Source organism: Streptomyces sp. CBMA29 (assembly GCF_014596445.1).
In the GTDB taxonomy this organism is placed as follows: Bacteria; Actinomycetota; Actinomycetes; order Streptomycetales; family Streptomycetaceae; genus Actinacidiphila.
On the sequence record NZ_MECL01000220.1, the window covers coordinates 55,946 to 113,616 of the forward strand.

A 57,671-nucleotide genomic window follows, 5' to 3' on the forward strand; every position below is an offset into this window, starting at 1 on the left:
GCCGGCGGCTGGAGCGCATCCTGATCCCGGCGCTGGACATTCTCCAGTCGGTCCCCGTGCTGGGCTTCCTGACGGTCGCCGTGACCGGCTTCATCGCGCTGTTCCCCGGCAGCCTCCTCGGCCTGGAGTGCGCGTCGATCTTCGCGATCTTCACCTCGCAGGCGTGGAACATGACGTTCGGCTTCTACCACTCCCTCATCTCGCTGCCGCGCGAACTGGACGAGCTGTCACGGTCGTTCGGCTTCACGCGCTGGATGCGGTTCTGGAACGTGGAGCTGCCGTCGGGCGCCATCAGCCTGGTCTGGAACGGAATGATGAGTTTCGGCGGCGGCTGGTTCTTCCTCGTGGCGTCCGAGGCGATCAGCGTCAACAACAAGAACTACGCGCTGCCGGGGGTCGGTTCGTACGCGGGAGCGGCCATCGCGGACGGCGATCTCGGCCGGGTCGGCTGGGCCATCGCCACGATGGCGGTCATGGTCATCGGCGTGAACTTCCTGTTCTGGCGGCCCCTGACCGCGTGGGCGGAGAAGTTCAAGAACGAGCAGTTCGAGGCCACCGAGGTGCAGCGCTCGATCGTGCTGGACTTCCTGCGCCGCTCCAACTGGCCCCGCCTGCTGGGCCGCGCGCTGCGCCCGCTCGGCCGGGCCGTCAACCGCGCGGGCCGCGTCTTCGGCGTCGACGACCGCCCGCTCGCCGTCGATCCGGCCCGGCGGCGTACCGGCGACATCGTCTTCACCCTCGCCGCGAGCGGGCTGATCGGCTGGGGCCTGTACGATCTCGCCGGATATCTGCGCGCCCGTACGGGACTCGGGGTGTTCGGCGAGCCGCTGCTGCTGGGTCTGGCCACCCTCGCCCGGGTCGTGGTCCTGGTGGTCGTCGCGACGGTGGTGTGGGTGCCGGTCGGCGTACGCGTCGGGCTCTCGCCGAAGCTGACCCGGATCGCCCAGCCGGTTGTCCAGGTGCTGGCCAGCTTCCCCGCCAACTTCCTCTTCCCGCTGGCCGTTTGGTTCTTCCTCAAGACCGGTCTGTCCATCAACGTCGGCGGCATCCTGCTGATGGCCCTCGGCGCCCAGTGGTACATCCTCTTCAACGCCATCGCCGGTGCCATGTCCATCCCCACCGACCTGCGCGAGGCCATGGACGACCTGGGCGTACGCGGTTGGCAGCGCTGGCGCCGCCTCATCATTCCCGGCATCTTCCCGTCGTACGTGACCGGCGGTATCACCGCGTCCGGCGGCGCCTGGAACGCCTCGATCGTCGCCGAGGTCGTCACCTTCGGCGGTACGACGCTCACCGCCACCGGCCTCGGCGCGTACATCGCCAAGGCCACGGCGAGCGGCGACTTCCCGCATCTGCTGGCCGGGGTGGCCGTGATGAGCGTGTACGTCGTCGGCCTCAACCGGCTGGTGTGGCGCCGTATGCAACGGCTGGCCGAGACCCGCTACTCCCTCTGAACACACCCCGCTTCAGCCCCGCTCACATCCTCAGGAGGCCGTCATGGTTCTCGACTCGTGGCGCAATCTGCGCGCCGCCCGCCACTCCGCGAGCACCACCGCTGGCAGGCGGTACCCGCGCGCCGCCGACGGCCAAGTCCTCGTTGAAGCGCGGGAGTTGACGAAGTCCTACGCCGGGGCCGACCGCGAGCTGCCGGTCCTGGGCGGCATCGACCTCCAGGTCAAGGCGGGCGAAGTCGTCGCGCTGCTCGGCAAGTCCGGGTCCGGCAAGTCGACGCTGCTGCGCTGCCTGGCCGGGCTGATCCCGCCCAGCTCGGGCGCCGTCACCTACCGGGGCGAGCCGCTGACCGGCGCCAACCCCGGTACGGCCATGGTCTTCCAGACGTTCGCGCTGCTGCCGTGGCTGACGGTCCAGGAGAACGTCGAACTCGGCCTGGAAGCCAGGGGAGTTCCGGCCGCGCAACGCGCCGACGCCGCCGTCCAGGCCATCGACCTCATCGGCCTCGACGGCTTCGAGACCGCGTATCCAAAGGAGCTGTCCGGCGGCATGCGCCAACGCGTCGGCTTCGCAAGGGCGTTGGTCGTGGAGCCGGACGTGCTGATGATGGACGAGCCGTTCTCCGCGCTGGACGTGCTGACCGCCGAGAATCTGCGCGGCGAGCTGATGGAGCTGTGGGAGTCGGGGCAGTTCCCGACCCGCGCGATCGTGCTGGTCACGCACAACATCGAGGAGGCCGTCCTGATGGCCGACCGGATCGTCGTGCTGGGCTCGCGCCCCTACGGAACGATCCGCGAGACGTTCGAGGTCGGCCTCGACCGGCCCCGGGACCGTAACGCCGCCGCTTTCGAGGACCTGATCGACCGCGTCTACCGGACGATGACCGGCCGCGCGAAGGAGACCCGGCTGCCGGGGCGCGCGGAGGGCGTCGGCCGCCCCGAGGGCGTGGAACTCGACAAGCGGACCGCCGCCAACACGCCGCTGCCGCCCTCCAGCGTGGACGGCCTGTCCGGCATGGCGGAGATGGTCGCCCACCGGGGCGGCGCATGCGACCTCGCCGATCTCGCCGACGACCTCGGCCTGGAGATCGACGACGTCCTGCCGATCGTCGACGCCCTCGACCTGCTCGGCTTCGCCACCGTCAGCGGCGACGACCTGCTGCTCACCGACGTCGGCGCCGCCTTCGCCGGGGCCGACGTCCAGGAGTCCAAGACGCTCTTCGCCGAGGCCGTCGTCGCCGGCGCCCCGCTCGTCCGCCTCATCACCACCAGTCTCCGCCAGAACCCGGACGGCGCCCTCCGCGCGGGCTTCTTCCGCGACGTCCTCGCCCACCACTTCACCAGCGAACAGGTCACCCGACAGCTCGACGTCGCCACGGACTGGGGCCGGTACGCGGAGCTCTACGCGTACGACGCGGAGCGACAGGAGTACCGGCTCGACACGGAGTAGGGGGCCTGGGGGCGCGGCTTTCCGGACTACTGGCCCGTCGCGGGGCGGGTGCGCCGGGCCCGCGCGGGCTGCCGCTGCTCCTGGCGTACGGGAGCGGCCTCGTCCTGTCCGCTCCCGCCGCCGGACCCCGGCCCCGCACCGGCGTCCTCCGCCGCCAGCGTCGCCTCCTCCAGCAGCCCGCGCACATGCCCGCCCGCCGCGCGGTAGTACATACGGGTCCCCTCCCGCCGCGACGTGACCAGCCCCGCCGCCCGCAGCCGCGCCAAATGCTGCGACGTCGCCGCCACATGCGCCCCCAGCAGCTCCGCGAGCGCGCTCACCGGCAACTCCTGCCCGCTCAAAGCCCACAGCAGCCGGTACCGCGACGGATCCGCCACCGCCTTCAACACCGCCACGGCCCGCTCGGCCCCAGCAGCGTCCCAAGCTCTCACTTGCGTACCCATGCAAATACCCTACCTACCGGCCCCCACGCCGACGAAGCCGTGGGCTCGGGCCAGCTCCGACAAAGGGCCCAGTGCTTCGGGCGCCAGCCGGGGGAGCAGCGGAATCGCGTACGTCCAGCCCTCGCCCTCGCCCGCGCCCGCGCCCGCGACCAGCTTCCCGACGACCGACATGGCCGTCGTGCCGTCCGGTGCGGTGCCGTCACCCGCGGCATGGGCGAGCGCGAGGCAGAGACGGACCGCGGCGTCCTGCGACGACGGATCGACGGAGAGTGCGACGGGGGCGCCCGCGAGGTGCGTCGCGACGGCGGCCAGGGCGACGACCCGCACCGTCGGATCCGCCGCCTCGGCGAGCCGCCTGGCCTCGGCGACATCGCCCTCCACCGCTTCGAGGACGGCCAGCTCCGCGTAGGGGAGCTGGTCCCGCGACAGCGTGTGTCGCAGGTCAGCCGTCGCGTCGGCCAGGACGTCCGGCGCCGGACAGCAGCCGAGCCGTAGGAGCAGGGCCAGGACCGCCAACGACGGCGCGTGCCATTGCTGCCGGGGCTCCTCGGCGAATTCGTCAAGGACCTGCCGCATCGCCTCGCACCACGCCAGCCCTGGCCGGCGCACATCCGGAAAACCGAGCAGGAGCTCAGCCGACCGAAGGAGCGGGTACTGGCCGCCCGCCTTCTCCGTCTGTTGGACGACCAGGCTCGCGGCCGCCTCGGGCACTCGGCGGGCGAGCCCGGCCGCTACCGCGATCAGCGACCGGTTGTTCTGTACCCGGCGGCCGGGCTTATCGACGTCCTCGGGATCCTTCCGCTCCGCCATCCCCACCGCGGCGGCGGCCTCCCCGGCGTGGGCGAGCGCCTGAGCGATCGCACCGCGCAGCGCGGGATCATGCAGGTCGCCACCGAGCCGCGCCGCTTCCTTCGCGTACGCCACCGCGGCGCTGTCGTATCCGCCCTGGGAGCACCCCAGCGACAGTGCCGCCAGGTACCGAGCCCGGCTCTCCGGCTCTGGCGCCGCCGTCAGCAACTGGTCCGCCCGAGCCAACTCCCCTGCTGCGCCAAGCGCTTGGGCGAGTGCCAGCGGCCAACCGCCGTCGCTGGTGACCCGTCCCGCCGGAACGGGCGAGCGACGCAGAGCTTCCTCCAGACGCCCGCGGCCGAGCGGGAGGTTGCCGTCCGCCAGCAACCGCTCGGCCTGGCCGAGCAGCGCCACATGCTCGGGCGGGTCGAAGCCGTCACCGGGCTGATCGTCATGGTCCTGCGGGAAGTCGGAGGCGCGCAGGCGACGCCGTAGGGGTCTGGGCGGGTCGGACGGCTCGACGCCGTTGGTTCGCTGGGTGGTGTCGGTCTGCTTCGGCGAATCGACCGCTGGCTCCGTCCGCCCCCGCGGTGCCACCTCCCCGCGAGCCTTTCTCTCTTTCCACTCCTGTCTGACCTTGTCCGCCTCCGCACGGCCGAGATCCTTCTGCCTTCTCCTCTCCTTCCGGTCCTCCTCCTCGATCGCCCTGAACGCGGCCTTCTCCGCGGCCCTGCGCTGCCTGGCCTCCGCGTTGTCCGCCTCCATCCGCTCCGCGAGGTCGTCGCCCAGCACGCCTGCGCGCAGTCGCTCGCGGTGCTTCGCCACCAACTCCTCGATCCTGCCGAGGGAGTTCTGGTCGATCCGGTTGTCGACGGCGGCCTGATGCAGGCGGACGAGCGTGGTGGAGATCTCCCGTCGCAGGTGGGCCTGATCAGCGGCGGAGAGCTCGTCCGGGGCGGCCAGCGCGGCGGTGAGGTGGTCCAGAGCCCGCCTCATAAGGGGAAGAGCCTCCGTCTTGCGGCTCTTCAACGCTGAGGCGCCGAGCGAGAGGACATCGACCGTCATCAGTCCGTCCGACGTATCGACGTCCTCGCAGATCGCCTTGATGCGATTCCTGGAGTCAGGTGCGCGGCTGGGAACGTTGCTGGCGATGGCGGCCAGGATGTCCACCGCGGCGGCCAGAGCCTTCGGCTTACCCGCACTCAGATCGTCGACCCGCGCTTCCACCGCCCTCAGCCAGCTCCGGTCGCCCTCCTCCGGCAGGGTGTTCACCGCCGCGATCAGCGTCTCGACATCGGCCTCCCCGCTCAGGACCACTGCCTTCAGCAGGGCGTACGCGGCTTCGGTCTCTTGGTGCGCGTGGAGTTCGTGAGCGGCCTCGGCGATCTCCGCGTACGCGACGCCTACTTCGGGCGGGCCGGGGCGTACGCGGTCAGCGCGCGCCACCCAATTCACCGCCTCCTGCGCGATCGAGGCGGCTTCTTCCGACCCCGCGCGGCTCAACTCCGCGGCGACTTGCGCCAGTCGCGCCGCCTTGACCACGGGATTCGACGCCGAGCGGGCCAACGCGCGGGCGCGCGCCGTGTCGCCGAGCCGGGCGTAGAGCACCGGTGCCCGGTACGGCACTTGACGTGCCTCGCGCAGCATCGAAGCGCGCGAGGCGGCGAACCGCAGGGCCAGCCCGAGGTGTTCAGGGCTCGTGGCCCCCTCGCCCACCTCCGAGCCGAGCGCCTCCATCTGCGCGAGGGCGACGTCGTGACCGGCCATCGCGGCGAGCCGCACCTGCCGACGGGCGTCGAGAACGTACTCCGTACGCACAGCGGTGTCGTCCAACAGCCGGAGATAGTCCGTCAGCAGATACGGCGGCGTACCGTCGGGCCAGCCCTCGACCCGCCAACGCCCGGCCCAGGCGTGCAACAACCCGGCGTGGTGCGCGACGCCGGTGTCCCCGAGCTCCTGCCGCACGGAACAGACGATCTCCGGATCACTCAGCCCGTACGTCTCGGCCGCCGGATCGGTCACCGGCTCGCTCGATACGACGCAGCGCCCGTCCGCGCTCCGGAGGAGGCCGTCCACATCGTCGACCGGCGCCCCGGTCAACTCCGCGAGGTCTTCTACGCGCAGGCCCCCGCCCGCCACCGCGAGCAGATCCGTCACCGCCCTGCCCAGGTCGTTCCCGCGCAGCCGCTCCGCCGCCTCTCTTGACGCGCTGCCGTTCTCCTCGGCTCCTTCGAATGCCCCCAGCGCGCGCAGACACTCCCGCAGCCGCAGCGGGTGCCCGGCCGGAAGATCGTCGGGAAGGCGCGCAACTCCCCGGCTGGAGACGATGATTCGCAGGTTGGCGGCGGGCTCGACGGGAAGCAGCGCCGCGATGCTCTCGCCGTCCTTCCGGCCGACGGAGCCCCACGCCGCGTCTTCGTCGAGGCCGTCGACCACGAGAAGGAGCTTCCTTCCGTGCCGGGCACTCTTCGCGGCCGCCTCGCCGAACAGGCGCGACCAGCCCGCCGCGTCATGGGGGTCAGGAAGGGAAGATTTGCTCCGCCGCAGGAACGCCCGGACCTGCTGGCCCATCTCGGTGATGAAGGCCGCACGGGTGTTGGTGCCGCTCGCCTCGGACACGAAGAAGTTCAGCACATCGGCATTCGGCGGCGGCCTCCTCACGCAGTCGGCCAGCATGACGGTCTTCCCCACCCTGGAACGCGCGTACCACCACAAGTACGAAGGCGCCTCCGGCGCGGAGTCGCGGACGAAGCCGAGCATCACCTCCCGCTCGGCCCGTCGCCCCACCAGACCGTTCCGAACTCCCTGGCCCGACAGGTGGGGCCGGACGAAGGGGGCGCCCTTCCGGGCGGGGTGATCCGGAAGGGCGTGTGCCTCGCGCTGCCTCCTGTCACCTTCCCGCTGGGCTGCCCGGAGCGCAGCCTCCAAGTCCGCATCGCTGAAGACGGCGCGACCGACGGCCGCCTGTAACTTCCTCACCAGGTGCCAGAAGCGGGCTTCTGCCTCCGCCGTCGAGGCAGGGGCCGATTTGCCCTTGCGCCAACTCCCAAGGGCGGTTGGGCTTGGCGCCTCCCCTCCCCTAACGCGTACCGCCTCGCGCTCGCTCAGCCCCGAAGCCGTCAGCAGCTCTTGCACCATGGCGCCGAAACGCTCATGCGGTGTTGTTCCACCGGGGTCCGTCACCGCAACTCCGCCTCCTGCGCGTCCTCGTCAAAGATTGCTGCTCTGACCTGTGTCGATCGTGCTTCTGCGAAGGTCCGGATCTTCCGGTGCACCGCCTCCCTGTCCGACGCTGGACCCATCGCCACACCAGCCCGCCCCGGGCCCCGGACGGAAGGTCGCCACCGTGCCCCTGCTCCCCGAACTGCTCCACAGCGCTGCCGCCCTGACCGCCACCATCGGTCTGCTCTACGGAAGCCTTCTGTCCATTGTCGCCCTCGCCTCAGTCCTCGCCCGCACCCCAGAACGCCGCCGTGACGCCCGCTCCACCCTCAGGATCCTCGTGAGGGGACGGCGGTCTGGGTGATCAGCCCTGCTTGGGCTCCTCTCCTCCCCGCGTTAGCCGGGACGGCCGCCCGCCGCCTCCCCCGCCGGAGGCGGCGGGTCATCTCAAACCGCCACCGTTCCGACTATCAACTGTTAGTGTCCTCATCGTTCCAGAACGTCACTGCCGTGCCCCGCTGGCCCTGGACCAGAAAGCGGTAGCCAGCCATTGTCCGAAGCGCTCACCAACGGGCCTGCTGAGCAGCGACTTAGCTGGGACCCCCGGTATAAGCCGTGCATTCCCACCGTGACCCTCGACGGTGCCACCGCCCACCACTCGCTGTGCGCCCTTCTCTCCAAGGCCGATGACCTAAGTGCGATCAACTGCGCTACGCCGGGCGAAACCGTAGCCGTCATCGAGTACTTGATGGCCATCTGCTTCGCCACAAGTGTCTGCCCGTCCTCGGACGAGGAGTGGCGTGCGTGGATCATCGAGAAGCGCGGTTTCGCGAAGGCGGCCGAGCGGCTGGCGGAGCAACCCGACGACGCCTGGGATCTGTTCGGTCCGGCAACGCCGTTGGGGCAGAACAGCATGCTTGCCGCGTCCATGGGTGAAAGCGGTACGGGAACCGCCCAGTTGCTCATCGAACGCGTCGGTGACTACAACCAGTTCTTCGATCATCACCACCTCGAACGTGGTGATCCCCTCCCAGTCGCTGAAGCTTTCCGCGCCATGCTCACGCAGCACGCGTACGCCCCGTACGGCCGTGGCCGTATTTCGGGCAAGGGGGAGGGACTTGGGCCGACCGTCACCAACCTGTCCACCGGCCGCCTGCAAGGACGTATCCGCGTGGTTGCCCTCGGCAGCACTCTCGGCGAGACACTGCGGCTCAACCTCTATCCGCCCGAGGGTCCGGGCGAACCGATGAACATGTCGTGGACGGGCAGCGCGATCAAGCGCAGGGGCTTCGACAAGAAGGCCAAGCCCAGGGTGCCGAGGGGTTCAGCGGACCTCCACAGCGCGCTCGGCCGTTCCATCCTCCTGCGCCCGAGCCACGGCCCCGGCGGTCAAACCGTCGTGGACCGCGTTCTCATCGGCGCCGGTGAGGTCCTTGAACTGGACACGGAGCGCCATCTCCAGGACGCGGTGCCCATCACGGCCTTGAACGGGGAGGTCAAGCCTCTGTGGCCGTCCCCGACCAGGGCTCTCTGGTTGGATGCCCACGCGCTCTACAGTGCGGTGAAAGACGCCGAGACCGGGCTGTACGCGCGTCTGCGTTCGCTGCGGTACGAGAAGAAGGGCCGACGCGCTCCCTATTACATGTGGGCGGTGGGGCTGCTCGCCAACAAGTCGCTGCCGATGGCCTGGACTCAGGGCAGCTATCCCTACGCCCCGGGTATGGCCCGGCACCTGTACCGCGCGTCCCTCCGTGGATCGGTCATCGCCGAGTACGTGGCGTTCAGCCTGAAGCGTGCGGCTGTCGTGGCACTGGAGAACGCCTATCCGGCGGTGCACGCCGCCGATGACAGCGACGAGTTGGCGCGTTTTGACGCCCGGTGGAAATTCTGGCCTGCGGCGGCCCAACCCTTCAACGACCTCCTGGAAGAGGTGATCGAGGCGGGGGCGCAGGACGACGACGATCCGGTCTCGGAACCCCTGATCGAATACGCGGGCAAACTGCTGGCCGCGGCCCGCGGCTTCCTCATCCACCGTCTCGATTCCCTCCCGCCCAACCACCGGGGCCATATCGCGCGAGCGCGCGCCGAGCAGCGCTTCGAGGACGACATGACCGGCGACAGGGCCCCCGCCGAACTCCGAGGGGAGAGCGCGCATGACTGACGACAGAGGTCTCGAAGAACCCGCCGTCACCGCCGAGCCCACCGCATTCCCGCACGACAGCGTGGCCCTCACCAACTGGCTGACCACCCTCGTACGCAACCGCGAGTACGGCACGCTCGCCGACCTGCGCCGTGTCAAGGAGCCGACCAACGCCCATATCAGGGCGGGCTGGTACGGCGGCGACGACCACCGCGAGCTGTTCGAGCGGCTGGCCTTTCTCTTCGCGATCTACCACCAGGGCCGCCAGGCGCCCTCGTACGGTTACGGCAGCCTCGGTGCTGCGGCCCGGCGGATCGGCGACGGTGCCGAACGCGGGCCGGAGAATCCGGGGGCGCAACGCCTCCTCGACCGGATCGTGGCCAGCCGTCGCGTCCCATGGCGACACCTCCAGCACGCGGTCACCCGGCTTCGGGCCTGTGAACAGGCCCCGCCCTCCTGGACCCAGCTCACTGAGGACCTGATCCGATGGAACGACCGCACGGCGCGTATCGCCTACCAGTGGTCGGTCGAGTTCCACACTCCGCCGACGCGGAGCCGGGTGGAGCAGCAGAGCAAGCAGACGACGCGGAAGGACGCGACCACGTGACCGAGGACGCTCGAAGCCAGTTCCTCTCCCTGCACCTCCTCGAGACGCTCGTCGCGGTTCTGCCCGTAAGGGATGAAAACGGACAACCCAAGAGTCTGGTTTACGGCGGGGCCGAACGGCACATGATCACCAGCCAGGCCCGCAGGCGGGCGGAACGTGTCCACGCCCGCAACCGTGCCAACGCGGGCCTCGGCGCGCTCGCGGGCCGGAGCATGGGAATCCGGACGCGGGAGTGGGCGATCCTCACCGGCAGGGTGCTGGAGTCGGCGCACGGCTGGGACAAGCAGGAAGCACTCGTCACGGCGCGGGCGATCATCGAGGCGAGCGGCCTGAAGTTCGGTGACCTCAAGAAGAAGACCGTGGCCAACCTGACGAAGGTGCTGATCTTCGCTCCGGCCGACGCTGACACGAGGATCGCCGCCCACATCGCTGAACACGCCGACGATCTCAGGGAGTGGCGCGACAGTTATCTCTCTGCGCAGGAAGCGGCGACGGCGAAGAAGCCCCGCCGGGGAGCCAAATCGCAGGCGGACACCCCGCCCGCCGAGGAACAGCCCGCCGCCGAGCCCGCGTCCACGGCGCTTCCGCCCCTCCCCAAGGCGACACGTGACGCCGTCCTCCTTGCCATCGCTCCTCGCGACGCGGTGGATATCGCGCTGTACGGGCGCTTCCTCGCCGAGATCGCGGACTCACCGAATGTCGACGGGGCAGTGCAGAGCGGCCACGCCTTCACCGTTCACGAGGCGGAGCAGATCGAGGACTTCTACGCGGCGGCCGACGACGCGAAGCTGGACCGTAAGCGGAACGCCCTGAGCTTTCTCGACGCGGCGGACGACGCGGGCGCCGGTATGACCGGGTACCAGTCGCTGATCTCCGGCACCTTCTACCGGCACGCGGTCCTCGACCGCACCCAACTCCGGCTCAATCTGCGGGTGGCGGGGATGACGGAGGCCGAGGCGGAGGAAGCGGCGGTCGACGCCGAGAAGGAATTCGTGAACGCCTTCGTGGAGGCGTTTCCCGAGGCCAAGAAGAACTCCACCGCGTCCACCGGTTCGCTTCCGGCGCTGGTCCTCGCGTTCGAGGGCGAGCGTCCCTACAACTACGCGGCGGCCTTCCAACTGCCCGTCGACGAGTCGCCCGAGAGCGCCGGTGGCGAAGGCCCCGCAGGTCCCGCGGCGGTCCGGCGGCTCCTGCGGCACCACGCCTTCGTCAGCCGCCGCCGCGACGATCTGCGCACCGCGCGGGTCCTCACCTACGATCCCCTGATCGACGACCTGCTGGCGGAGCGGGATCCGGCGGTGTCCGCGACCGTGGTGGAGAAGATCGAGGACCTCACTCGATGACGCAGCCGCACGTCCTGCTCATCCGGCTGGCCGCGCCCTTGCAGTCCTGGGGCCTGTCCAGCCGGTTCGCGCGTCGTGACACCCACACCCGGCCCACCAAGTCCGGTGTCATCGGGCTCTGCGCGGCGGCCCTCGGCCTGGAGCGGGGAGAGCCTCTTGGTGAACTCGCCACGGTCCTCTTCGGCGTCCGCGCTGACCACCCCGGCACCCCGCTCCGCGACTACCACACGGTCGGCGGAGGGACCTTTCCGATCCGCCCCCGCGACCTCGCCACCGACCACCGCCGGGCAGCGGCCGTGGAGGCCGCCATGGAAGCGGCGAGGGAAGGGGCAACGGAGACGGCCGGTACGACCACGACCGCCGCGGACCGCACCCCTGAGCCCTTCGGGCGGCACGGACTGGAAAGCTGGTACGGAGCACCGAAGTTGATCAGCGCTGACCCGGTCTCGGGCGCGCTCGTTCCGGGCAAGGTCCGCCGTAACGCCATGATCACCGAGCGCTGGTATCTCGCCGACGCGGCTTTCCTCGTGGGTCTGGAACACAGCGACCGCGCGCTCCTGGAACGGGTCGCACACGCCCTGGAGCATCCGCGGCGACTGCTCTGGCTCGGCCGCAAATCCTGCCCGCCGTCAGGTGACTTGGCGCTGGGTATCGTCCCCGGCGACCTGAAGGAGGTGTTCGGGACGACATCCCTCCTGCCCGCGTACGGCACCGACAGCGCTTCGACGACCGGCAGCCGTACGTGGGCGTGGATCGAGAGCCCGACGCCCCTTCCCGGCGTCGGACCCGTCCACGACCAGCCCGTACGGTTCGACGCGGACGGCCCTGTCCACGGCCTTCGGTGGGAGACCCGCCACCGCATCACCATCGCCCCGCACGCCAGCGAATGGGACATCATCCCGTGAACACGCAGCCCACCGTTCCCGCCGTGCCAGGCACGGCTGCCCGCTTCGTCACCTCGCACACCCTCCTGACGCTGGACGCCCGGCATCCCTTCACCGCCAAGTCGCTGATCGACGCGCAGGACATGCACAGGACCGTCATGAGCGGTTTCACGGGCTGGGTGGAGAACGGCAGCCTCGACGCCCGTTCCCAGATGGGCATCCTGTCGACCTGGACCGTCGACCTCCGTGCCGCCCAGCTCTCCCTCGTGGTGCAGTCGGGCATCGCCGGCGACTGGGGCCGCATCCCCCGGGGCGCGCTGGCCGAGCCGCCGCACACCCTCACGATCGACCGCACCTTCCGGGTCGGCGAGCACGTCGCATTCCGTATGGTCGTCAATCCCGTCCGCAGTCGTCCGCCCGCCTCTGGGGCACCAGAGAAGACGCGTGGCACCCGTGTCGCCCACACCCGACCCGAACACGTGAAGGCGTGGTTCGCCCGTCGCCTCCAGCCGGCCGGTGAACCAGCCGTCGCCCCCGACGGCGTGGCCAGGATCGGCGCCGACACCGACACCGACCGCCTGTCCCTGCACATCCTCCCGAAGGTCTCCAGCACGGCAGCCCACAAGGGTCTCCGCATCGCCCGCGCCGAGATCAAGGGGACCTTCACCGTTACCGATCCCCAGGTCTTCGTCGCCGCACTCACCCACGGCATCGGCCACGCCCGCGCCTACAGTTGCGGACTGATCCTGGTCCGCTGAAGACGATCGGGCACCGCACCCCGTACACCGTCACCGAGCCGTCCGCGGCCCTGGTCGCCATCCGCCTGCCGTCCCCGCTGAAGGCCAGCGCGCTCGTCGCGCCCGGCGCCAGGGTCGCCAGCGGGCCGTTCGCCCAGGACAGGAGGTTGGCGTACTTGTCGTCGCCCGGCCGCATCCGGTACGAGGCCAGGTCGAGCGGGGCGGCGAGCGACGGGTCGCCTCGGCGGGCGCGACGGTCGCGGCGCGCAACTCGTCCTCGGTCATCGGCCCGACCAGGACCCGGCGGCCCCTGAGCACCGCGCGCAGTCGCGGGTGCGCGATGGCGTGGCCGTAGGGTCAGGCGTCGGGGGTATCGGGGAGGTGGATGCTGCCGCCCGCCTGGAAGACGCGGTTGCCGCGGCCGGAGACGGTGGCGCGCTGCGTGATCGTGGTCCCGGGCGTCGTCGGCGCCGCGAGCGGGCTCAACTCGTCCAGCACCCGGCGCAGTTCGGCGGCCAGAGCCGGGTCCGCGTCCAGCATGCGCTGCAACCTGCGCTGCCAGTCCGCGGCGAGCTGCGGTTCCGTCTCGGCGTCCCCGCCGCCAACACCAACGGATCCATCCCGCCCCGCCCCCCACCGGCCCCGGCTGCCTCACGGACCGTCATCGTATCGGCACATCCCGTTCGGTCGAGGGAGAACGCCGGGCCGCCTGCTCGGGCCGCCTGCCCGAACGGGCGGCCCGAGGCCGTACGGCGGTGCGGGTCAGCGCACGCGGATGGTCACCGTCACGGTCTTGAGGACCGCGGGGAGCCTGGTGGTGTCGACCTTCAGGATCTCGCCGTTGTCGGGCTTGGACGTGGGCGGCAGGACCTTCTGGTGGACGGTCCAGGTGCCGTCGGGGTCCACGGCGATGGTGTCGATGCCGAAGTCGTCGTCGTTGGAGAGGTAGAGGGTCCGGCCGGCGTCGGCGGTGGCGACGCCCTCGACCTTGTCGTGGGCGAAGAAGGCGCCGGTGGGGTCGAGTTGGCTGACCAGGGTGCCGACGTTGAGATAGGGCTGCTTCTGGGCGACGTTGACGCCCGCGGCCGTGAGGGCGGTGAGAGCCGCGTTGGTGCCGCCCGTACCGACCAGCGCCTCGGGGGACTTGCCGCCGACGGTCAGGCCGCTGACGTCGGTGGCCCCGTTGATGTCGACCTGGTAGAGCGTCTTCGAGGCGAACGGCTCGTAGTTGCCGTCACGCTCGTCGACCAGGAATTTCGTGCTCGACAGCGCGGTGATCTCGCTGTTCGCCGCGCCCGTCGTCGCCGGGTTGTCCAGCAGGTACAGATACTGCTTCGCCTTGTACGTACGGAGGTTGACCGCGATGATCCGGGTCGCCGCGACATTCGTCGCCTTCGTGCTGCCGAGGTCCGGCTGCTGGAGCGCGGACTGCATGACACCCACCAGCGTCGAGCCGTCCGGCGTGACCGTCAGGCCCTCCATGCCCTTGTTCTTGACGCGGTAAGCGAGTTCGGCCGGCAGATAGCCGACGATCTTGTGGAACGCGTTGTCGGCGCTGTCGCGGTACGGGGTCAGCCGCCCCAACTCGTAGCCGTCGGCGTCGAAGTGGGTGATGTAGGGGCCGTACTCGTCGGAGACCCAGAAGGTGCCGTCGCGCAGCGCGACCAGGCCCTCGGAGTCGTAGCCGTACGGGTCCTTGGCGACGGGAACGGGCTTGCCGCCGTTGGCGTTCGTCGCGTTGACGTCGTCGATCGTCTCGCTCGTGTCGTGCGGCGGACGGCCGCTGTAGTGGACGCCGCCCCGGCTCTTCGGGCCCTTCAGCGTGACCTGCCTGAGCAGCTTCGCCTTGCCGTCCACGAGCTGGAACTCGCCGATCTGCGGCGTGAAGTCGAGCAGCATCTCGGACTTGTTGCCGTCGGGGGCGTCGGCGTTCGGACCGCGGTCGGTCAGACCGTAGAAGTGCCCCGGCCTGCCCGGCACCGGCGCGAGCGACGAGCCGTAGCCCTCACCGGAGATGCGCGTGGTCGTGCCGCCGGGCCCCGCGACCGTGGCGAGCGGCGGCAGCGCCGACCCGTCGCGCCGCGTGTCCTTGAAGAGCCGCACGGCGTCGGTCGTCGTGTACGTGAAGGTGTCCGTGCCCGTGAAGCCGGGGCGCGGGGTGTACGTGAACGAGCCGTCCGCGTCGACCGTCGCCGTACCGTCCGACGGGTCCGTGTGCCGTACGACCGCGGTCGCGCCGACGTCGTTCCGCAGTACGTTGCCGGTGACCCTGCCGTGGCCGGAGAAGGTGTCGGCTCTCGCGCCGAAGTCGTGCGAAGGAGCCGAGATCCAGCCCGCGGTGTGGGCGGCGGCCGTGCCCGTGCCCACCACGACGAGGGTGGCGCCGATCGCGACGACGATCCGGGCGCGCTTGCGGGAGAAGCGTCCTGAAGTGCGTGATGTCATGGTCTTGAACCTGTCGGTCACCGGTGAACTGCGCGCCGACGACAGGTGAATGCCGGGTTCACGCCTCGGTGCGCGCTCGCGCCGGGCGGGGAACCTCCCGCCCGGCGCGAACTCCCTGACATCACCGATGCCTGGGGATCAGGCCGCACCCGCCGCCTGATACGTCGTCAGGGCCTCGTCGCCGAGATACGGGTGGTACTCGTTGTTGCCCGAGCTGACGCTGATGTTGCCGACCAGGTAGCCGGTGCCCGCGCCCGTGTCGAAGTTGGACAGGAAGCCGCCGCCGCTGGAGCCGCCGGACTGCACGCAGTCGATGCCCCACATCGTGGAGTCGCCGCGCCCGGCGTCCGGATACTCCGTGCCCTCGCAGTGGTTGAGCTGCTCGCCGTTGCCCTCGGCGTCCGAGCCGCCGTAGCCGAAGGAGTGAACGTGCTGGCCGGTCGGCGAGTTGAAGGCGATGCCCTCCGCGCCGACGGTGTCCACCAGCGAACGGTTGTTGACGGTGTTCACCACCGCGTAGGCGAAGTCCCAGTTGGCGTTGCCGCCGGTCGAGACATAGCCGGACCACCAGTACAGGACGCGGGCGGAGAAGGTGCCGAACGGGCGGTTGCCGTGGTTGTAGCCGGGGATGAAGACCCAGTTCTGGTAGGACTCGCCGGTGCCCGCGTTGACGATGCAGTGGCCCGCGGTGAGGACCACCGACTTGTTGTCGGCGTTGGCGACGGTCGCGGAACAGGCGAAGGTGCCGCCCGAGGAGTTCTGGAAGAACACCTTGCCCGCGGTCGTGCTGATCAGGCCGCCGCCGTTCCACGCGGTGGGCGAGGACATCGGCGTGACCTCGCCGCCCGCCGTCGTGCTCGGACCCGCGACCGGCGGGACCGCCAGGCGGGGACCCGCGGTGGCGGGCGCCGCCGTCGTACGGGCGGCGGCCGTGCCCGTCGCGGCGGGCAGACCGGTCATGTCCTTCGCGTTGGTCACGTCCTTCGCGCCGCGCAGGCGCTCGGGTGTCCAGAAACGCTCCGCCGCGCTCTGCTGCGCGGCGGAGACGGACGTCTGACGGACGCCCGCGGGCGAGGCCGGCGCGGCATGCGCCGTGCCCGCCGTCCAGGCGGTCGCGGCGAGTGCTAACGCGCCGAGGAGAGCAGCCGATCGCTTCATAGCGACAACTCCAAGTCCTTTTGGGGGAAGGGGGAGTGCGTGGTGGGGCCAGTGGTGCAGAAATCCACTCGAATCCGCCTCGACAACGTTGTCCAACCGCACCTGCGTAACGTTGCCGAAACGTGAGCGGGTGCCACGCTAACTCCGTAAGAGTGTCGTGTCCATGGCATCTTCAGCCGAATGTGAGTGGCTGGTGGTACGTGTGGGGCGACGGGCCGTGACTGTGCGGGGGGTGCGCGGGGGAGTATGCGGGGGAGTGTGCGGACACGCGCGCGCCCCCCGGGAGGTGATCCTCCTGGGGGGCGCGCGAGGGGCGAGGCGGGGGCTTGCGCCCTCAGTCGTCGCTCTTGTTGCTGTGGAAGACGTCCTTGACGGCGTCCTTGACCTTCTCGCCGGCCTGACGGGCATCGCCCTTGGCCTGGTCGGCACGGCCCTCGGCCTCAAGGCTCTCGTTGCCGACGGCGTGACCGACGGTCTCCTTGGCCTTGCCCTTCACCTGGTCGACCTTGGCCTTCGCCTTGTCACTGTCGCTCATGATGAATTCCTCTTTTCTGGCTCTGTGCCGTGCGGTTTTTCCCGGTGCTTTTCCTGTTTCGCTTGGCTGCCCGGCCGCTTACCAGCGGTACCAGCGGCCCCGGCTGCCACTCGATCCGGTCGAGCGCGCCACGAATCCGAGCGCCCACAGGACCAGTACCACGATACCGATCCACAAAAGCAGCTTCACGGCGAAGCCCGCGCCGATGAGAATCAGCGCCAGTAGAAGAACGATGAGCAACGGTGCCATGACGATCAACCTCCTGAAGTGTCTTCTGCCCCGGGATTCAGCGGCCAATCAGCAGGGCCGCGAGCGCCTGGGGCTCAGGCGCGGCGTCGATCGGTCACGACGCGGTAGATGACCAGCAGGATCAGCGAGCCGACAATGGCCGCGATCCACGTGGACAGATGGAAGAAGCCCTTGATCGAGTGGACGTGGAAGATGACCTTGCCCAGCCAGCCGCCGAGCAGCCCACCGAGAATGCCGATGATCATCGTCACGATGACACCACCCGGGTCGCGACCCGGCATCAGTGCCTTGGCGATAGCCCCGGCCAGCAGTCCGATGATGATCCATGCGAGAATTCCCACGACGCCCTCTTCCCCTTCTGTCCCCCGGAAAATCCCTGTCGACAACCGCCTTTACCGGCTCGCGCCTTTCAAACACGCGTACCCACGGAAGATCTCGCGCGCCGATGTCCGGGCGGACGCGAGAGCGGGGCCGACCGGCCGGTCGGCCCCGCTGAGTACGCGTTTTCCGCGCGGGTCGGTCCCCGGGAATCAGGGCGTGATGGAGAGCACCGCGCGGTCGCCGCCCGACGCGCTGGGGTCGGCGGTGGCGGTGAAGCGGAAGAGCTTGGTGCCGGTGTCGTAGCTGACGGCGCCGACGGAGCCGGTGGTGGCGGCCACCGTGGGCTTCCGGGGGGCGTAGCCGTGGAGGGTGACGGGCGCCTCGCCCGGCGCGAAGGAGACCGTGGCGCGGACGGTGCCGTCGTCGCTGAGGTGCTCGACGCGCTTGTCGCCGTGCGAGACGAACTTTCCCGCGTCGCCGAGGAAGGCGATACCGGAGGCGCCGACGGGCGCGACGACCCAGTACGTGCCGGTGCCGACGGTGGCGCTGACCGTACCGCCCTGCGGGATCAGGCTGCCCTTGGCGGCGAAGTAGTCATAGGCGTAGGCCGGTCCGGTCTGGCCGAGGGAGGCCAGGGTGAAGGACGCGGTCTGGGACGGGCCGGTGGGTACGGAGCTCTGCGTGACGCCGAGCCAGTCGACGTTGGCGCCGCTGAAGCCGATGGCGGTGGCGCGAACGGTGTTGGCGCCCTTGGCCAGTTGGGCGGTGAGAGCCACGACACCCCACGTCGTCCACGAGCCGGTGGCGGGGAAGGACAGATTCCGCGCGGCGGCCCCGTTGACGCTGATGCCGAGCGGCCGGTCGTTGAAGGTCGCGTTCGCGTAGCGGAAGGTCAGCGTGTACGAACCGGCCGCGGGCGCCTGTACCGTCCACTGCACGTAGTCACCGCTCGCGTTCACGTAGTCCGCGTAACCGGTGCCCGTATAGCCGGAGTTGTCGCTGCCGACCACCGCGCCCGACAAGGTGGCGCTCTCCGCCTGGTAGGTCTGCTGGGGCGCGACGGTCTTGCGGGCGTACGCGAACACGTAGCGGTAGTCGAGCCCGACGTGCGCCACGCGCGTACTGGCGATCATGGCGGGCTGGGTTCCGGCGGCGTCGCCGACGTACGTGGCGTCGGACGGGACGATCGGCACATCGGGCTTGACGAGGACGCCGTCGGGGCGGGCGACCATGGCGAGGTTGGCGGCGTTCACCTTGCCGAGCGCGTCGCCGACGCCGACCGGTCCGGCCGAGAGGTTCGCCAGCAGAAGGTTGTTGATCTCGCCGCTCATGAACACGTCGACCCAGGGCCACACGCCGAGCGAGCCCGCGAACTGCGAGTCGTAGAGGAAGGCGTCCCACTTCGGCCGGTCGAAGCGGTCGTCGCTGACCCGGATCGTGGTGAGGTTGTCGTAGAGCACGCTCTGGAGGTAGTCGCGCGGCAGCGCCATGCAGTACTGCATGTCCAGGCCGTTCGCGGTGGCCGAGGCGGCCATGTTGGTGAACAGCGCGTCGGCGTCGGTCAGATTCTCCGCGGGCTTGGCGTTGGTGCACAGCCAGTCCTGCTCGAAGACGGTGACGCCGCCGTCCTTCAGGTAGGCCATGACGCTCTGCCAGAACTTCGGGTCGATGACGATGTCGTTCGAGAACTGGTACTGCCCGTGGTACGGGCTCGACTTGTCCATCCACCGCGCGTGCGTGGTCAGCGGCATCCCCAACTGCTTCTGGAACGCGGCCAGTCCGTCAGGGAACAGCTCCTTGTCCGCCTCGTACAGGTACGTGCCGTCGCCGACGTTCCAGGCGGCGTTCGGCCCTTTCGGGTACCACCAACTGTCGAGCTGCATATAGCCCATGGGCACCTTCTTGGACTTCCACTCGTCGCGTACGGCCAGCAGCGTGCCCGCGTACCCCTTCGAGGCGTCGTACTTGTAGTAGTAGTCCGCGCCGTTGTCGGTCCAGTAGCCCAGCGTGTTGAGGATCGCGCCCTTGTCGTTGGCGGGCAGCGTCTTGCCCGAGAGAGCGGTCAGCGCCGCGCCCCACGCGTGGTACGAGGCGCCGACGCCCGCCTTGACCGACAGGACCGTCCTGCGCGTGTACCCGGCCGGCAGCGTGGCGACGGAACCGAGCACTCCCGCCGCGATGGAGCCGTCCGCGGCCTGCGTGGTCTGCGCCTCCTGGAAGTGGTCGGCGGCCGACAGCACGAAGGTGTTGCCCGAGCCGTCGAAGAACACCCACGGGCTGTCCCCCGCGCCGGTGAAGGTGTTGAACTGGTACTTCCCGAAGCACGCCCGGTGGCTCATGCTGTGCGCGAGCTTCGGGTAGCCGGTCAGGGTCGGGAACGGATTCGCGTTCGCCGCCGCCTTCACGTACGTGTCGGTGAAGATGACGCACGACGCGCTGTCGTACACCCGGATCGCGCCCTTGCGCGCGCCCGACCTGAAGGTGAACGTCGTCTCGGTGTACGGGCCCAGCGCGTCCGTCCCCGACCCGGTGGCGATCCCGGTGGCCGCCCCGACCGACCCGCTGAACGTCCAGCCCAGCACGCCCGCCGTCACCTGCCAGGCGCCCGCCGCGTTCACCGTCCCGTGCAGCGCCGTCGGCGTGACCGTGCCCGCGCTCGCCCGCCCCGCCGCGCCTGCCAGCGGTAACGCCACGGCGGCCGACCCGACACCGGCGGCCTTGATGAAGTCACGACGGCTGAATCCGCTCATGAAGTGCTCCTCGTCTCGCTGTTTCGTCGTCATGGGGGGCCGGACGAGTCCGGAAGATCGAGCGATGCGATGCGATGCGATGCGATGCGATGCGGTGTGTGGCGCGAGCCCTTCGCCCCGCCAGGGGCGGCGGTGGACAGTGTGCTGTCGTGTTTCTTTTGAGGTCAAGGCTCACGCGAGGGAAACATTTCCCAACATCTCCGGCGTGACGACAAGCCGCAGGTGAGAGCGCTCTCCGGTCAGCATGTTGTTACATGTTCTTGTATGTGAACGACCCTCTCGGGTCGTCAGGCGGGAGAGGTTCCACGCGATTCATCTCCTGGCGCATTGGCCGCGTACGTGAACCGCTGCGCGACCCGCGTCGCGCACACTCGCCGCCCTGGATCGGGGCGTGCGAACCATTGACAGCGGAGGTGGCCGCCCGCATTGTGGGAGCGCTCCCACGCGTACGCGGCACGACCCCCCCACATCCCGCCTCCCGAAGGTGAGTACGCCGTGCGTCTTGTCATGCCCCCCGGCACCCAGCCCTTACGCGGGCGCCGCCGCCCGCTCGTGGCCGCGGCCTCCGCCGCCGCGCTCCTCGGCACACTGCTCCTCGGCGGCGCCACCGCGCGGGCCGACGACCCGCCCGCGGCGCCCGCGGACGTCACCGTCAACGCCAACGAGGGCCTGGGGACGATCCCGGGCTCGGCGTACGGCCTCAACAGCGCCGTGTGGGACGCGCAGATGAACGAGCCGCAGGTCCAGGACCTGCTCCAGGCCGCCGACGTCGGGATGCTGCGCTACCCCGGCGGCTCGTACGGCGACCTCTACCACTGGCAGACGAACACCGCGCCCGGCGGATACGTGGCGCCCGGCACAGACTTCGACGCGTTCATGGGCACGGTCAAGAAGATCGGCGCCCAGCCGATGCTCATCGCGAACTACGGCTCCGGCACGCCGCAGGAGGCGGCGGACTGGGTGCGCTACGCCAACGTCACCAAGGGGTACGGCGCGAAGTTCTGGGAGGTGGGCAACGAGCTGTACGGGAACGGGCATTACGGCTCCGGCTGGGAGCAGGACGACCACGCCGACACGTCGCCCGCCGCGTACGCGAACAACGTCCTCCAGTACGTGTCGGCGATGAAGGCCGTGGACCCGACGGTGAAGGTCGGGGCCGTGCTGACCATGCCGGGCAACTGGCCGGACGGGGTGATGGCCGACGGCGAGAGCGCCGACTGGAACCACACGGTGATCCCGCTGATCGCGGGCAAGGCCGACTTCGTGATCGTGCACTGGTACCCGAGCACGTCGGACACCGCGCAGATGCTCAACACGCCCTCGCAGCTCGCCGGTGAACTCGGCCAGTTGAAGGACCAGTTGAACGCGGCGGGCGCGGGCGACACCCCGATCGCGCTCACCGAGGTCAACGGCGGCCGGGACACCGACACGCAGCCGAACGCGCTGTTCGGCGCGGACGCGTATCTGACCGCCCTCCAGAACGGGGTGTTCACCGTCGACTGGTGGGACACGCACAACGGCGCCCAGCAGATCTCGACGTCGCCCAACGGCGCGACCGATTACGGCGACTGGGGAGTGCTGTCCAGCGCGAACTGCGTCGGCACGGTGTGCGAACCCGCGCTCAACACGCCGTTCCCGGCGTATTACGCGATCCAGATGCTGAGCCGGCTCGGGCGGCCGGGGGACCGGATGGTCGGCGCGGGCAGCAGCGCCGCGACGGTGGCGGCGCACGCCGTGCGCCGCGCGAACGGCGACCTGAGCGTGCTGCTGATCAACAAGGACCCGTCCGCCGCGCGGACCGTGGCCCTGCACTACACCGGCTTCACCCCCGACACGTCGGCTCAGGTGACCGTGGACACCTACCGCGACCAGGCCGCCGCGATCGACACCGTCACGTCGGCCTACAGCGCCCAACAGACGCTGCCGCCCTACTCGTTGACCACCGTCACCCTGCACCCCAAGGCCGGTACGGACTCGGCCCTGACCGCGCCCGGCGCGCCGAAGGTGACCGCGGCCGGGGACACCACCGCCACCGTGAGCTGGACGCCGTCGACCGGCGGCGCGGTGACCCGTTACGAGGTCTACCGGCAGGTCGGCACGGTCAGCGAGCTGCTGGCCGACAGCACGGGCACCTCCGCGACCGTCAACAACCTCACGCCCGGTACGACCTTCACCTGGAACGTCCTGGCGCGGGACGCCAACGGCCGGCTGTCGGCGCCGTCCGACCCGGTGACCGTACGCACCGGCACCCCCGCGCACTCGACCTGCCGGGTCGGCTACCGCACCACCGGGGGCTGGGGCAACGGCTTCAACGCCGAGGTGACCGTCACCAACACCGGCCCGAGCCCGATCACCGGCTGGACGCTCGCCTTCGCCTTCCCCAGCGCGGGCGAGTCCGTGACCGGCTTCTGGAACTCCCAGGTCACCCAGACCGGCAAGCAGGTCGTGGCCACCCCGGTCGACTGGAACGCGACGCTCGCCGCCGACGGCGGCAACTCCGCCTCCTTCGGCTTCACCGGAGCCAACGACGGCGCGGCGCCCCCGCCGACCGTCTTCACCCTCAACGGCACGGTCTGCACGACGACGTGAGCTCCCGGGCCCGTACGGCGCCCCGTACGGCCTCAGTTACGGCCTTCCGTACGGCCTCCGGTACGGCCTCCGGTACGGCCTCAGTTCACGCCAGCGCGAAGTAGCGCAGCCACAGGTAGAGGGCCGATACGGCGACGGTGGCGGCGGTGACGACGAGGCCGTAGCGGGTGAACTGCCAGAAGGAGATGGGCTGTCGGGCGCGTTCGGCGATGCCGAGCACGACGACGTTGGCCGAGGCGCCGATCGCGGTGGCATTGCCGCCGAGGTCGGCGCCGAGGGTCAGCGCCCACCACATGACGTGGTCGGGGTCGCCGCCGAGGTGGCGGACGAGATCGGCGGCGACGGGCGCCATCGTGGCGACGTAGGGGATGTTGTCGACGACGCCGGACAGGACGGCGGAGGCGCCGAGCATCAGCATGGAGCCGCCGAGTTCCCGGTCGCCCACGGCGTTGGCGAGAGCGTCGGAGACCTGGCTGATGACGCCGGTGTCGATCAGGCCGCCGATCATGACGAACAGCCCGGCGAAGAAGGCGAGTGTGGGCCACTCGACCTCGGTCAGCACCTCGCCGGTGTTCGCCCGGGACACCGCGACGAGCAGTCCCGCGCCGAGCAGGGCCACGATGCTCGGTTCGAGGTGCAGCACCGGGTGCAGGACGAATCCCGCGATGACGAGGGCGAGTACGGCCAGGCCCTGCTTGAGCATCCGCGGGTCGCGTATCGACTCGCGCTCGTCCAGCTCCATGACCTCCCGCGCGCGGTCGGCGTCCCCGTGGAACGCGGAGCGGAACATCACGCGTGACAGGCCGATCAGCACGAGCACCAACACCACCGCCAGCGGCGCCAGATGGACCAGGAAGTCGTTGAAGGTCAGTCCGGCGCGGCTGGCGATGATGATGTTCGGCGGGTCGCCGACGAGCGTCGCGACCCCGCCGATGTTGGAGGCGAAGACCTCCGCGATCAGGAACGGCGCGGACGGCAGGGCGAGGCGTTCGCAGACCAGCAGGGTGACGGGCGCGACGAGCAGCACCGTCGTCACGTTGTCCAGCAGCGCGGAGGCGGTGGCGGTGACGACGATGAGCATCACCATCACGCGGAACGGCCGGGCCCGCGCCCGCTTCACCGACCAGATCGCCAGGTACTCGAAGAGTCCGGTGCGCTTGAGCACGCCGACGATCATCATCATGCCCAGCAGCAGGAAGATGACGTTCCAGTCGATGCCGGAGTCTTCGGAGTAGAAGGCGGAGACGTCGTCGGTCGCGCCGATCGCGAGCATCAGTCCGGCGCCGCCGAGCGCGGCCGCGACCCGGTGGACGCGTTCGCTGATGATCAGCGCGTATGTCCCGAAGAAGACGGCGACGGCCGCCCACGCGTGCCAGTCACTCATCCGGCACCGCGTATTTCGCCCGCATCCACGACACGACTACCACGGACGGTGCCCCCGATCAGCGAAGAGAGTTCTCTCGTATTCGCCGACCAGACTTCCCGGCACACCAGCGACCAATTTACACGTCTCATACGACTTCTTGACGCGGACGCGGTGGTTCGTCTCGCGGGGTGGGCGGGTACCGCGCCCGCGCCGGGTTCAGTCGAACCAGTCCGGATCGCCGGTCTCTATCAGGTGCTTGAGGACCGCCTTGTCGGTCAGGGCCTCCTTGAGCAGGGCGCCCAGGGCCTGGAGCGCTTCGGGGTCCGTGCCGTAGGCGACGAACATGCCCGCTTCGGGGTCGAAGGAGACGCGGTCGAGGAGTTCGGGCGCGCGGGAGCGGATGGCCGAGCGGGCGACGCCCGCCCAGCCGTATCCGTTGCCGTCCTGCGCGCACTCCTCGAAGACGTCCATGACGGGGACCATGTGCGTGTCGCTGAGCAGCAGGCAGTAGTTGCCGGGGTTGTGGTCGTACTCGAAGAATGTCAGCGGATCGAGAGGTGAGGTGGGTGAGGTGTTGGTCATGGGCTGACGCTATAGGGGGCCACTGACAGGCTCAGGCGGCCCGGGTCGTGGTGACTTTGCCCTTGCGGAGGGTGAGGGTGCGGTCGGAGCGGGCGGCGAGGGTCTGGCTGTGGGTGACGACGATGACGCACTTGTGCTGGAGGTGCGCCAGGTCGCGGAAGATGTCGATGATGCTGTCGGCGGTGTCCTCGTCGAGGTTCCCCGTGGGTTCGTCGGCGAAGAGGATGTCGACGTCGCAGGCGAGGGCCCGCGCGATGGCGACGCGCTGCTGCTGCCCGCCGGAGAGCCTGAGCACATTGCGGTGCGCGGCGTCGGGGTCGAGGCCGACGCCGGCCAGGATGTCCAGCGCGCGGGCCTTGCGCCGCCCGGTGGCGGGTCTGGCACCGGTGATCTCCATCGCGGTGACGACGTTCTGAAGGGCCGTCATGTACGGCAGCAGGTTGTACTGCTGGAAGACCGTGGCGGCGTGCTTGTTGCGGTAGCGGCCGAGGCCGATGGACGCGATGTCCCGTCCGTCGAAGCGGACGGTGCCCCCGGTGGGGCTGTCCAGGCCGCTGGCGAGGCTGAGGAGGGTCGTCTTGCCGCTGCCCGAGGGGCCGAGGATGGTGGAGAACGTGCCCCGCTCGAAGGACACGTCGATCTGCCGGAGCACGGTGGTTCTGCGCCGCTGGCCCTGGTAGGTGTGGCTGACGGCGGAGAGCTGGAGGACGGGGGGAGGGGGAGGAGCGGTGGGGGTGGCGGTGGGAGCGGTGGGGATGGCGTCGGGGGTGGCGTCGGGGGTGGCGTCGGCCGAGGCCGTCGCGTCCTGAGACGCGCGCGGAGTCCGTGAGGCGCCCGAATTCCGTTTCATATGAGGTCACTTGCCCTTCGTGAGGATCGTGCGCGGGGTGAGCCGGAGTACGGCGGCGCCGGGTATGGCGGTGGCGAGCAGGCCGATGCCGAGGCCGACGCCCGCGACGGTGGCGAGGTCGGACGGCGACAGCCGTACCGTGATCGAGTCGACGGGAACGGCGCCCTCGACCGGCTTGTCGTTCATGTCGATGCCTTCCTTGAGGCCGGTGGAGCCGGGGGGCGGCGGCTGCCAGGCGTCGATCTTCCGCTGGGCGGAGGCCGCTTCGCCGCTGAGCAGCGAGTCGCCCGCCTTCTGCGTCAGGCTCTGGGCGAACAGCGCGCTGAGCCCGACGGCGAGGGCGGCGGCCACGGTGATCTCCACGGCCTGCTGGGCGACGAGCTTCCACTTCTTCTCGCCCATCGCCAGCAGCACGCCGAACTCCTTGCGCCGCTGCCGGACCGCGAGGGTGGCGAGCAGGCCGAGGACGAGCGCCCCGGCGACCCCGATCAGCCACATCGCCGCCGTCGCGGAGGACGTGACGCTCCGCAGCGGGCCGGTCATCTGCCGCAGCGCCTTGTCGTTGAGGTCGAAGGCGAGGCCGTGCAGCGCGTCTCCTGCCGTCCGCTTCGCCTGCGCGCGGAAGGCGTCGTACGTCGCCGGGTCCTTCAACCGGAAGGTGGCGCCCTGGAGTTGCGGCGCTCCGCCGCCGCCGTCGGAGTTGAGCCTGCTCAGCGCGGCGGCCGGGACGATCAGCCGGTCGCCGGGCGCGATGCCGTACTCGCTGTCGACGGTGTCGGAGGGGTCGCGGTAGACGCCCTTCACGGTGAAGACGGCCTTGCGCTTGCCCTTCGGGTCGTTCTCGCCGAGCGTGAGCGTGTCGCCGGGCGCGAGGCCGTTCTTCTTCGCCAGCCGCTCCTCGACGAGGACGCTGTCGTGCGCGCGGTCGGCCGCCGTGATCGGCTGTCCCGACAGCAACTTCCAGGTGCCGTCGCTGAAGTGCGGCATCAGCGTCGAGTCCAGGACGCCGAAGGCGAGTGTCGAGTTGGCGGGGTAGTCCGGGCCGAGGGGTTTGCCGGTGGCGGTTCTCGCGCCGTTCAACAGCCGCGTGCCGTCGAAGGAGTTGTACGTGTACTTCTCCACCAGCGGGGACGCGCCGATCCGGTCCACGACGTCCGCGCCGATGGTCGGCGCCTGCCCGGTGAACGGCGCGTCCGGGTCCGCCCCGAGCGTGACCTCGGCGCCGAGCCGCTGCTTGGCGGCTTCCGTCGCTCGCGCGGTGCCGGACTTGATGAGGACGCCGCCGAGCACCATGGCGGAGACGACGAGGAAGGTGCCCAGGGTGATCAGGGTCTTCCCCTTGCGGGACCACAGGCTCAGGCCCGCGCGTTTGACGAAGTTCATGACAGTCGGCCTCTTGGGGGGTCGGTGGGCGGTGGGCGGTGGTGGGTGGTGGGCGGTCGTTGGTGGTTCGACCGGTGCGGATGGGCGTGGCGCTTGTCGTAGCGCGGCTATTCGGTGTCGGTGAGGATCGAGCGGGGGTGCAGGCGCAGGATTCCGACGCCGGGCAGGACCGTGGAGACGAGCGCGATGCCGAGGCCGATTCCGGCGACCTTGCCGAGGTCGCCCGCGCTCATGCGGATGTCGGGTGCGGCGAGGGTGTCGGCGGGCGCGGCGGGCGTGCCGCCTTTGTCGGACGCGGCGCCGCCGTACTGCTCGCGGGCCAGCAGCGTCTCGCCCGCCCGGTGCGCGAGGGACTGCCCGGCCAGCGCGGCCACCCCGAGCGCGGGCAGCAGCAGTACGGTCACCTCGACGGTGTGCTGGCCGATGAGTTTCCACTTCCGCTCGCCCAGCGCCAGCAGCATGCCCAGTTCGGCCCGCCGCTCCTTGACCGTCAGCAGGACGACCAGCCCGAGGATCGCCGCGCCGCACAGCGCGATCAGCCAGACCAGCGCCCCCGCGAACGCCGCGACCCGCCGCAGCGGCAGCACCTGGTCGCGGTACGCCTTGTCGTTGACGTCGAAGCGGAACCCCTTCGGGCCCAGCAACCGTACCGCCTCCGCGTGCAGCCGTTCCGCCCGGTCGGGCGAACCGATCGTGAAGACCGCCTCCGTCGGCTTCGCCCCGAGCCCGAGCGCGGTGACGGCGGCGACCGGCACGTACACCTGGTTCGCGCCCAGGTCGGCGGCGGACACCCATTGCGGCGGGTCCTGGCGCGTGTCCCGGTAGAGCCCCACGACCTCGAACGGCTCCCGCCGCCCGCCCGCGCCGCCCAGCTCGACGGTGTCGCCCACCGTGATCCCGTGCTTCGCGGCCAGCCGCCGTTCGAGGAGGATCACCTTGCGGCGGGCGTCCGCCACGGTGATGCCCCGGCCCGCGACGACACGGACCCGGCCGGTGGCGAAGTCGAGGAGCGTTTCCGACGCGCGGACGCCGTTCAGTGTGAGCCCGTCCGTGCCGCCGCCCACCGGCGTCCCGTCCGGCACCCCGTCCGGCACTACGGCCGCCAGGCCCGGCGGCGGGACCGTCACCGTGCGCAGCAGCTCGTTGTACCGCTCGACCAGCGGATACGTCCCCAGCCGCCTGACGACCGCCGAGGTCAGCCGGTCCCCGCGCACGGTGACGTCCACCCCCACCCGCCGCTGCGTCTCGGCCTCCCGCCGCTCCGTCGCCCCCCTGAGCAGGAACCCCCCGAGCAGCAGCGTGCAGATCACCCCGAACACGCCCAGCAACAGCGCGGCCTTCCCCGCCCTGGCCACCAGACTGAACGCTGCCCGCTTGACGAAATTCATGCGCCGAGCACACCACCCGCCCCCGCGCAGCGGCATAAACCCGGTTACGTTCGGATAAGCCCCCAGGTGAGAGCGCCGCCGCCGTACCCGGCTCGAGGCCGCCGGTGCCCCCGACCCGTTGGCACCCCGCCGGGAGTGCTCCCGCGCACCGCGTACGCCGGGTTCCCGCCGCCGACGTCCGGCGGGCGGTCGGCCCGGTCGCGTGTCGCCTCTGGCCCTGTGTCGCAGAGTGCCGCGCGCACGGCGTACGGCGGGGGCCCGCTGTCGACGTCCGGCAGGCGGTCGCCCGGTCTGGTCGCGTCCGGCAGGCGGCCACCGGCCGCACGTACCGCGTCACGGTCACGCTTACGGCGCTCGGGCTCCCGAGCCCGCGCAGGTCGCCGCAGGCGGTGTACCCCCGACGTCGGCGGTGCGTACCGCGTAGGGGGCCCGGCCCGCCGTTTCGTGCGGAGGACGCATATCTCCGTGTACGGCGGACGGCCGGCCGGTCTGGCGCGGTGGTGACCCGGCGGGTCGCGTCCGGCAGGCGGCCAACGGTCGCACGTATCGCGTCGCGCTTAGGGCGGTCGGGCTCCGGTGCCCGCGCCCCGCAGGTCGCCGTCGGCGGTGCGTACCGCGTAGGGGATCCGGCCCGCCGTTTCGTCCGGCCCGTCCGGAGGACGTTTATCTCCGCGTACGTCCCCCCGTGCTTCCCTGACCTCCATGAGAGTTCTGGTGGCCGAGGATCATCACGTGTTGGGCCGGACGATCGTGACCGGTCTGCGGCGGCAGTCGATGGCGGTGGATCTGGCGGTGTCGGGGGACGCGGCCGAGCGGATGTGCGGGGTCACGGAGTACGACGTGCTCGTGCTCGACCGGGATCTGCCGGTGCTGAGCGGGGACGAGGTGTGCCGGCGGGTGCGGGGGATGGCGGCGCCGCCCCGGATCTTGATGCTGACGGCGGCGGGCGGGGTCGAGGACAGGGTGTACGGGCTGGAGCGGCTCGGGGCGGACGACTATCTGGCCAAGCCGTTCGACTTCGCCGAACTGGTGGCGCGGATCAGGGCGTTGAGCCGCCGGGCGCCGAAGCCGCCGCCGGTCGTGGTGGCGTACGAGGGCATCACGGTGGACGCCGCCAGGCGCGAGGCCCGGATCGACGGGCGGGCGGTCGAGCTGACGCCGAAGGAGTTCGCGGTGCTGCACGCGCTGGTCGGCGCGGGCGGCGAGGCCGTGACGCAGGAGGAGTTGGTGCGGTCCGTCTGGGACGAGCACCTGGACCCGCGGACCAGCGCCGTGCGCGCCACCGTCAGCCGTCTGCGCGGCAAGCTCGGCGCGCCCGACGTGATCGTGGCGGACGCCGGTGAGGGGTACCGGCTGTGCCGCTGATCAGGCCCCCGCGCCCGCACTTGACGTTCCGCGCCCGGCTGGCCGCCGCCTTCGCCGGGCTCTTCCTCCTCTCGGGGACGGCGCTGCTGGCGTTCGTCGTGGTGCTGGCGCGTTACGGGACGACGCGGCAGGTGCAGGGCATCGAGGTCAGCCGCGACACCGGGGGACCGACGGACGCCGCGCCGTACGCCCCCACTGGCCGTACCGGACCCGTCGTGCCCCACGGTGACGCTGGAACCACTGGCACCACTGGCGGCTCCGGTGACACCGGCGGCTCCGGCGACGGCATCTCGATCCGGGCGCTGCACTGGACCGTGGGCGCCGTACAGGACGCGGCGCTGCACCAGATGATCCTGTGGTCGGCGATCGGCCTGGTGCTCGTGACGGTGCTGGCCGCCGCCACCGGCTGGTGGCTCGCGGGGCGGGCGCTGCGCCCGGTCGCGGCCGTGACGGACGCCGCCCGCCGGATCAGCGAGCAGAATCTGCACGAACGCCTGGCGTTGAGCGGTCCGGCCGACGAACTCCAGCGCCTGGCCGACACGTTCGACACGATGCTCGACCGGCTGGAGAAGTCCTTCGAGAGCCAGCGCCGCTTCGTCGCCAACGCCTCCCACGAACTGCGCACCCCGCTGGCCGTCCAGCGCACCAGCCTCGAAGTCGGCCTCGCCGACCCGCTCCCCGACGGCCTCGCCGACGTGCGCGACGACCTCCTCACCGTCAACCGGGACGCCGAGCGGCTGATCGACGCGCTGCTGCTGCTCGCCCGCGGCGACCGCGGCCTCGAACGTACCGAGCAGGTCGACCTCGTACCGCTGGCGCGTCAACTGACCGGCGAGCTGAGCCACTTGGCGCAGGAGAGGGACGTCCGGCTCACCCTGACCGCCGACCGGCCGCTGCGCGTCGAGGGCGACCCGGTCCTGCTGCGGCACCTCCTGCTCAACCTGATCCGCAACGCCGTCCAGTACAACCACCCCGGCGGCGCCGTCTCCCTCGTCCTCACCGCCGACACCCTCACGGTCACCAACACCGGCGACCCGGTGCCCGCCGACCGCGTGCCCGACCTCTTCGAGCCCTTCCGCCGTCTCGCCCCCGACCGCACCACCGCCTCAACCCCGTCCGGCCACGGACTCGGCCTCGCGATCGTCCGCTCCATCGCCACCGCCCACCACGCCACCCTCACCGCTCGCCCCACCCGCCCCGGCGGCCTGGCCGTCACCGTCACCTTCGCCCGCCCCGACCGTACGATCGCGGCGTGACGATCACCTACGAGTGGCGCGGCGACGTGGACAACGACGCGCTCAACTCCCTTCACGCCGACGGCTTCGGCGGCCCGCCCGACCGCACCGACTGGCGCGCCCGCCTCGAACGCCACAGCCTCGGCTGGGTCTGCGCCCACGACGACACCCGCCTCATCGGCTTCGTCAACGTCATCTGGGACGGCGGCGCCCACGCCTTCGTCCTGGACACCGTCGTCTCCCGCCCCCACCGCACGAAGGGCGTCGGCGCCCGCCTCGTCGCGACCGCCGCCCACCACGCCCGCGCCGCCCACTGCGAATGGCTCCACGTCGACTTCGAGCCCCACCTCCGCCCCTTCTACCTCGACACCTGCGGCTTCCGCCCCACCCCAGCGGGCCTGATCGCCCTGTGAATCGGGCCCAGTTGGGCTCAGCCGGGCCCGCGGGCCCTCAGGTTGTCGCTGTTGCGGGGTCGCTGGTGCTGGGGGTGCCGGTTTCTACGTGGGCGGCGAGGCGGCGGAGGTAGGCGGGGTCGGTGGTGGTGGTGACGGTGATGTCGTACCAGTGGTTGCCGGCGGGGACGCCCCAGGCGGGGACGGTGCGGGAGGCGCCGGCGGCGACGGTGTAGCTGTAGTGGGCGGTGGGGGCGTAGGCGTCGGTGGCGTTGAAGGTGACGGGGGCGCTGGAGGGGTTGCTGAAGACGAGGGTGACCTGGCCGGTGGCGGGGGTGTGGCGGGCGGTCACCTCGGGGCCGACGGAGCCCGCGGTGCCGGCCATGCGGCGCAGGAAGCCGTTGGGGCCGTAGACGGAGAAGTCGTAGCGGTCGGAGGCGGCGGGCATCAGCCAGGTGTCGACGAGGGACTTGCCCGCCTCGACGGTGTACGGCCAGGGGCCGTCGGAGCGGACCGCTGAGGTGACGAGGAAGGCGGCGCCCGCCGTGCCGAAGTTGCGGAAGGTGAACTGGAAGCGGCCGCCCGCGGGTTGGGTGTCGGCGGCCAGGTCGTACGGCAGCGGGCGGGCGTTGCGCAGGCCCGGTTCCTGGCGCGGGACGGCGCCGGTGGCGGGCGGGGTGGGGACGTAGTCGCCGGGGTTGTTGTGGTTCGGCGGTACGTAGCCGCCGGTGCCGGGGAGCGCGGGCGCGGCGGCGTTGCTGCGGGTGAAGTCGAAGGCGGCGGTGAGGTCGCCGCAGACCGCGCGGCGCCAGGGCGAGACGTTCGGGTTGCGCACGCCGAACCGCTTCTCGATGAACTGCACGATCGAGGTGTGGTCGAAGGTCTGCGAGCACACCCAGCCGCCCGTGCTCCAGGGCGAGAGCACCATCATCGGCACGCGCGGTCCGAGCCCGTACGGCCCGGCCGCGTAACCGGAGAGCCCGCCGGTGTAGAGGTCCTGGGTGACGTCGGCGGTGGACAGCCCGCGGGCGGCGGAGGCGGGCGGGAAGGGCGGCACGACGTGGTCGAAGAAGCCGTCGTTCTCGTCGTACGTGAGGAAGACGGCCGTACGGCTCCACACGTCGGGGTCGGCGGTGAGTGCGTCCAGCACCTGGGAGACGTACCAAGCACCGTAATTGGCGGGCCAGTTGGGGTGTTCGCAGAACGCCTCGGGGGCGGCGATCCAGGAGACCTGGGGGAGTTTGCCGCCCACGACGTCGGCCCTGAGCCGGTCGAAGTAGCCGTCGCCGTTGCGGGCCGAGGTGCCGGTGCGGGCCTTGTCGTACAGGGCGCTGCCGGACTGGGCGTTGCGGTACTGGTTGAAGTACAGCAGGGAGTTGTCGCCGTAGTTGCCGATGAAGGGGTCGCTCGTCCAGCCCCAGCCGCCGCCGGGGTTCAGGCCGGTGCCGGTGTCCTGGTAGACCTTCCAGGAGATGCCCGCCTGCTCCAGGATCTCGGGGAAGGTGGTCCAGCCGTACCCGGCTTCCTCGTTGCCCAGCACCGGGCCGCCGCCCTTGCCGTCGTTGCCTGAGTAACCCGTGTACATGTAGTACCGGTTGGGGTCGGTGGAACTGAGCATCGAGCAGTGGTAGGCGTCGCAGATGGTGAACGCGTCGGCGAGCGCGTAGTGGTACGGGATGTCCTGGCGGGTGAGGTGCGCCATCGTCGTGGTGGTCTTGGCCGGGATCCAGCGGTCGTAGGCGCCGCCGTTCCACGCCTGGTGGGTGCCGTACCAACTGTGGTCGAGGTCGCGGAGGAACTGGAGGCCGAGGTTGTCGATGTTCGGCCGGAAGGGGAGCGTCTCGTGTCCGGCGGAGTCGGCCTGGTGGAAGACGGACTTGCCGCTGGGGAGGGTGGCCGGGCGGGGGTCGCCGAAGCCGCGTACGCCGCGCAGGGTGCCGAAGTAGTGGTCGAAGGAGCGGTTCTCCTGCATCAGGACGACGATGTGCTCGACGTCCTGGAGGGTGCCGGTTCCCGCGGCGGCCGGGATCGAGGCGGCCTTGGCGATGCCGCCGGTGAGGACGGACGCGGCGGCGGTGGCTCCGGCGAGTTGCAGAAACCTTCGGCGGTCGACGTTGGGCACGGGGTTTCTCCTGACGGTCCGGTGGGGGCGGGCCCGCGTGCGCGGTGGTGTGTGCGGAGGGGGCATTTGCGGCATACGCGAACACGTGTGGCGTGCACATGATGGTGATCCGGGGCGGATGGTGTCAATGGGGCGCGGACGGACGCGTGTTCCGGCCTTCTTTCACCGGGAAGCCGTGACGCACAGGGTGATTGACATGTTCACGGCTCCTCGGGATCCTGTGGGAATGTGCTTCCGCTGATGTTGACTCCTGTGCGGAAGCGGTGGAGTCGGGCCGAGGACGGGACGCGACGATGATGCTTCTGCGAAGTCTCCACGGCACGGCCAGCAGGGCCAGTACGGCGGGTGCGCGCGCCGCCACCGCCACCCTCTTCGGCGCGCTCGCCGCCGTACTGGCCCTGCTGGCCGTGCTGGTGAGTCCCGCGCCCGCCCAGGCGTCCCAGACCGCCATCCACAACGCCGACCCGAGCGTGATCCGGGTCGGCGGCACGTACATCTCGGCCGAGACGTCGGGCGGCGGCATCGCCGTACGGAAGGCGTCGTCGCCAGACGCCCTCGGCGCGGCGGCTTCCCGCAAGGTCTGGTCGGACACCAAGGGCCGCGGTGAGGTGTGGGCCCCGGAGATCGTCGTGGACGGCGGCCGTTACTACATCTACTTCACGTCGGGCGCCGGCGCCGCGCACCGGATGTACGTCATCAGCTCGGCGACCGCCGACAGCGGCTACGGCGCCGAGACCCAACTCGCCCTGCCCAACGACAAATGGGCCATCGACGGGAATCTCTTCACCTTCAACGGGCAGCGCTGGTTCGTCTGGTCGGGCTGGTCGGGCGACACGAACGTCGAACAGAACCTGTACATCGTCCGGATGAGCAGCCCCACCGCGCCGACCGGCGCGCGCTACATCATCTCCCAGCCGCGCGAGAGCTGGGAGCGCGTCGTCGGCAACCCGTACATCAACGAGGCGCCCGCCGCCATCAAGGACCCCAACGGCCAGCTCCACATCGTCTATTCGGCCAACGGGAGCTGGAGCGACCAGTACTGCATGGCCGATCTGCGGCTGCGCTCCGGCGGTGACCCGACGTACGTCTGGGACTGGTACAAGTCCAACGGCTGCCTCTTCGGCGCCCACGCCGCCACCATGATGTCCGGCTGGGACCCCACCCTCCACGTTGACGGCCCCGGCTCCCACAGCTTCGTCCTCCTCAACGGCGACATCGGCACCAGCCCGCCCGCCGGCCCCCGCTTCCCCCTCGTGTTCACCGCCGTCCCCAAGGGCACCCCCTACTCCTGGTCCAACCGCTACTGGTTCACCGGCACCTTCTGCTGGTGGGGCAACACCACGTACTCCCGCGCCAACGTCCCCGGCCCCGCCTCCGACACCGGCTTCAGCCTGAAGTTCTTCGAATAACCCCCGCCGATCCCGCGACCCCGCCGGTCCCGCGGCCCCGGCGTGCGCCCCGCCGGGACCCGGTCCCCGGCCCCGCACCACGCTCCGACGGCACCCGTGACCGAGGGACACCTTCGAGATGGTGTCAACGGACGAACTCGTCCGCCCCGATGCCGGAGAGCCGGCTGGCTGGGGCGGACGAGTCCGTGGACCGGACGGCAAGCGCCGTGTCAGATCAGGCTGTTGTAGGTGTTCCAGCCGGATCCGATCGTCGTACGCGGCGCGAAGGTGCCGTCGCCGCGGCCCTCGTAGAGCCAGAGCGCGCCGGACGCGTCGCGGGCCACGAGGTCGGGCTTGCCGTCGCTGGTGAGGTCACCCGCGCCGGCCATCGCCGTGAAGATGTTCCAGCCGGGTCCGATCTTCGTGCGCGGTGCGAAGGTGCCGTCGCCGCGGCCCCGGTAGAGCCACAGCGCGCCGTCGGCGTCCCGCGCCAGGAAGTCGGCCCTGCCGTCACCGGTGATGTCGCCCACCGCGGTCAGCGAGTTGAAGATGTTCCAGCCGGGCCCGATCTTCGTGCGCGGTGCGAAGGTGCCGTCGCCGCGGCCCTCGTAGAGCCACAGCGCGCCGGACGCGTCGCGGGCGATCAGATCGGCCTTGCCGTCACCGGTCAGATCACCCGCACCGATCAGCGCGTTGTACGTGTTCCACCCCGCCCCGACCTTCACGCGAGCCGTGAACGGGTGGGCGTCCCCGCCGCCGCGGTAGTACCAGAGCACGCCGCTTGCGTCACGGGCGACCAGGTCACCCGACCCGTGCACGGTCAGGCGCGACAGCGCAGTGATCGCGGTGTATCCCTGCCAGCCGCCACCGACGGCCACCCGCGGCTGGTACGGCCCTGTGGCCTTCCCCGTACCGTCGTAACGCCACAGCGTCCCCTGCGCGTCGCGCGCGAGGAGGCGGCTGTTGACCGGGACGGCAGACGGGCTGTCGACGTCGAAGCCGACCGTGGCTTCCGGACTGGCGTCGCCCGCGTCGGACGCCTTGAAGCGGACGTCCGTCACGATCTTCCAGGCATCGACGTCCGCACCGGCCGCCAGGGCATAGGTCAGGGTGTGGTCACCGGCGGGCAGGTCGCACGACACGGCCTCGGCCGCGTTGTTGACCGGTCCCCCGGCGTGGGCGCAGGCGCCCTGCGGCCCGCCGCTCACCGACGCGACCTTGATGTCGACCGCGGCCTCGGTCCAGTCGGGCTGGCCTTCCGCCGGGCGGAACGCGATGGTGAGCCGACCAGGGCTCTCGGCGTGGACGGCTACCGTGTGTGTCGCCGTGGACGACGCCGCAAGGTCGGTGACCGTCAGGTCGATGGCGCTCTGGGTCTGTTCGATCAGGCCGCGCGAGTATGTGGGATCGGACGGGCCCTCCACCGGTCCCGGATACTCGCCGACCGCGAGGAACCGGCTGCCGTTGACTGGCGCGATGTCATGGAACGCGTAGGACGGATAGTCGGCATCGGTCACGGTCGCGCCGAGTTGCTTCGTCCAGGCGGTGCCGTCGTAGTGCCAGAAGACGGGGTCGGCGCGCACCGACGTATCGTCCTCGCCGACCGCCCACAATCCGCCGTGTCCGTCCGGCCGGATGGCCTCGACGAGGTACTCGGACAGATCCCCGGTGACGTCGTGCCATGCCGAACCGTCCCAGCGCTCGACGTGCGTGAGGGTTGGTCCGGCGCCCGGGGAATAGCCCCATCCGGCCATGTAGACGTTGTCCGGGGACACCGCGGCCACCGCTGCCATGGTGACGACCGCCGGCGCCGGCGGCTGGGGCATCAGCGTCCAGGTCGTCCCGTCCCAGTGGTACGCCACCGGGTGGCCGCCTTCCACGGGGAACTGCATTCCCGTCGCGTAGGCGTCGTTCGCGGACAGTGCGTCGATGCCGCGGATGTCCACGCCTGCCGGGAGCGCGAAGGTCTGCCAGGCACCGTCGCTGTAGGTGTAAAGGGCGTTTCCGCCCTTGAAGAGCCTGCCGGGGACGGCCTTGATCGGCACCTCGATCCAGGTCCGGTCGAAAGCACCGGCGGTCGGTACGACCTCCCAGCGCGTCCCGTCGAAGTGGGCCAGATACTGCGTCCCGGCGGAGAACGTCGGCTTGGAACCGTAGGCCCACACGTCGTCCGCCGATGCCGCGCTGACCGCCGACCACGAGTCGACCTGCGGCAGCGCGGGGTCCGTGACCGCCGACCACGCCTGCCCGTCCCAGCGCATGATAACGCCGTTGCCGTCGCGCCCCCTGCCGGACGCCCACGCATGGTCGGCATCCACCGACGTCACCGATTGCAGCGAATCCGCGGCGGTCGCGCCTGACAACGTCGCTTTCCAGCCCGGTGTCGATACGTGGTGCGTCGCGGGTCCTGTGTCTGCCGCCGCCGTCTGCTCCGAACTCACCAGCGCGGTGAGCAGGGCGAGCCCCACTGTGCTCGCCACGGCAAGCCGCCGGGCGTGTTTGAGCGTGCGCTTCCTTTTCATGACGCGTCCCCTCCCTCCGGCAACAGCCCCCGTGCACGGGGCTGTTGCGTTCTCCTCATGTCCTCCGCAGCGGGACCTGACGCGTTGCCCGCGGGCACGGCGCAGCCGTTCGCGGCGCGTTCGCGCGTCCCTGTCCGGAAGTCCCCTCCGTACGCGGCTCGTCCGGGTGCCCGTGGACTCGGCACCCATGCCGACTTGTGGGGCCCGCCCGGCCGTGGGATCGGCCAGGCGTATCCGCCCGTGCCCGCGACCGCCCCCTGCGGTGCCGGGTAGTTTGCCACATCCGTCTCAGGGTTTTCCGACACGAACGCGCAGACCGCGTCATCGTCCGCACACCCCGCACACCCCGCACACCCCGCACGGCCGCCCCGGGCTTCCCCGAGCCGCGCCGCGGCCGGTCCACAGGCTGGGGACACCGCTCGGGAACGTCACCGCTCGGGAGCACGCGGGAGCACGCGGGGGCCCGGTCAGGTGCGTGGCGGGACGCGCAGCGCGAGCAGTGCGGTGTCGTCGCTGGCCCAGCCGCCGTGGTAGTCGCCGAGCGTGTCGGCGATGTGCGCGATGGTCGCGGCGGCGTCCATGGCGTGGGTGTCGGCGAGGGTACGGGCGAGGGCGGCCTCGTCGAACATCGGCTGGCGCGGCCCCGCGCCGCGCGGGTCGGGCCGCGCCTCGCAGGCGCCGTCGGTGTAGAGCAGGAGCAGGTCGCCGGGGGCCAGCCGGAAGCGGACGTTGGTCAGGCGTACGGGGTCGACCACGCCGAGGAGGGTGCCGGAGGCGCCGGTCTGCCGGACGCGGCCGTCGGCGCGGCGGATCAGGGCGGGCGGGTGCCCCGCCAGGCACAGCCGCCCCGACACCCCGGACCCGGTGGTACGGAAGGTGGTCTGGACGGCGGTCAGGAAGCGGGGGGCGCCCTGCGCGAGCATGGCGGTGTTCAGCCGGTCGAGCACCACCGCGGGCGACAGGTGCTCACCGGCGTCCGCGCGCAGGGTGTAGCGGGCCAGGGCGGTCACCTTGGCCGCCTCGGTGCCCTTGCCGCACACATCGCCCATGACGGCGGTCCACCATGCCCCGCGGGCCTGGAACAGGTCGTAGAAGTCGCCCACCACACTGATGTCGCCGCTGGCCGGGATGTACAGGGCGGCGGCGTCCACGCCCGGCACCGGGCGCAGGACCGGGGGCAGCAGGCTGTCCTGGAGGCTGCGGGCCAGTTCGCGGGAGGCGGCCAGCGCGCCCTGCGCGGTCGACAGCGCGTTCTCGGCGGTCTGGAGCGCGGTGTGCACGCGGTCGAGCGACATCCGCACGTTGATCTCGTTGGACACCGCCCGCGCCAGGACCGACATCGTCTCCAGCTCCCGCAGCGTCCACACCCGCGGGCCGGCGTCGATCACGCACATGGTGCCGATCGCCTGGCCGTCGGTGGTCATGATCGGGAACCCGGCCCACGCGCCCACGCTCCACGGCCCGATCGCCGGATGCCCCGCCGTCCGCGGGTCCTTCTCCGCGTCCTCCACCACGAACGGCCCGTTCGCGCCGACGGCGAAGTAGCAGAAGCTGTCGCCCACCTCGTTCTGCCAGCTCTCCACGTCCCCGTAGGGCAGGTGCGAGACCGACTTCCAGTACGTACGGGACTCGCCGACGAAGGTGATCGCGGAGATCGCGGCGCCGGTCACCGACACCGCCAGCCTGGTCAGATCGTCGAAGACCCGCTCCGGGGTGGAGCCGACCATGCCGCTGGCGTCGAGCGCCGCCAGCCGGGCCGGGTCGGACAGTACGGCCGGCAACCCGTCCGCCCGTACGCCGCCCGGATACTCTCTCGCTCCCGCCACCACAACCCTGCCCGTTCCGTCAGACGGCGTTTTTCGCGCGCCAGCCAACCACGCGTTCCGGGCCCTTGTCAGCTTCCTGCCACAATGATCCGAACTTCCGTCCCGCATCCAGTATGAGGGCCCGCCCCCCCGGGGCGCGCGGGCCCGGGTCGCGCGGGCGGACGGCCCGCTACGGCGTCGGCGACCGGATCCTGGCGGCTTTCGCGGGTGCGGTCCGCGGTGACGTGGGAGTCTTGGCCACGTATGGGAACGGTCTGCGAGGGAAGCTCACCATTTATGGACGGTACGAGCGGCGGTACGAGCGGCGGCGCGGTGGACGGCACGAGCGGCGGCGCGCTCGGCGGCGCGGTCGGCGGCGCGGTCGGCGGTACGAGCGGTGACACGGGCGGTGGCGCGGACGTGGAGGAACTCCTCGTCCGCGCGGGCAAGGGCGACCGCGACGCCTTCGACCGGCTCTATCCGCTGCTGGCCCCTGCCGCCTTCGGCCTGGCGCACTGCATGACGGGCGACGCGGCGCGGGCCGAGGAGCTGTCCCGCGAGGCGCTGGTCGACGTCTGGCGCACGGCACCCGGCTTCGACCCCGCCCACGCCGACGCCCTGACCTGGGCGGTCACCCGCGTCCACCGAAGCCTGGTCGGCCTGCTCAGGTCCGGGCGGGACGCGGAGACGGAGGCGGAGACGGCGACTGACGCGGACGCGGAGACCGTACGGACCGACGTCCGCCCGACGCTGGACGCGATCCTCGGGCGGCTGCGGGAGATCCACGCCGACCCGCGGGTACGGACGGACCTCAAGCGGCTGACTCCCCGGCAGCGCGAGGCGGTGGTCCTGGCGGGCCTGGGCGGACACGCCTTCCCGGCGGCGGCCGTCGACCACTCCGATCCGGCGGCTACGGCCGGTCGGCCGGTCGATCTGCGCGACGGACTGATCCGGCTGCGGGACTGGCTGCCCGGACACTGAGCCGGAAGCCGGAAGCCGGAAGCCGGAAGCCGGAAGCCGGGCCGAACCGCGCACAGCTCGGCCGCCGAGCGGATCGCTGTCCGGACGGCGGCCGTCGTTCTCTCTGCCGCGGCTTACTCGGCGGCTACTTGTCGGTGAGCATCCCGGCCCGCAGCTTGGCCAGGGTCCGGCTGAGCAGCCGGGACACGTGCATCTGGGAGTAGCCGAGCTCCGCGCCGATGTCGGCCTGGGTCAGCTCCTGGCCGAAGCGCATCCGCAGGATGCTGCGCTCGCGGTCGTCCAGCTTCGCCAGCAGCGGCGCCAGCGCGTGGAAGTCCTCGACGAGTTCCATCGCCGGGTCGGCCGCGCCGACGGTGTCGGCGTACGAGCGGCCGGTGTCCTCGCCGTCGTCACCGGCGGGCAGGTCGATGGAGCCCGCGGTGTAGCCGTTGGCGGCCACCAGGCCCTCGACGACCTCGTCCTCGGTGATCTCCAGGTAGGCGGCCAGCTCGGCGAGGGTCGGCGGCGCGTCCAGGACGGCGGTCAGGTGGTCGCGGGCCTTGGCCAGCTCGACCCGCAGTTCCTGAAGGCGGCGCGGTACGTGGACGGCCCAGGAGGTGTCGCGGAAGAACCGCTTCATCTCGCCGACGATGTACGGGATGGCGAAGGTGGTGAACTCCGTCTCCCGCGACAGGTCGAACCGGTCTATCGCCTTGATCAGGCCGACCGTGCCGACCTGGACGATGTCCTCCCACTCCTGCGGGCCGCGGCTGCGGAACCGCCGGGCGGAGAAGCGTACGAGGGACATGTTCATCTCGATCAGCGTGCCGCGTGCGCGGCTGTACTCCTCGGTGCCCTCCTCCAGCGACTGGAGGCGGTCGAAGTACAGCTTCGACAGCTCGCGCGCGTCCTTCGGCGTGACCTTCGCCGGGTCCGCGATCAGTGGCAGCCCACACACGGCTGGAACGCTCCGGCCGACTCCGGTCGGCAGTGCGGTCGTTCCCGCGTCGTGCGTGGATACCGTCATGTGATCGCCCAACGTCGTCGACTGTGACCCCTGGCACGTACCCGCTCTCACGCGTCGCACGCACAAAGACTCAGGATTTCCTTTCCCCCCACCCCATTCGTCATGCACCACGCTCGCGGTTCGCCGCCCACGCCTCGACCGCCGCGTCCGCGCTCGGCGCCGCGGTGAAGACCTGGTCGAGTCCCGTCACGCGGAAGACGCGGTCGAACCGCTCGGGGAGCGCGGCCAGGACGGTGTGGGCGTGGGCCTCTTCCGCCCGGTGGCGGGCGGCGAGCAGCGCGCTGAGACCGCTGGAGTCGATGAAGTCCAGCCCGCCCATGTCCACGACGAGTTGCCGGCCGGGCGCGAGGGCGAGGCGTTCGACGGCTTCGCGGACCTGCGGCGCGGTGGAGTAGTCGAGCGCTCCGGCGAGCTCGACGACCGCGCCCGCGGGGGTGGCGCGGACGTCGACGGTCAGGAGTCCCATGGCACTCCTCTCGCGGACTGGCTCCATACATGCAGTTGTTCGGCACCGAGGGGTCAGCGGATTGGTGTTCATCCGAAGGAGTGATGGCGGCGCGGGTGACCGCCGAGGGTCGCCGCCCTGATGTATCGCCGCCCTGATGCATCCAGGATGAATTTCATACGGTCATTTCCTTTCGGTTCGCCCAGCGGTGGATGACAACCTGCTGAACCGTTCCCGATCCCGGCCCGCGGGCCTGGTTTCCCGCCGAGCGACCGCCCTACGTTGAAGTGCTCCCGGGGCGCGCGGGAAAGCGCGTACGGAGGCGGCGTACGGAAGTCGCGTACGGAAGTCGCGTACGGAAGCGGCGGACCGAAGTCGCGTACGGAAGTCGCGGACCGAAGCCCCGGACCACGGACCACGGACCTGAACTGGCGGAAGCGGAAACAGCACATGAGGCATGCGGGCGGCGGCTCCGGCGACGACTGGCCGGTGGGCCGCGGCGGCCCGGCGGGCGGCGGGGTGCTGCGGACCGAGGAACGCCCCGCCGTCGAGGCGCTGCCCGAGCCGACCGCGCCGGGACCCCCGGCCGTACCGGCCCCGCCCGCGCGCCGACCCCGGCTGTACGTGATCGACGCGCTGCGGCTGTGCGCCGCGCTGATGGTCGCGCTCCACCACTACGTGGGCACCAACCGCGTGAACCAGCCGCACAATCCGGTCTGGGACCGCCCGGCCTCCCACATCTTCCCAGCCGTCTTCCGCGTGTCGTCCTACGGCTGGATCGGCGTCGAGATCTTCTTCGTCATCAGCGGATTCGTGATCTGCATGTCGTGCTGGGGGCGCGGGCCACGGGACTTCTTCGTCTCCCGGGTGATCCGGCTCTACCCCGCGTACTGGTTCGGCGTCCTGTTCACCGCCGCCGTGCTCACGCTGTGGCCCGCGGTCTTCGAGGCGCCCGCCTCCGCGCGCGACACGCTCTTCAACCTCTCGATGCTGCAACAGGGTTCGCACATCGCCAACGTCGACGGCGTCTACTGGACGCTCTGGTCGGAGCTGCGCTTCTACCTGATCTTCCTGCTCGTCGTGGCCACCGGCCTGACCTACCGCAAGGTCGTCGTCTTCTGCTGCGTGTGGGGCGTCGCCGCCGCCCTCGCCCCCGTCGCCGGGATGCCCGCGCTGACGCTGCTCGCCAACCCGGACGCCGCCTGGTACTTCATCGCGGGCCTCGCCCTGTACCTGATGCACCGCTTCGGCCAGGACCTGCTGCTGTGGGGCATCCTCGGCATGTCCTGGCTGATGGCCCAGAGCGAGATCGCCCAGCGCGTCGACACCGTCGAGCATGTCTCCAGTTGGCGCGGCGCGCTCCTGCTCTACACCGTCTTCCTGCTCTTCATGGTCGGCGTCGCCGTCGGTCTCACCGACCGCCTCCAGTGGAAGTGGCTCGCCACCGCGGGCTCCCTGACCTACCCCTTCTACCTGCTCCACTACGCCGCGGGCACCACCGCCATCCACTACCTGCGCGACCGCACCGACCCGCGCCTGCTGGTCGCCGCGCTCATCGGCGCGATGCTGCTGCTGAGCTACCTCGTGCACCGGCTGGTGGAACGCCCGCTGTCCACGCTCCTCAAGCGCGGCCTCACCCGCTCCTTCGCCCGCCTCGGACCGCCGCCGGTCCGCCGGACCCCGTAGCCGTAACGGACCCCGTAGTCGTAACGGACCCCGTAGCCGTACGGGACTCCGTAGCCGTACCGGCCGCCGAGCCGTCGCCGCTCGCCGTGCCGTCGCCGCCCGCCGAGGAATAGGGCGGGCGGTCCGAGCGCTTGCCGGTGCATGACGCTGGTGGATGGGTCGGCCGCGCCCGGCAGCGGTGTGCGCGGGGTGCGGGGTGTGCCGACGTGGGACATGGTGGCCGTGACCGTCCGCCGGCTGGGCCCCGGGGAGCGGCTGGACGGCGGCGACGGCGCGATCTGGGCGCTGGTCCTGGACGGCGACGCGCGGCTGGAGACGGCGGCGGGGGCCGAGGCGCTGCGCGCCGGGGACGCCTTCCACGTGGACGCCAGGACCACGTACCGGCTCGTCGCGCCGACCCGCGCGGAGGTGGCCGTCGGCAGCCTGCGGGCGGTGCCGCCGATGCCGAGTCCGCTGGTGGCGCGGGACTTCGCGGGGCGCAACCGCGGCATCGTGGAGCTGGTGCGGATGTGCCCGCTTGACCCGACGCGCGGCCAGCCGCTCTTCGCCGCGAGCTACGGCGGGCTGATCCAGGCCGCCATGGCGCAGGCCGTCGAGGAGAGCGCGCGGCAGCGCTCGGACCCGCGCCTGACCGCGCTGGTGTCGGCGCTCGACGCGCATCCCGGGCGGGCCTGGACGGTGGACAGCATGGCGCGCTTCGCGCACCTGTCCCGCTCGTCCCTGAGCGAGCGCTTCCGCCGCGAGCTGGGCCGCAGCCCCGCGCAGGTGCTCCGCGAGGTACGCATGCGGCACGCCCGCGAACTCCTCGCCGGTACGGACAAGCCGGTCGAACGGATCGCCCTCACCGTGGGCTACGGCTCCGCCGCCGCTTTCAGCCGCGCCTTCTCCGCCGACCACGGCAGACCGCCCCAGGCGTGGCGCTCCCGCCCGGGGCCCGCGCCGGATTCCGACGCCGACGCCGACGCCGCTTGCGCGGGCGGCGACGATTCCGGGGGCCCGGCCACGGGCATTTAAGGACCTGTCCGGCGGATCACGAGCGGCCCCTTCGGCACCTGGCACGCTCCCCCGGACGGAGGGTGGGGGAGCACCAGGCACCGCTTGGACCGCCGGTCCCGGAGGGGCTGTTCGGTGGTGTCCCGACCACCGGGCCGGCGGGGGCCGGCCGCGCAGTTCCCCGCGGCCCTGCAAGCCCGTCCCTGCGAGCCCGCGCCCCTACAAGCCCGTGGCCGGACTCCGGGCGGAAGACGGTGCGGGCAGGCCGCAGGGTGGTGACGGCCGGTTACGCCCGGGGCCTGGCGAGGAGTCCGAAGCCGAGGCTGCCCGCGAGGGCGGCGCCGGCTCCGATGAGCAGCGCGCCGCGCACGCCGCCGTTGTCGACCACGGCGCCGCCGATCGAGGAGCCGGCCGTGATGGCCACCTGGAAGGCCGTCACCTGCAAGGAGAGTGCGGATTCGACGCGCTTCGGCTCGGCGCGGGTGACCCACAACTGCGTGGCGACCGGGACCATGTTGAAGCCGAAGCCCCAGACGACGATCGCCACGACCGCGACGGGGAGTCCGGAGGTCGTGCCCAGCACGAGCAGGCTCGCGCCGAGCAGGGCGGGCGCGACGACGACGGCGAGCCCGAGGCGGCGGGCGAGGGCGCCGGCGGCGAGGTTGCCCGCGAGGCCGCCCACACCCCAGCCGAGCAGCAGCCAGACCGTCGTACCCGAGGTGACCCGTTCGATCGCGAGGCGGATGTACGGGTAGGCGGCGAAGTTGCCGAACGCGACCAGGGCGACGCAGCCCGCCCCGGCCATCAGCCGCCGGTTGGCCAGCGCCTGCCGGAGCATGCCGAGCCCCGCCCCCGGCTGGGCGGGCACCGGCGGCAGCGTCGCCACCACGGCGGCCAGCGCCAGCAGGCTCAGGCCCGCGGCGGCCCAGAACACCGGCCGCCAGCCCACCGCGTCGCCGAGGACCGAGGAGAGCGGTACGCCGACGATGGTGGCCGCGCTCACGCCCAGCGCCAGGCTGGTGGACACGACGTGGTCGCGCCCCGGCGCCGCGCTCGTCCCCGCCCCGAGCGCGAACGACCAGAAGCCCGCGATGGCCACGCCCAGCAGCAGACGGCCCGCGAGCAGCAGCGGGAAGTTCGGCGTCACCGCTACCACCGCGTTGGACAGCACGGCGGCGGCGAGCAGGCCGATCAGTACGGTCCTGCGGTCGGTGCGCGGCAGCAGCACGGCGATGGTGGGCGCGGTGAGGGCGCCCGCGATGGCCGTCGCCGCGACGGCCAGCCCCGCGGTGCCCTCGCTGACGCCGACGTCCGACGCCATGGCGGGCAGCACGCTCGCGGGCAGGAATTCGCTGCCCACCAGGGCCCCGATCCCCAGCGTGAGCGCCGCGACCGGGGCCCAGGAGGCCGCGCCGGGTCCGCCGCCGACGCCGACGGCCTTCACGGACGGGTCGTCCGTGTCGCGGACCGCCGCCGGCCCGGTGCTGGTCGCATAGCTCTCTGAGGTCATGCGCCCAGTCTCACGGGCGCCGCCCGCACCGGCTTGACCGTTCGGCCGCACTCCTTGATGCCGCGGCCGGACCCGTGCCGCGGCCGGACCCGTGGCGCGGCGCGGTCGCACTCGGTCAGGCGGGCGGACCTTCATGTGCTGCGGGCGGTCCGCCGCCGAAGGCCGAGCCGGACGGGTCGCGGCGCGGCGCCCACACCGCGACCGTAGCCCGTACCGTCGTCGGCCTTGGCCGGGTCGGCGAGCGCGGCCGGCGGGGGAATCTGCCCGGCCCGCCCGGGGCCCACCCGCCGGTGGGGCTACGGTCGCGGCCCGCGCCGGGCCGGTGCGGCGGTCAGACGACGATGGAGGTCACGGCGGCCCAGAGCAGCGGCGCGTGCTCGACGCGGCCGGTGGCGCGCCAGCGGGTGAGCTGTTCGCGCTGCCAGCCGGTGAAGTGCCGTACGGGGTCCGGGTCTTCGTGGGCGGTGTCGACGGCGAGGACCGCGTCGGTCAGGGGGCGTACGGACTCGGGCAGGCCGCCGAGGCGGTGGAAGGCGAAGCTGGTGGGGAGCGGCCAGCGGGTGGCGGTGACCAGTTCTGCGCCGTTGTGGAGCATCGCGGTCGCCAGGCCGAACGACTCGGCGAAGCGCAGGTCGCCGCCGCTCTCGCAGCCGATGAGGGCCACGCGCGGCGGCGCGGGCCAGATGCGGGCGCCCGGCTCGCCGTCCGCGCGCAGGGGGAGCGTGCCGAGCAGGAGGTCCTTGGCGGACAGCGGCCGGTGGGTGCGGACCGGCTCGGCGAGGCCGTCGGTGCCGGGCCCGCAGCACAGATGGAGGGTGCCGTCCTCGCTCTGCCCGCCCTCGACCGGCGCGCCGCTCACGTGCCCGACGTACATCAGCCGCCGTGGCCGCTTGCGCAGCTCGCCGCTCAGCCAGTCCCGGTCGAGGTCGGTACGGCGGAACGCCTCGGCGGGCGCGGCCACGGACGGTACGACGGCGCCCGCGTCGAGGCGGCGCCGGACGAGGGACAGCAACTCCGGGTCGGAGCCGGGCGGTCCGAGGACCGAGCCGAGCGGGGAGTCGGCCCGGAAGCCGGGCACGCGGGGGTCGAGGACGAGGACGACGGCGTCGGCGTCCCGGGTGTCGGAGACCTGGGTGGCGGCGCCCGCGACGGTGACCCGCGTGCGTCGCAACGACGCGGGCGCCGTGGTCACGACGTCCGCCAGCTCGATGAGCCGTACGTCGCCGGTGTCGTCGACGGCGAGCAGTTCCCAGGGGACCTGCGCCACCCGGGGCGACGGCTGGATACGGATCAGCGGACGGCCCGCCCGCGCCGCGACCTGCCGGATCTGGTCCGTCAGCCCCTCGGGCCACAGCGCCCGTGCCAGCTCCCGCGCGAGCCGGTGCTCGGCCTCGCGATCGGTCAGCGCTCCCGTGGCGAAGGCGCGCCGCATTCCCTCCGCTCCGTCGCCCGCCCCCGGCAGCGCGGCGGCCAACGCGCCCACCGCGCGGTCGACTTCGTCGGCGGGCCCGTGTCCTGTGCCGAAACCGCGCGCCCCGCCGGCCCACGTCCAGGCCATGAACAGGTCGTCGGCGTCGGCCAGCCGGATCTGGACCACCGGGCGGGCCGTCAGGTCGTCGGTGACCCAGAACGGCACCTCCTCCTCGTCCACGATCCGCCGGTGATAGCGGAACTCGGCCGCGGCGACGTACTCCTGGAGCGCGACGCGGCCGGACTCCGCCGACATCCGCACCTTCGGCGGCGGCGCGACGCGCAGTCCGGCGGAGGCGGCGGCGTCCGCCGCCACACCGCCGAGCGCGGGCGCGGAGCCGTCGCGCCCGCCGTGCCCGTAGACCTTCACGGCCGCGCCGGGGAAGACGGCGGGCCCGGGGGGTCCGGTGCGCGCGGCCGACGACGGCGTACGGTCCAGGGCCAGGGAGGCGCCCGCGCAGCGGTGCTCCACCAGCTCGAACAGGAGCCCCTGGTCCTGGCGCCGTACGGCGAGCCGGAAGGCCAACGCCATCGCCTCGTCGGCGAGTTGGAGCCACTGGCTACGGGCGTGGGCGGTGGCGAAGTCGTAGCGCGCGGCCTCCAGGGCCAGTGCGGCGGGAAGCGCGAGCCGGAGCGCGGTGCTGACGGACTCCGGCTCGTGGTGGCCGTGGTCCGTGACGTTCAGATTGTGTTCGAGGGTCTTCGCGAGCAGGAGATCGACCTGCGCGCACCGCTCGTACACCTCCCGCGCCTGGTACGCGTCGCGGGCCTGCTGGGCCAGCCGCTTCATCTCGGTGATGTCGCCCCGGTCGTACGCCTGTTGGGCGCCCAGCAGCATCGTGTCGGCGGCGGCGATGGCGGCGCCGAGGCGTTCGAAGCGGGCCAGGCTCGACCCCAACAGGTCGGCGGCGCGGGTGACTTCGCCCCGCAGACCGGCGAGGTACCCGCGGGCCTGTTCGCAGACCGCCAGGTCACCGGAGCGCCCCTGTTGTGCGAAGACCGTCGACGCCTGCGCGAACAGCCGCTCCGCGAGGTCCGGTTCGCCCCGGTGCATCGCGGTGTACGCGCGGTGGACGACCAGCGTCTGCTGCTCTCCGGCGTCCCCCAGCGCGCGGAAGCCGTCCTCCGCGCGGGTGAAGTAGTCCTCGGCCAGGTCGTACCGTCCGGTCGAGGAGCAGATCAGACCGAGGGCGGTCAGGACGCGGGGCACGGTTTCCCGTACGGGAGGGGCGGCGGCCCCCGCTCCGGTCTCCGCTCCGGGTTCCTTCGCGGTCTGCGCCCCGGCCGCCGGCATCGTGGACAGCAGCGCCGAGGCGTGCTCCTCGGCCCGTCCCCACTCGGCGCGTTCCATCAGCAAGTGCACCCGGTTCAGGCCGAGTTCGGAAACGCGCAGCCCCTCGGCGTCCTCGAATTCGGGCAGCCGGAGCGCCGCTTCGTCCAGACGCGCCAGCGCCTCGTCCAGACGCCCGGTCCGGCGCAGCAGGTCGGCCCCGCACAGCAGCGTCTTCAGCAGCACTTCCAGCCACAGCTGACGGCCGCGCGGTCCCATCGGCTCCGACGCGACGCCGTCGAGCAGGCGGCGGGACCGCTCGACGGCGTCCTCCGCACCCGCCAGGTCCGTGGCGGTGAGCCGGACGCCCGCGAGGTCGGACAGCAGATGGGCCCGGAGGAACCGCACATCGGGCGAGTCCTCAATGGACTCGGCCAGCGCGAGCAGTTGCTCGTACACGGCGCACGCGGCCCCGTGATCCGCGGCCAGTTGGTGCTCCTGGGCCAGGGCGAAGCCGGAGTCGAACGGCTCCCCGTAGAGCTGTTCCACCCGCGCGTCCGGCCCTGCGCTCCCCTCGTCGCCTGTCGTCATCCGTCAGTAGTCCTCACCCGTGGTGGTGGCGGCGACGATCTCGGCGAGGAAGGGGGCCGAGGGCGCGGTGCGGGTCAGCGTGTCGTACGGGGCTGTGTCGTCGGCCGGTTGCGGCGCCGCGCTCGCGAGGCGGCCCCGGACGAGCGCGCGGACCGCCGCACGGTCGGCGTGGCCTTCCGGCCCGGGACCGGGGTCGAAGCCGGGCAGCAGTACGGCGACCTCGAAACGCGGGGTCAACTCCCCTGCGGACATGCCAGGTTCCAGATCCGCGCGGCCGGTCCACACGTCGTCCCGCCTGGTGAGGGGCGCGCGGACCGGGGGGCCGCCGTTGACCCGTACCTCCGCGACGAGGGGTGCGCCGCCGACGGGTGCCGCGATGTGCGCGACGACCTCGACCTCGATCCGGCGCCGCCCGCCGAGCGCGCGCGCCGTCCAGGACACCGCCGACTCGGCGGCGTCCACGAAGCCGGGCGGGTAGCGGCGCCAGTCGTTGGTCCCCGTGCCCCGGGCGATCACCCGGCCGCCGGCGGAGAGGGGTTCGCCCGCCGCGAGGGTGTAGCCGAGGCGGGAGGCGAAGAGCGCGCCAGGCGTGAGGGGGTCCGCTTCCGCTTCCGGGTCCGGCTCCGTGTCCGCGTCCACGTCCTGGCCCGCGTCCAGTTCCGCGCGGAGCCGGCGCAGCTCCGGTCCGTCGAGACCGGCGGCGTCGGCCGCGCCGTCGATCAGCCGCAGCACGCTCTCCAGGTGACGCGCGGTGTGCCCGGACCGGGGCTCCGCTCGCCACCACCGGACCAGCGGGTCGAGAGCGGCCTGGTGGTCCTCGATCAATTCGGCCACGCAGTCGTCCGGCTGGTCCCCGCAGCCGTCGAACAGCTCCTGGCACCGGTGGGTGAGCGCGGCCAACTCCAGCCCGAGGACGTCCGGTTCGAGCGCCGGAATCCCGTCCGCGTACGACGCCGGCCACCATCGGGCGGCCCAGTGCCCGAAGGCGAGGCGGGCGGCGGCGCCCGCGAGGGCGGTCTCGTCGCTGGTCACCCGCGCTTCTGTCGGCCCCCCGGCCGTCTCTCCGGTCGTCTCTCCGGTCGTCTCTCCGGCGGCGCAGGACCGCACGGCAGCGGCGGCGCGCTCGCCGTACACCGCCCACAGCCACTGCTGCGCCCGCTCCACGTCGTGCACCTCGGCCACCGGCAGGATCGGGTCCCCGAGGACGGGCCAGAGCAGGACCGCGCCCGCGACGTCGAGGACGGCTTCGGTGAAGCCGGGGCCTGGGCCGGGGTCGGGGCCGGGGGCGGGGGCGAAATCGGGGCCGGTGCCGAGCGGGCCGGTGCCGTTACCGGCAGGGGAGCCGTCGAGAGGGCCGGCGTAAGGACCGGGACCGGCGGTGACCCGTACCGCCCCGTCCTCGCCCCGCGTGACGTAGAGATCCGCGCCCGCCATCACGCGCTCCTCTGCTCGGGCTCGGCCGCTTCCGTGGCGCCGCCCGCCGACAGGCTCCGCAGCGCCGACCTCACCCTCGCGCGGTGGTCCATCATCACCGAGCGCGCGACCCCGTCGAGCACCGCCCAGGCCGCCCCGGCGTCCGCCAGCGGCGCCCCGTGGACGTCCCGGCCGTGCAGCCGTACCCACAGCCGCCGCATGTACGCGGCCCACGGCGCGCGGAGGTCGTGCGCGAGGGTGTCCAGGACCCCGCCGTCCGGGTCGGGCCGCGGGGAGACCGTCATCCTGCGGGCGCGCAGGACCGAAGCCTCGCGCCGCCAGCGGCTGTTGACGGCCCGGTGCGCGGCCGTCCGGCCCAGCGCGGATTCGCCGCTGCCCAGCGGGTCGAGGCCGACCGCGAGCCGTCCGCCGAGGACCGCGGCGACCCGCAGGCTCTCCTCGTACAGACCGAGCGGAGCGCAACCGCGGCCCACCTCGCGGTCCACGAGGTCAGGCACGGTGGGCAGTTCGTCGCGCCGGGCCGACGACTGGAGTACGACGAAGAGCCGTTCGAAGAGCGTACGGTCCAGCGGCGCGGGAAGCGTGGCCGTCGAGGCGCCCCGTCCGACCCCGGGACACGGCGGCGACTGCCGTGCGGTGAGCCCCAGATGAGGCGGCAGACCGTCCCGGCCCCACACCCCGCCGTCCGCGTCCGCCGCCCACAGCGCCCGGCCGAAGGACGCGCCGTGCCCCGCCTCGACCATGGCCGCGTACCGCGCCGAATTCCGCGACCGCTCCTGCGCGTTGCCGCCGCTTCCGCTTCCGCTTCCGCCTGCGCCTGCGCCTGCGCCTCCGCCTGCGCCTCCGCCTCCGCCTCCGCAGGACTCCAGCACCTCGGCCGCCGCCGCGACCGCCGCGACCGCCGCCGTGAACGCGTCTGCGGCGGGGGCCGGTTGACGGCTCTCCCAACGGGCGGCCAACTCCCTTTCGAGCCGGGCGCGTCGGACGCCGTCCGCCAGATGTTCCTTCAGCGCTTCTACGGTGCGTCCGCCGGCCGTGTCGGCCACGTCCTCCACGACGTCCCTGGCCACCGCGTCCGCACCGGCCGACGGCGGCCCGTGTTCCGTGGCCAGTTCGAAGCACCGCTGGAAGTACAGGTCCTGGGGGTGGCCGGCCACGATGCCCAGCGCCCTGCGGCTCCTCTTGAGCAGCGTGAACCACCGCGCCGTCGCCTCCAGCCGCCCGCCGGACTCCTGGATCAGCGCCTCCAGCCGCGCGGCCTGCTCCGGTACGAGGAAGTCCGCCGCGAATTCGGGGTTCAGCGCCGGCCTGACGATCAGCGGCAGCACGATCAGCTTGACCGTCCTGGTCAACGGCGCCCCGCCGGGGCCGCTCAGCGATTCCAGCCCCGGCCCGAGGGCACGCCACGCCCGGTCGATGGCCATGGCGCGCGCTCGGCCCGTGGCGCCGGTCGGCTGGCTGGCAGGCGGCATGTGAGGAGCGTACGTCGTACGGAAACGGGCCGGCGAACCTGGGATCGGTAGGTGTTCCCGGCCCCCTAGCGTCCCTGTCGTCAGCTCGTCGGCCCCGTCTCCGTACCGCACAGGGCGTGCGTCGGGAGTGCACAAGGCGTGCGTCGGGCGGCACAGGACCGGGCATCACCAGAAGGAGCAGCCGTCATGGGAATCTTCAGGAAGCGCCGCCAGAGCCGCGAGGAGCGGGCGGCCGACATCGCGGGCAAGGTGGCCAGCGGCAAGGGCTTCTACGGCCGTACCACCCGCGCGTTCCTCGGCGACGAGGACTTCAGCCGGGTCCAGCAGTCCATCGGTGCCTTCAACTCCGGCCTCGACGTACAGCAGTTGCTCGCGGCCGGGGCGCCGACCACCCCCGCCGTGGTCGTGTCGATCAGCGACACCGGCAAGCTCGTCAACTTCGACCCGGTGGTCGACCTCGTCCTCCAGCCGGCCGGGGTCGCCGACCGGATCGCGCTCCAGACCATCGTCTCCAAGCTGCGGATTCCGCGCGCCGGGGACCAGGTGCTGCTGGTGGCGGACCCCGCCCGGCCCGGCGGTTACCTCTACGCCGGGGACGGGGTCACGCCGTGAGGGCCGCCCGTACTCCGGCGCCGTGCCCGGTCCCGGAGTTAGTGCCCGTGCCCGTGCCGGCGTCCGCGTCCACATCCGCTTAGGAAACTCTCCGGGGAGGGCCGCATGCGGAGCTACGCCGGTGCGTTCGTCGGCAATCTCGTCTTCACCGCGATCTGCTGCGTCGCGGGCCCGTTCTTCCTGCTGATCGGACTTCAGACCTGGCACGACGGGACCGACCGGGGCATCGCGCTGACCTGCGTCGGCATCGGCCTGGCCGGCACGGTCACGATTCCCGTCGCGGCCTTCAAACTCACGCGGCAGGGGTTCCCCCGGATCACCCGCCGGGACCGGGTGAAGGGCGCGAGTGTGCGCTACGACGACGACACTCTCGTGATGCTGACGCCGGAGTCCCCCCAGGGCCCGGCGCGGGCGTGGCTGGCGCGGGCGGACGTGCTGGAGGCGTCGTTGGCGCACTACAGCCCCGACGGCGAGGCCACCTTCACGACGCACTGGGGCGACTACACGCCCGACGAGTTCACGCCGCTGATCCGGCTGAGGCTGCGGGTGCACGGCGTCGAGGGCGCCGACTCGTTCGAGGTCACGCAGGAGTGGCGGGTGCCGTCCATGTGCCTGTCCGCCGTGACGGCCGGGCGCCTGGTCGTCCTCGTCCACCCGGCTCCTTCGACCGGACCGTTCGCCTCCTCGGACACCGCCTCGTTCGCCGACCCGGCCACCCCCTTGGACACCGCCCCGGCCGCCCCTGGCGGGGTCACCCCCCCAGCCGCTTCCGGCAAGGTCACCGCCCAATGGCCGCGCAGCCTGCTGCTCGCGGGGACCAGGACCAGCCGGCTGCTCGACCTCGACGGCCACCGCACCGACGTCACCCGGCGCCCCGGCCGCCTGCTGGAGCAGATGCGGATCTCGCGGGCGGCCGGAGGAGTTCCGATGACCGGCGACACCATCGACCTCGGACGTCTGGACCCGCACACGGCCGGGCGCTACACCGCCCTGGCCGACCGATTCCACGCCCGCCCCGAGGACCGCGCGCCGGTCACGGAACCGGGGGAGGAGTCCCGCTGGATCGTGGACGAACTGCCCGGCTGTACGGGCGAGTTCGGCTCGGCCGGTCGCCGCTGGTCCCGCCGTGGCGGCCACCTGATCCGCGCCCGCTTCGTCGAACTGCGCGGCACGACCACCTTCCAGGACCACGGCCCGGTCCTCGACACCGTCGTCCGCATCCAACCGGACGACGGCACACCCCCGTTCGACGCCGCCCGCCGCCTGACCCTCCCGATGAACTACCTCGCCGTCCTCCACCGCACCCGGGACGTCGTCCTGTGCGTCGCCCCGCGCGGCACGTCCTACGTCGTCGACTGGCCCCGCACCAACCTCCTCGCGGGCGTCACCCCCGCCAAGGTCATCACCCCCGCCTCGGCCGAACTCCCCCTCACCGGCCGCCCCGACCTCATATGGCCCCTGATGACCCTCCTCGCCGCCCACGGCGTCTCCGCCCCCACCCCCACCCTCGATCTCCGTCGCCCCCGCATGGCCCCCATCGTGCCGTTCGCTCTGCGAATCGTGCACTCGGCGCTTCCCCGCTGACCCGGCATCCGAGGACCGGCCGGCGTCCGGCCCTATGCCCAGCCGGCGTCCGGCCGCTCAGCGAAGGCCGAGCTTCTCGCGTTCGGCCTCGACCAGCTCCTCCATGAGCTTCTCCGGGTCCACCGTGTACCCGGTGTCATCGAGAGCGTCGTAGTCCCCGGTGCTCAGCGGCAGTCCGAGCGCGGCGAGTTCGGAGGCGAGGCGAGTGAACGCGATCCGCTCGTCGGGCTCGTCCTGGTAGTGGGCCCGCTCGGCAGCGCACCCCTCGGTCAGGGTGCGACCGGCAAGGCCCCAGAAGCTGAACTCGGTGTCCAGCTCTATGAGATGCCACGGGCGGTCCGCAGGCTCTTCGGGGTGCAGCCAGTAGCCGATCCACCCCTTTCCGCCCTTCGCCACGAGCTTGACGTACGTGGCCATCTCCGCGCATGCGGCGTTGACGGCCCGCAGCTCCGGGTCCGCGAGCTCCTTCTCGCTCAAGTAGCCGGTGTCCAGGAGCGGGTGGAGGTCGCCGGGCTCGAAGAAGTCCAGGTCGAGAAGGCGGGCGAAGTCGGTGCGGCCTTCCCAATGCGCCACCAGCAGCACCCGCAGATCGTCCGGTACCGGACGGCCGTCCAGCCGCTCGCGGGAGAACTCGGCGAGCCGTTCGTCGTACATGCGCCCTCTCCAGAGGTCGAGGCAAGATCCTCGCGGCAACGTAACAGCGCTGTCCGACAAGGCCGGGCCCGGGAAGCACGCCGATACGCCGATACGCCCGTACGCCCGTACGCCCGTACGCCCGTACGCCGATACGCCCGTACGCCGTGCGGTTGCCGCCCCCTCCGCCGGGGCAACCCCCGCGCCCACAAAGGCCGTCAGAGGCGGCGGCCCAGCAAGTGGGCGTCGAGGAAGCCCCGTTCGGTGGCCGGGTCGTAGACCAGGCGGGCGAGGTTGAACAGGCCCGCCCCGGCGAGGAGTTCGGCGAAGCGGCCCACCGGCCAGCTGTAGGCGGGTGTGACCTTGTGGTCGAAGCGGACCGGCTCCGGCCCTGCGGTGGCGAAGAAGGAGGCCATGAGCAGACCGCCCGGGGCAAGGACGCGTACCTGTTCCGCGAGGAGCGCGGGCACTTCCTCCGGCGGGGTGTGGATCATCGAGTAGTGCGCGAGCACGCCGCCCAGCGCCCCGTCCCCGACCGGCAGCGCCTCCATCCGCGCCTCGTCGAACCGCAGCGCCGGATGAGCGCGCCGGGCGTGGCCGACCATGCCGGGCGAGAGGTCGAGCCCGAAGGCGTCCAGCCCCAGGTCGTGCAGCATGGCCGTCATATGTCCCGGCCCGCACCCGAGGTCGGCCGCCCGTACGTTCCCCGTCCCGCGCACCAACTCGGCGAAGGTGCCGAGCATGCCCCGCGCGAACGGCTGCGTCTCCAGCCGGTCGGCGAACCTCGACGCGTACAGCTCGACGACCCCGTCGTAGGCCGCCCTGGTCTCGTCCTGGTGTTCCACCACGCGAAGGAAGCTAACACCTCCGTCTCCGTCTCCGTCGTCGCCTGCGCCGTCGCCGCACCCCGTGCCCGAGGCCCCGCCCGACCCCGTCCACCTGGACTTTTACGTGCCTGGGGCCGTTCGACTGGGCTGCTCACCACAACGGCCGAACGTGGCCCCGTCGGTCACGGTTCGTGTCCGCCGCCGGCCCGATCCTGGCGGCGGACCGCATCTGCCCAGGCCGTGGGCAGGGAGCGATCGCAGCGGCCCATCTCGCCCACCGACCTCGCCCAGCCATCTCCCGAAGGGGAACAATGAAGCGCTTGCCCACGCTCGCTCACGCCGCCTGGACCGCCGCAGCGGTGGCCGCCTCCATGGCGGTGCTCGCCCTCCCGTCCGCTTCGGCGGCGGCGGCAGCGTCACCCGCCCCGTACCCGAGCGGCTCCGAGGGCCCGGTGTTCGTGCAGACGGACAACACCGCCCACAACGAGATCGTCGCCTACCACCGCGCCGCCGACGGCTCCCTCAGCCGGCGGGGCGCCTTCGCCACCGGCGGCAAGGGCGGAGTCCTCGGCGGCTCGGTCGTCGACCACCTCGCCTCCCAGGGCTCGCTCGTCCACGACTGCGCCCACCACCTCCTCTTCGCCGTCAACGCGGGCAGCGACACCGTCACCGTCTTCTCCGTCGAGGGCGAGAAGCTCCACCGCGAGCAGGTCATCTCCTCCGGCGGACGTTTCCCCGTCAGCCTCACCGTCCACAACGACCGCGTCTACGTCCTCAACGCCCGCGACGGCGGTTCCGTCCAGGGCTACCGGATCGCCGGGGGCAAGAAGGCCGCCGGGGGCAAGAAGCTGGAGCGCGTCGCCGGGTGGAGGCGGGAGCTGCGCCTCGACACCACGACGGCGCCGGAGTTCACCCACACTCCCGGCCAGGTGTCCTTCACCCCCGACGGTTCCCGACTGATCGTCACCACGAAGGCCGGCGGCAGCAGCGTCGACGTCTTCGGAGTGAGCCCGTCCGGCGCCCTGTCCGCCCGTCCCGTCGTGAACGTGCAGGACGGAGCGGTCCCCTTCGGCTTCACCTTCGACGGCCGTGGCCGCCTGGTCGTCACCGACGCGGGGACCAACGCCGTGCTGACCTTCGCGGTCCGTGAGGACGGCCATGTCGTCCGGCTCGACAAGGCGCTCACCGGCGAGCAGGCCACCTGCTGGATCTCCCGCGCGGGGGACCGCTTCTACGCCTCCAACGCCGGCAGCAACGCCGTCTCCGGCTTCCGGCAGACCCGCCGGGCGACGCTCGAACCGCTTAGCACCACCGTGACCAGCGCGGGTTCCACGGACTCCGCCGTCACCCCGGACGGGCACTTCCTCTACGTCCAGACCGGCGGTACGGGCGGTGTCGACGCCTTCCGTGTCGAGCGGGACGGCTCCCTCCACAAGGCCGGCACCGTCATCGTCCCCGACGCCGTCGGCGGCGAGGGAATCGTCGCCCTGTAACGCCAGGCGCCGCCCGGAGAGTCACCGCCGGGCGGCGCCCGAGGGATCTTGACAACGCCCGCCACCTGGCACGTACGTCCATTCCGCACCGTCCACCCGCGTCACGCGGCCGGAGCGTTCTCCCGGCCGCGTCGCTGTGCCCGGCTTTCGCGGCCCGGCCTGACGAAGCGTCGGCACGTCGATCTGTGCCGGGTCCACACCACGCTCTGTCGC

The 57,671-nt window shown here is 71.8% G+C and carries 43 protein-coding genes (1 of these 43 cut by a window edge); 18 read left to right on the top strand and 25 right to left on the bottom strand.

Annotated features, from left to right (window positions below; all coding sequences use genetic code 11):
• Both BGM09_RS29595 and BGM09_RS29600 read left to right on the top strand, forming a co-directional pair.
• On the top strand, window positions 1-1,454 hold the 3' portion of the coding sequence (locus tag BGM09_RS29595) for an ABC transporter permease subunit (protein WP_188284785.1). 325 nt of this gene lie to the left of the window's left edge; 1,454 of the gene's 1,779 nt are visible here — the last part of the coding sequence; its start codon lies beyond the left edge, outside the window; its stop codon occupies window positions 1,452-1,454.
• 43 nt (window positions 1,455-1,497) lie between these two features.
• Window positions 1,498-2,901, top strand: a complete 1,404-nt coding sequence (locus BGM09_RS29600; RefSeq protein ID WP_188284786.1) for a nitrate/sulfonate/bicarbonate ABC transporter ATP-binding protein — start codon at window positions 1,498-1,500, stop codon at window positions 2,899-2,901.
• 26 nt (window positions 2,902-2,927) lie between these two features.
• Here BGM09_RS29600 and BGM09_RS29605 read toward each other — a convergent pair whose 3' ends face one another.
• Window positions 2,928-3,344, bottom strand: coding sequence for an ArsR/SmtB family transcription factor (locus tag BGM09_RS29605; protein ID WP_188284787.1), 417 nt, complete (start codon window positions 3,342-3,344; stop codon window positions 2,928-2,930).
• 9 nt (window positions 3,345-3,353) lie between these two features.
• Window positions 3,354-6,920 (bottom strand): hypothetical protein, encoded by a 3,567-nt coding sequence (locus BGM09_RS29610; protein ID WP_188284788.1) that lies wholly within the window; start codon window positions 6,918-6,920, stop codon window positions 3,354-3,356.
• A 925-nt stretch (window positions 6,921-7,845) separates the two neighbouring features.
• Here BGM09_RS29610 and BGM09_RS29615 point away from each other — a divergent pair.
• From BGM09_RS29615 to cas6e, 5 genes are read left to right on the top strand one after another with little or no spacing between them, the layout of a single operon-like run.
• On the top strand, window positions 7,846-9,456 hold the full coding sequence (locus BGM09_RS29615) for a type I-E CRISPR-associated protein Cse1/CasA (RefSeq protein ID WP_188284789.1): 1,611 nt from the start codon (window positions 7,846-7,848) through the stop codon (window positions 9,454-9,456).
• On the top strand, window positions 9,449-10,042 hold the full coding sequence (casB, locus tag BGM09_RS29620) for a type I-E CRISPR-associated protein Cse2/CasB (RefSeq protein ID WP_188284790.1): 594 nt from the start codon (window positions 9,449-9,451) through the stop codon (window positions 10,040-10,042). The genes BGM09_RS29615 and casB overlap by 8 nt, the downstream gene beginning before the upstream one ends.
• Window positions 10,039-11,385 (top strand): type I-E CRISPR-associated protein Cas7/Cse4/CasC, encoded by a 1,347-nt coding sequence (locus tag BGM09_RS29625; RefSeq protein ID WP_188284928.1) that lies wholly within the window; start codon window positions 10,039-10,041, stop codon window positions 11,383-11,385. The genes casB and BGM09_RS29625 overlap by 4 nt, the downstream gene beginning before the upstream one ends.
• Window positions 11,382-12,290 (top strand): type I-E CRISPR-associated protein Cas5/CasD, encoded by a 909-nt coding sequence (gene cas5e / locus BGM09_RS29630; protein WP_188284791.1) that lies wholly within the window; start codon window positions 11,382-11,384, stop codon window positions 12,288-12,290. Before BGM09_RS29625 ends, cas5e begins: the two co-directional genes overlap by 4 nt.
• A gap of 23 nt (window positions 12,291-12,313) precedes the next feature.
• Complete coding sequence (gene cas6e, locus BGM09_RS29635; protein WP_317452944.1) at window positions 12,314-13,027, top strand: type I-E CRISPR-associated protein Cas6/Cse3/CasE; 714 nt, start codon at window positions 12,314-12,316, stop codon at window positions 13,025-13,027.
• Window positions 13,028-13,363: 336 nt separating this feature from the next.
• Here cas6e and BGM09_RS29640 read toward each other — a convergent pair whose 3' ends face one another.
• The 7 genes from BGM09_RS29640 to BGM09_RS29670 all read right to left on the bottom strand — a co-directional run bounded on the left by BGM09_RS29640 (window position 13,364) and on the right by BGM09_RS29670 (window position 20,464).
• Window positions 13,364-13,546 (bottom strand): hypothetical protein, encoded by a 183-nt coding sequence (locus BGM09_RS29640; RefSeq protein WP_188284793.1) that lies wholly within the window; start codon window positions 13,544-13,546, stop codon window positions 13,364-13,366.
• 222 nt (window positions 13,547-13,768) lie between these two features.
• A complete protein-coding gene (locus BGM09_RS29645; protein ID WP_188284794.1) occupies window positions 13,769-15,451 on the bottom strand; it encodes an esterase-like activity of phytase family protein in 1,683 nt (560 codons plus the stop codon).
• 138 nt (window positions 15,452-15,589) lie between these two features.
• Window positions 15,590-16,609: a trypsin-like serine peptidase gene (locus tag BGM09_RS29650; protein ID WP_188284795.1), complete on the bottom strand. Its 1,020-nt coding sequence runs from the start codon at window positions 16,607-16,609 to the stop codon at window positions 15,590-15,592.
• Between the two features lie 334 nt (window positions 16,610-16,943).
• A complete protein-coding gene (locus BGM09_RS29655) occupies window positions 16,944-17,144 on the bottom strand; it encodes a CsbD family protein (protein ID WP_188284796.1) in 201 nt (66 codons plus the stop codon).
• Window positions 17,145-17,222: 78 nt separating this feature from the next.
• Window positions 17,223-17,393 (bottom strand): hydrophobic protein, encoded by a 171-nt coding sequence (locus BGM09_RS29660; protein ID WP_188284797.1) that lies wholly within the window; start codon window positions 17,391-17,393, stop codon window positions 17,223-17,225.
• A 74-nt stretch (window positions 17,394-17,467) separates the two neighbouring features.
• Window positions 17,468-17,734 carry a GlsB/YeaQ/YmgE family stress response membrane protein gene (locus tag BGM09_RS29665; RefSeq protein ID WP_188284798.1) on the bottom strand — a complete coding sequence of 89 codons (267 nt, stop codon included), beginning with the start codon at window positions 17,732-17,734 and terminating at the stop codon, window positions 17,468-17,470.
• Window positions 17,735-17,923: 189 nt separating this feature from the next.
• Entirely contained in the window at window positions 17,924-20,464 is a 2,541-nt protein-coding gene (locus tag BGM09_RS29670) for a CBM35 domain-containing protein (RefSeq protein WP_188284799.1), read from the bottom strand.
• A 495-nt stretch (window positions 20,465-20,959) separates the two neighbouring features.
• Here BGM09_RS29670 and BGM09_RS29675 point away from each other — a divergent pair, with 495 nt between their 5' ends.
• Window positions 20,960-23,053 (top strand): cellulose binding domain-containing protein, encoded by a 2,094-nt coding sequence (locus BGM09_RS29675; protein WP_317452945.1) that lies wholly within the window; start codon window positions 20,960-20,962, stop codon window positions 23,051-23,053.
• A gap of 85 nt (window positions 23,054-23,138) precedes the next feature.
• On the opposite strand, the gene BGM09_RS29680 is transcribed toward BGM09_RS29675, so the two are convergent.
• From BGM09_RS29680 to BGM09_RS29700, 5 genes are all read right to left on the bottom strand, one after another.
• On the bottom strand, window positions 23,139-24,437 hold the full coding sequence (locus BGM09_RS29680; RefSeq protein WP_188284800.1) for an SLC13 family permease: 1,299 nt from the start codon (window positions 24,435-24,437) through the stop codon (window positions 23,139-23,141).
• Window positions 24,438-24,635: 198 nt separating this feature from the next.
• Window positions 24,636-25,001, bottom strand: coding sequence for an immunity 51 family protein (locus BGM09_RS29685; RefSeq protein ID WP_188284801.1), 366 nt, complete (start codon window positions 24,999-25,001; stop codon window positions 24,636-24,638).
• A 31-nt stretch (window positions 25,002-25,032) separates the two neighbouring features.
• Window positions 25,033-25,851 carry an ABC transporter ATP-binding protein gene (locus BGM09_RS29690; protein ID WP_188284802.1) on the bottom strand — a complete coding sequence of 273 codons (819 nt, stop codon included), beginning with the start codon at window positions 25,849-25,851 and terminating at the stop codon, window positions 25,033-25,035.
• Window positions 25,852-25,857: 6 nt separating this feature from the next.
• On the bottom strand, window positions 25,858-27,234 hold the full coding sequence (locus BGM09_RS29695) for an ABC transporter permease (RefSeq protein ID WP_188284803.1): 1,377 nt from the start codon (window positions 27,232-27,234) through the stop codon (window positions 25,858-25,860).
• Window positions 27,235-27,341: 107 nt separating this feature from the next.
• Window positions 27,342-28,622 (bottom strand): ABC transporter permease, encoded by a 1,281-nt coding sequence (locus BGM09_RS29700; protein ID WP_188284804.1) that lies wholly within the window; start codon window positions 28,620-28,622, stop codon window positions 27,342-27,344.
• Between the two features lie 702 nt (window positions 28,623-29,324).
• Here BGM09_RS29700 and BGM09_RS29705 point away from each other — a divergent pair.
• The 3 genes from BGM09_RS29705 to BGM09_RS29715 are packed head-to-tail and all read left to right on the top strand — an operon-like array spanning window position 29,325 to window position 31,635.
• Window positions 29,325-29,987, top strand: a complete 663-nt coding sequence (locus BGM09_RS29705; RefSeq protein WP_188284805.1) for a response regulator transcription factor — start codon at window positions 29,325-29,327, stop codon at window positions 29,985-29,987.
• On the top strand, window positions 29,978-31,243 hold the full coding sequence (locus BGM09_RS29710) for a sensor histidine kinase (protein ID WP_188284806.1): 1,266 nt from the start codon (window positions 29,978-29,980) through the stop codon (window positions 31,241-31,243). The genes BGM09_RS29705 and BGM09_RS29710 overlap by 10 nt, the downstream gene beginning before the upstream one ends.
• The gene (locus BGM09_RS29715; RefSeq protein WP_188284807.1) at window positions 31,240-31,635 is read left to right on the top strand and encodes a GNAT family N-acetyltransferase; all 396 of its coding nucleotides are present in this window, start codon (window positions 31,240-31,242) and stop codon (window positions 31,633-31,635) included. Before BGM09_RS29710 ends, BGM09_RS29715 begins: the two co-directional genes overlap by 4 nt.
• 37 nt (window positions 31,636-31,672) lie before the next feature.
• On the opposite strand, the gene BGM09_RS29720 is transcribed toward BGM09_RS29715, so the two are convergent.
• Window positions 31,673-33,736: a phosphocholine-specific phospholipase C gene (locus tag BGM09_RS29720; protein WP_188284808.1), complete on the bottom strand. Its 2,064-nt coding sequence runs from the start codon at window positions 33,734-33,736 to the stop codon at window positions 31,673-31,675.
• Between the two features lie 296 nt (window positions 33,737-34,032).
• On the opposite strand from BGM09_RS29720, the gene BGM09_RS29725 reads away from it, so the two are divergent.
• Complete coding sequence (locus BGM09_RS29725; protein WP_411158382.1) at window positions 34,033-35,145, top strand: glycoside hydrolase family 43 protein; 1,113 nt, start codon at window positions 34,033-34,035, stop codon at window positions 35,143-35,145.
• A gap of 209 nt (window positions 35,146-35,354) precedes the next feature.
• Here BGM09_RS29725 and BGM09_RS29730 read toward each other — a convergent pair whose 3' ends face one another.
• Together BGM09_RS29730 and BGM09_RS29735 are read right to left on the bottom strand one after the other, a co-directional pair.
• Complete coding sequence (locus BGM09_RS29730) at window positions 35,355-37,646, bottom strand: FG-GAP repeat domain-containing protein (RefSeq protein ID WP_188284810.1); 2,292 nt, start codon at window positions 37,644-37,646, stop codon at window positions 35,355-35,357.
• 467 nt (window positions 37,647-38,113) lie between these two features.
• Window positions 38,114-39,472 carry a GAF domain-containing SpoIIE family protein phosphatase gene (locus BGM09_RS29735; RefSeq protein WP_317452946.1) on the bottom strand — a complete coding sequence of 453 codons (1,359 nt, stop codon included), beginning with the start codon at window positions 39,470-39,472 and terminating at the stop codon, window positions 38,114-38,116.
• A gap of 276 nt (window positions 39,473-39,748) precedes the next feature.
• Between BGM09_RS29735 and BGM09_RS29740 the strand changes: the two genes are divergently transcribed.
• Window positions 39,749-40,432 (top strand): sigma factor, encoded by a 684-nt coding sequence (locus BGM09_RS29740; protein WP_188284812.1) that lies wholly within the window; start codon window positions 39,749-39,751, stop codon window positions 40,430-40,432.
• A gap of 124 nt (window positions 40,433-40,556) precedes the next feature.
• On the opposite strand, the gene BGM09_RS29745 is transcribed toward BGM09_RS29740, so the two are convergent.
• Both BGM09_RS29745 and BGM09_RS29750 read right to left on the bottom strand, forming a co-directional pair.
• Window positions 40,557-41,438 carry a SigB/SigF/SigG family RNA polymerase sigma factor gene (locus tag BGM09_RS29745; protein WP_188284813.1) on the bottom strand — a complete coding sequence of 294 codons (882 nt, stop codon included), beginning with the start codon at window positions 41,436-41,438 and terminating at the stop codon, window positions 40,557-40,559.
• Between the two features lie 100 nt (window positions 41,439-41,538).
• Window positions 41,539-41,904: an STAS domain-containing protein gene (locus tag BGM09_RS29750; RefSeq protein ID WP_188284814.1), complete on the bottom strand. Its 366-nt coding sequence runs from the start codon at window positions 41,902-41,904 to the stop codon at window positions 41,539-41,541.
• A 429-nt stretch (window positions 41,905-42,333) separates the two neighbouring features.
• On the opposite strand from BGM09_RS29750, the gene BGM09_RS29755 reads away from it, so the two are divergent.
• Both BGM09_RS29755 and BGM09_RS29760 read left to right on the top strand, forming a co-directional pair.
• Entirely contained in the window at window positions 42,334-43,569 is a 1,236-nt protein-coding gene (locus BGM09_RS29755) for an acyltransferase family protein (protein WP_188284815.1), read from the top strand.
• A gap of 141 nt (window positions 43,570-43,710) precedes the next feature.
• Window positions 43,711-44,583 carry a helix-turn-helix domain-containing protein gene (locus BGM09_RS29760; protein WP_188284816.1) on the top strand — a complete coding sequence of 291 codons (873 nt, stop codon included), beginning with the start codon at window positions 43,711-43,713 and terminating at the stop codon, window positions 44,581-44,583.
• 265 nt (window positions 44,584-44,848) lie between these two features.
• Here the strand turns inward: BGM09_RS29760 and BGM09_RS29765 are convergent, their stop codons facing one another.
• From BGM09_RS29765 to BGM09_RS29780, 4 genes are all read right to left on the bottom strand, one after another.
• On the bottom strand, window positions 44,849-46,072 hold the full coding sequence (locus tag BGM09_RS29765; RefSeq protein WP_188284817.1) for an MFS transporter: 1,224 nt from the start codon (window positions 46,070-46,072) through the stop codon (window positions 44,849-44,851).
• A gap of 331 nt (window positions 46,073-46,403) precedes the next feature.
• Window positions 46,404-49,403 carry a CHAT domain-containing protein gene (locus tag BGM09_RS29770; RefSeq protein ID WP_188284818.1) on the bottom strand — a complete coding sequence of 1,000 codons (3,000 nt, stop codon included), beginning with the start codon at window positions 49,401-49,403 and terminating at the stop codon, window positions 46,404-46,406.
• A gap of 3 nt (window positions 49,404-49,406) precedes the next feature.
• On the bottom strand, window positions 49,407-50,837 hold the full coding sequence (locus tag BGM09_RS29775; protein WP_262928427.1) for a hypothetical protein: 1,431 nt from the start codon (window positions 50,835-50,837) through the stop codon (window positions 49,407-49,409).
• Window positions 50,837-52,309, bottom strand: coding sequence for a hypothetical protein (locus BGM09_RS29780; protein WP_223187779.1), 1,473 nt, complete (start codon window positions 52,307-52,309; stop codon window positions 50,837-50,839). Before BGM09_RS29780 ends, BGM09_RS29775 begins: the two co-directional genes overlap by 1 nt.
• Window positions 52,310-52,495: 186 nt before the next feature.
• On the opposite strand from BGM09_RS29780, the gene BGM09_RS29785 reads away from it, so the two are divergent.
• On the top strand, window positions 52,496-52,921 hold the full coding sequence (locus tag BGM09_RS29785) for a hypothetical protein (protein WP_188284819.1): 426 nt from the start codon (window positions 52,496-52,498) through the stop codon (window positions 52,919-52,921).
• Window positions 52,922-53,026: 105 nt separating this feature from the next.
• A complete protein-coding gene (locus tag BGM09_RS29790) occupies window positions 53,027-54,505 on the top strand; it encodes a hypothetical protein (RefSeq protein WP_188284820.1) in 1,479 nt (492 codons plus the stop codon).
• A gap of 57 nt (window positions 54,506-54,562) precedes the next feature.
• Here the strand turns inward: BGM09_RS29790 and BGM09_RS29795 are convergent, their stop codons facing one another.
• Both BGM09_RS29795 and BGM09_RS29800 read right to left on the bottom strand, forming a co-directional pair.
• Window positions 54,563-55,159 (bottom strand): hypothetical protein, encoded by a 597-nt coding sequence (locus tag BGM09_RS29795; RefSeq protein WP_188284821.1) that lies wholly within the window; start codon window positions 55,157-55,159, stop codon window positions 54,563-54,565.
• A 197-nt stretch (window positions 55,160-55,356) separates the two neighbouring features.
• Complete coding sequence (locus BGM09_RS29800; protein ID WP_188284822.1) at window positions 55,357-55,986, bottom strand: class I SAM-dependent methyltransferase; 630 nt, start codon at window positions 55,984-55,986, stop codon at window positions 55,357-55,359.
• Between the two features lie 290 nt (window positions 55,987-56,276).
• Between BGM09_RS29800 and BGM09_RS29805 the strand changes: the two genes are divergently transcribed.
• Window positions 56,277-57,458: a lactonase family protein gene (locus tag BGM09_RS29805; RefSeq protein WP_188284823.1), complete on the top strand. Its 1,182-nt coding sequence runs from the start codon at window positions 56,277-56,279 to the stop codon at window positions 57,456-57,458.
• The last annotated feature ends 213 nt before the right edge of the window (window positions 57,459-57,671 follow it).

Coding starts and splice junctions, on each gene's coding strand:
- BGM09_RS29600 (WP_188284786.1), top strand. CDS start 1,498: ATGGTTCTCGACTCGTGGCGCAATCTGCGCGCCGCCCGCCACTCCGCG.
- BGM09_RS29605 (WP_188284787.1), bottom strand. CDS start 3,344: ATGGGTACGCAAGTGAGAGCTTGGGACGCTGCTGGGGCCGAGCGGGCC.
- casB (WP_188284790.1), top strand. CDS start 9,449: ATGACTGACGACAGAGGTCTCGAAGAACCCGCCGTCACCGCCGAGCCC.
- cas5e (WP_188284791.1), top strand. CDS start 11,382: ATGACGCAGCCGCACGTCCTGCTCATCCGGCTGGCCGCGCCCTTGCAG.
- BGM09_RS29640 (WP_188284793.1), bottom strand. CDS start 13,546: ATGCTGGACGCGGACCCGGCTCTGGCCGCCGAACTGCGCCGGGTGCTG.
- BGM09_RS29645 (WP_188284794.1), bottom strand. CDS start 15,451: ATGACATCACGCACTTCAGGACGCTTCTCCCGCAAGCGCGCCCGGATC.
- BGM09_RS29650 (WP_188284795.1), bottom strand. CDS start 16,609: ATGAAGCGATCGGCTGCTCTCCTCGGCGCGTTAGCACTCGCCGCGACC.
- BGM09_RS29655 (WP_188284796.1), bottom strand. CDS start 17,144: ATGAGCGACAGTGACAAGGCGAAGGCCAAGGTCGACCAGGTGAAGGGC.
- BGM09_RS29660 (WP_188284797.1), bottom strand. CDS start 17,393: ATGGCACCGTTGCTCATCGTTCTTCTACTGGCGCTGATTCTCATCGGC.
- BGM09_RS29670 (WP_188284799.1), bottom strand. CDS start 20,464: ATGAGCGGATTCAGCCGTCGTGACTTCATCAAGGCCGCCGGTGTCGGG.
- BGM09_RS29680 (WP_188284800.1), bottom strand. CDS start 24,437: ATGAGTGACTGGCACGCGTGGGCGGCCGTCGCCGTCTTCTTCGGGACA.
- BGM09_RS29685 (WP_188284801.1), bottom strand. CDS start 25,001: ATGACCAACACCTCACCCACCTCACCTCTCGATCCGCTGACATTCTTC.
- BGM09_RS29690 (WP_188284802.1), bottom strand. CDS start 25,851: ATGAAACGGAATTCGGGCGCCTCACGGACTCCGCGCGCGTCTCAGGAC.
- BGM09_RS29695 (WP_188284803.1), bottom strand. CDS start 27,234: ATGAACTTCGTCAAACGCGCGGGCCTGAGCCTGTGGTCCCGCAAGGGG.
- BGM09_RS29700 (WP_188284804.1), bottom strand. CDS start 28,622: ATGAATTTCGTCAAGCGGGCAGCGTTCAGTCTGGTGGCCAGGGCGGGG.
- BGM09_RS29705 (WP_188284805.1), top strand. CDS start 29,325: ATGAGAGTTCTGGTGGCCGAGGATCATCACGTGTTGGGCCGGACGATC.
- BGM09_RS29725 (WP_411158382.1), top strand. CDS start 34,033: ATGCTTCTGCGAAGTCTCCACGGCACGGCCAGCAGGGCCAGTACGGCG.
- BGM09_RS29730 (WP_188284810.1), bottom strand. CDS start 37,646: ATGAAAAGGAAGCGCACGCTCAAACACGCCCGGCGGCTTGCCGTGGCG.
- BGM09_RS29740 (WP_188284812.1), top strand. CDS start 39,749: ATGGACGGTACGAGCGGCGGTACGAGCGGCGGCGCGGTGGACGGCACG.
- BGM09_RS29745 (WP_188284813.1), bottom strand. CDS start 41,438: ATGACGGTATCCACGCACGACGCGGGAACGACCGCACTGCCGACCGGA.
- BGM09_RS29750 (WP_188284814.1), bottom strand. CDS start 41,904: ATGGGACTCCTGACCGTCGACGTCCGCGCCACCCCCGCGGGCGCGGTC.
- BGM09_RS29755 (WP_188284815.1), top strand. CDS start 42,334: ATGAGGCATGCGGGCGGCGGCTCCGGCGACGACTGGCCGGTGGGCCGC.
- BGM09_RS29760 (WP_188284816.1), top strand. CDS start 43,711: ATGACGCTGGTGGATGGGTCGGCCGCGCCCGGCAGCGGTGTGCGCGGG.
- BGM09_RS29765 (WP_188284817.1), bottom strand. CDS start 46,072: ATGACCTCAGAGAGCTATGCGACCAGCACCGGGCCGGCGGCGGTCCGC.
- BGM09_RS29770 (WP_188284818.1), bottom strand. CDS start 49,403: ATGACGACAGGCGACGAGGGGAGCGCAGGGCCGGACGCGCGGGTGGAA.
- BGM09_RS29775 (WP_262928427.1), bottom strand. CDS start 50,837: ATGGCGGGCGCGGATCTCTACGTCACGCGGGGCGAGGACGGGGCGGTA.
- BGM09_RS29780 (WP_223187779.1), bottom strand. CDS start 52,309: ATGCCGCCTGCCAGCCAGCCGACCGGCGCCACGGGCCGAGCGCGCGCC.
- BGM09_RS29785 (WP_188284819.1), top strand. CDS start 52,496: ATGGGAATCTTCAGGAAGCGCCGCCAGAGCCGCGAGGAGCGGGCGGCC.
- BGM09_RS29790 (WP_188284820.1), top strand. CDS start 53,027: ATGCGGAGCTACGCCGGTGCGTTCGTCGGCAATCTCGTCTTCACCGCG.
- BGM09_RS29795 (WP_188284821.1), bottom strand. CDS start 55,159: ATGTACGACGAACGGCTCGCCGAGTTCTCCCGCGAGCGGCTGGACGGC.
- BGM09_RS29805 (WP_188284823.1), top strand. CDS start 56,277: ATGAAGCGCTTGCCCACGCTCGCTCACGCCGCCTGGACCGCCGCAGCG.